Here is a 56,528-nt window from a genome sequence, read left to right as displayed (position 1 = left end):
CACCTGGGCCAGCCAGCCGGCCAACAAACTCAGGCTGTGCTGGTGCAGCTCGCGGTGCCCCACGGCGGCCGGCAGCTGGGCCAGCTGGTAGGGCGCGGCCAGCGCGGCGGGGGCCGATTCCTCCCGCTCGATACCCGTCGGCGGCGCGCTGGCCCTTGCGTTTTCGGCTGCGGACAACTGGTTCTCAGGCGTTTGTTGATTCACCGCCTGCCGAGCGGCTTCGATGGCCTGCACGGCCCGCTCGGTTTCGCCGGCCGGGTCGCGGAACCAGTCGGTGCTCCAGATGCGGTGCAGGCGCCAGCCCACGGCCTCCAGCACCTGCTGGCGCAGCCGGTCCCGGTCGCGGGCCGAGCGGGCGGAGTGGTACATGGCCCCGTCGCACTCGATACCGAGCAGGTAGCGGCCGGGCTGCGCGGGGTCGACGACGGCCAGATCGAGGTAAAAGCCCTGCGAGCCGAGCTGCGGCCGAAGCACGTAGCCGCGGGCCGTAAGCGCCTGGTGAACTGCCTCTTCAAACGGCGACTCCGGCGGCCGGGCAGTTTCTTCGAGCTGGTGCAGCTGCCCGTGCTGGGCGAAGTGCAGGAAGGTTCTCAGGTCGCGCACGCCCTGGGCCGTGGTGCGCGCCAGGTCGAGGTCGTCGGCGGTGAGGTTGGTGAATACCTCGCAGCGCAGCTTGGCGCGGGTGATGAGCACGTTGAGCCGCCGCTCGCCGCCCGCGCCGTTGAGCGGGCCAAAGTTCATGGTCAGGTAGCCCTCGCGGGTGCGGCCGTAGCCCACGCTGATGAGCATCACGTCGCGCTCGTCGCCCTGCACGTTTTCCAGGTTCTTGACAAAAAACGGCTCGTGCGGGTGGCGGTTGAAAAAGGCTTCGGTGTCGGGGTGCTCCCGCCGCAGCTGCTCCAGCGCGTCTTCGATGGCCTGGCGCTGGGCCATGCTAAAGGCCACTACGCCCAGGGTCAGCGTGGGCGAGTGGAGGGCGTGCTCCAGCACGGCCTCGGCTACGGCCCGGGCTTCCAGCGGGTTGGTGCGAGTGGTGCCGCGCTCATAATAGGTAGCGGGCAGGTGGTGGTACACCAGGCCGAGCCGCGCCGCGCCGCCGGGGCTGGGAAAGACGACCAGCCGGTCGTGGTAATACAGATGGTTGGATGGCGCGATGAGCGAGGGGTGGCGGGAGCGGTAGTGCCAGCGCAGCATCCGCTCGGGCATCTGCCGGGCCAGGCACAGCTCCAGCACGCTCTGAATGTCGGCCGTCACGTTTTCCTCGTCGGCCTCGTCACCGCTGCTGGTCAACGAATCGAAAAAGGAGGTAGGCGGCAATTGCCTGGAGTCGCCGACTACCACCAGCTGCCGGCCGCGGGCAATGGCGCCGAGGGCGTCGACGGGCTTCACCTGGGAGGCTTCGTCGAACACCACGAGGTCGAATTCCACCGCCCCGGGCGGCAGGAAGTTGGCCACCGACAGCGGCGACATCATCAGCACGGGCTTGATGGCCTGCACGGCCCGGCCGGCCTCCGCCATCAGGCGGCGCAGGGGCAGGTGCCGGGTTTTCTTGGCGAATTCGCGGCTGAGCACCAGCATCTGCCCGCCGGCCTGGGGGTGGGGCAGCTGCTGGTAGTGGCGCAGCAGGGCGCGCACCCGGTGGTGGTGCAGCGCGGCGCGGTCGGCCTCGCGGAAGCGGGCGGCGGTTTCCTCGTGGGCGGCGCGCTCAAACTGACGCAGCGCCGGGTGCTGCTCGTAGGCCAGACGCTGCAGGTACTCCAGCCAGGTCTGGCGCACGGCGGCCGTCAGCTGCCGGACGGCCTCGGGCCAGCTTTCGGCCAGCAACAGCAGCTCCGGCAGCTCCGCGGCCTGGGCGGCGGCGTTGTTCCACTCCACCGTCTGCTGCAGGGCCGGTAGCTCGGCTTGCCAGGTCGTCAGCGTGGCGGCCTGCTGCGCGAAGGGCTGCAACTGCAGCCGGCCGTCGGGACCGAAGCGGCGGGCTTCGTTGAGCTGCAGGGCCTCGGCTACGGCTTGCAGGGCAGTGCGGTGCTGGTGGAGGGCGGTTTCGAGGGTAGTCAGTTCGACGCTTAAACTGGCCAGAGCGTTGGCATACGCCGCGGCGGGGCTACCGGCCGGCACGGGTTGTTCAACGGCACCGCCAAACGCCTGCGCCGACTGCCCGGCCCGGCCTAGGTAATTGAGCAGGCTGGCGGGCAGCTGACCCTGGGCAATGCGCTGGTGGGTGAGCGTAAGGTAATCGGCTACGCGGCGCAGGGTGGGCCAGTCGGAGTGCAGCCCCTGCCACGCGGGGCCAAAGAGTCCGGCCATCAGCGCATTGGCCGCCTCCACCGTCTGCGCGTGGCTGGCGGCTTCGTGCAGGGCATCGATGGCCGCTATTACGGGGGCGTTGTCGTCGGGCAGGGCGCGGCGCCAGAGCTCCTGCAGGCGCTGCCGGGCCTGGCGGTAACGGCCGCTGAGGAATTTCCACCACTTCGGGCCGTAGGTGAGCAGGGCGGCCCGCTCGGCCGACAGCTCCCGCGACCAGGCTTCGGGCAGCCAATCAGCGCCGTATTGCTGGCGCAGGGCGGTATGGGTGGCCCCGGCCTGCAGCACCTCCTGAATCTGGGCAGCCTGCCGGGCCCAGGCGGCATCGGCCACGGCAGTGCCGGTGAGTGAGGGCGCCAGCTGCACGTGGCGGGCCAGCGGCAGCAGGGCTTCGGCGGCGTGGCGGTCGGGGGGCGCGGGCTGATTCAGCGCGGCGGCCTGGGCTTGGGCGGCAGCTTGCAGCACGGCCACGGCGGCCTGGGCGGCGGTCAGGTACTGGGCCAGAGCGTGTTGCTCGGCGGGCAGCAGCACCGTCAGCTCGCTGCCCCAGAACGGCAGCTGCTTCGGCGGGCCGATTTTCTGTAGCGTAGCCTGCAGACGGGCGGCCAGGGCCTCGGCGTGGGCCGCATCGGCATCGGTCCACTGGCTGAGGCCGGCGAAGGCCACGCGCGGCAGCGCGGCGGCCTCGGGCTGTTGGCGCAGGTGCAGCAACTCGCCCGTTACCTGCTGGGCGCTACGGCGGCTGCGGCCCAGCGGGGCATTCACGGCCAGGGCGTAGTCGTTGAGGATCTGGCGGTAGCGCGGCAGCTGGCTGACCGGGTCGGTTTCGGCGGGAGCGGCCGGACGGCCCAGCTGCAGGGTCGCTTTCAGCTCGTCGAGCACCGCTTTTTTGTTGGCTTTGTGCGAGTGCAGCTCCAGGCAGGCCGCCCCCAACCCGAGCGCGTCGAGCCGGCGCTTGACCACGTCCAGGGCGGCCATCTTCTCGGCCACGAACAGCACCCGCTGCCCCGCCCCAATGGCCTCGGCCAGCAGGTTGGCAATGGTCTGCGACTTGCCCGTGCCGGGGGGCCCCTGGATGACGAGGTTGCGCCCTTCCCGCGCCGCCAGCAGGGCCAGCAGCTGCGACGAATCGGCGTCGAGTACCTGGTGCAGCTCGTGGGCCGGGCTGTCGGTGTCGAGAAAGGCGTCGTCGCCCACGCTCGGGGCCGGGTCGCGGAAGCCGGCGGGGCCGAGCAGGGCCTCGATGGCCGGGTGGGCCAGCAGGTCGGCGTCGGCGGGCCAGGTGGCGGGGTCCAGGTCGCGGTAGAGCAGCAGCTTGCTGAAGGAAAAGAAGCCCAAGGCAATGGCATCGGGCTGCACCTGCCAGCCCGGCCGGGTGGCCACGGTCTGCGCTACGGCAGCCAGGTAGGCCGCCACATCGGCGTCTTCCTCCAGCTCGGGCAGATTCAGGCCAAAGCTGGCTTTGAGCTTGACCTGCAGCGAGAGATTGGCTCCGATGTCGGCGCCGGTGTAGCGCAGCCGGAACCGCTCGGCGGCGCTGCTGCGCTCCAGCAGCACGGGCACCAGCACCAGCGGGGCCCGGCGCGGCTCCGCGCTGCTGTCGGCCTCGTACCACTGCAGCTGCCCCAGCGCGAGGTACAGAATGTTGACACCCTGCTCTTCCAGGCTGGTGCGGGCGGTGTAATAGGTGTTGAGCAGCCGGCTTTCCAGCTTGTCGGCCGGCTCGTCGGTCTGCAGCTTGTTGTCGGTGAGCAGGGCGGCGCGCTCGGCTTCCGTCGGCACGGGCTCGGGCGGCCCGACGGCGGCGGGCTCAGCTGCGGGCCATTCCGGGGCAGCTTCTGCAGCAGTTTGAGTGGCGGTTTTCTTTTGGGGCGCGGCCTGGAAGTACATGGTTTTGCCTTGCCGCACCAGCACCTCGTACACCGCCGCCGCTTGCTCGCGCACCACCGTCACGCCCCGGGCGGGCGAGGGGCGGTAGTTGAGCAGGAGGTTGCGCAGGCCCAGGTCGAGCAGCTCCTGGCGCGAAGCCTCTAGCCGGGCGGCCAGCGCGGCCCGGAAAGCGGCCGGATCAGCAGTAGGTTCCATATAGCACACAACGGGCAACTGCAGGCTGCCAGCAACTCAAGTATACCTCGCCCGCGGCCGGCAAACAAAAAGCCCGGCGCCGGGCGTTACCGCCGCGGCGCCGGGCCCAGGCTAAGCCTTTGAATCTTAACGGGCCACGGCCGGCCGGTTCAGCTTGCTGTGCTTGAAGCCGTAGTTGAAGTAGATGGCCAGGCCGATGATCAGCCAGGCCCCGAACAGCAGCCAGTTGCTGATGCCCAGCTGGGTCATCAGGTAGAGGTTGGTGAGCAGACCGAGCACCGGCAGCAGCGAGAGGTTTTTGCGGAACGACACCGCCGCCACCCACACGCAGGCCACGAGGAACACGAGCATGGGAATCTGGTGGCGGAAGCCTTCGTAGCCCTCCGAGAAGCTCACCATGCGCCAAAACTCGTTGACGTTGTCGCGGTTGTACACGAACACCAGCCCGCCCACGATGAGCAGCAGCAGGGGCACCAGGAATTTACCGTTGAGGTAGGGTACCTTGAAGCGGGCCTCCGATTTGCCGTGCGGGTCGATGACGAGGATGCCGCCGCAGACCAGCGCAAAGGCGAAGAGGGTGCCGATGCTGGTCAGGTCGATAACCAGGTCCATGTTCAGCAGCATGGCCGGCACGCCCACGAAAAAGCCCGTCACGATCGTCGAGAACGAGGGCGTGTGGTACTTCGGGTGTACCCGGGCAAACACCTTGGGCAGCAGCCCGTCGCGGCTCATGGTCATCCAGATGCGCGGCTGGCCGATCTGGAACACCAGCAGCACCGAGGCCATGGCCAGCACCGCCGACACGGCCACGATTTTGCCCAGCCAGGTCACGCCCACTTTGTTGAACACGTAGGCCAGCGGGTCGCCCACGGCCAGCTCCTTGTAGTTCACCATGCCCGTCAGCACCAGCGTGATGATGACGTAGAGCACCGTGCAGATAACCAGCGCGTAAATCATGGAGCGCGGCAGGTCGCGCTGGGGGTTCTTGCACTCCTCGGCCGTAGTGCTGATGGCGTCGAAGCCGATGTAGGCGAAGAACACCGCCGACACACCCTTGAGCACGCCGCCGATACCGTTCGGGGCGAAGGGCGACCAGTTTTCGGGCTGCACGTAGAAGGCGCCCACCAGGATAACCACGGCCACCACGGCCAGCTTCAGCACCACCAGCAGGTTGGAGGCATTTTTCGATTCCTTGATACCCACGTACACCAAAGCCGTAATAGCCAGGGTAATAAGCCCAGCCGGCAGATCGAGCACCAGGCGCAGACCGCCCGGCAGCTCGGGCGCGGCGGCCCAGGCTTTGTAGCCTTCCAACTGCGCCGCCGAGGCTTCAGCCAGCGGCTTGCCGGCCTGCATCAGCGCCAGCACCTCGTTGTAGTGCTTGTGGGCACTCTGCATGCCCATGGTCAGCCAGATGGGCAGATGCACCCCGATGCCGTCGAGCAGGCCGGTGAAGTAGTCCGACCAGCTGATGGCCACCACGATGTTGCCCACGGCGTACTCCATGATCAGCGCCCAACCGATAATCCAGGCCGCCAGCTCGCCGAAGGAGGCGTAGGCGTAGGTGTAGGCCGAGCCCGAAACGGGAATGGTAGCGGCAAACTGCGCGTAGCACAGGGCCGAAAAGGCGCAGGCAATGGCGGTGAAAACGAACAGCAGCGACACGGCCGGGCCGCCGTCGTGCGAGGCGTTGCCGATGGTACTGAAGATGCCGGCCCCGATGACGGCGGCAATGCCCAGGGCCGTCAGGTCGCGCACCGTCAGGTGGCGGGCCAGGCCATGCTCGCCGGGGTGCGAGCCGTGCAGGTCTTCGTCGGCGGGCGGGTTGGCCAGCAGGTCGGATAGCGCCTTGCGCCGGAACAGGCCGGCCGAGCGCGTGGGAGGAAGCGTAGAGGGAGGCAAAGCGGGGAGAATAGAATTTGGAGGCCCAAAAGATAGAAAATAATGCGGCGGCGTTGCGCGTTGGCTTTTACCGGCCGCTTCGAGCTTCGTTATTTAGAGCCGGTTTCTGTCGCCTATATTCCTACTCGCTGCTGATGGCTACCCGTCTCTCCGTCCCCCAGCCCTGCCCCACCGACTGGGCGCAGATGACGCCCGTCGCCGGCGGCCGCTACTGCACCTCCTGCGAGAAAGTCGTGGTCGACTTCACCCGCATGAATGAGGCGGAAGTACTGGCCTGGCTCGGCCGCCACGGCCGTACCTGCGGCCACTTTCGCCCCAACCAACTAGCTCATAATCAACGGCCGCGCAACTGGGCCGTCTGGCTGGCCGCCGCCGCCGTGACCTTGGGCGCCTGCGAAACGCCCGCGCCGGAACAGCTGCAGCTCCGGACGCCGCCCGCCGCCACGCCCGCTGATGTGCTGGTGCACGGGCAGGTAGTTGACCTGAATTCCGGCCGCCCCCTTGCCGGGGCCTACATTACCAGCCTGGCCGACAGCAGCGTGCAGACCCGCAGCGACGCCGCGGGCCGTTTCGCGCTGCGCCTGCCGCCCGCCCTGCGCGACTCCATGCTCTACGTCACCGCTTCCGCCGATGCCACCCACGATTACCACATCGGCCGGCGCGTGCCGCTGGCGGCCGAGCTGACGGTGCGCCTGCGCGGCCTGGAAGCCGTGTTGGGCGAATCCCACCTGGCACTGGAACCCGGGGAGACGTTTGTACCGCACCGGCCGAAGTCGCTACCGCCCCCACCCCGCGTGTCGACTATCAAGTTTACGCCTCCCGAAGCGGAGTAGGCAGTATGGAATCAGGTAGGGCGGCGCATCCATTCGGGGCACTCAAGACCCCGCCCGATGCCGGATTCCTCCCTTGTCGTTACCGTACCTCAGCCCTGCCACGAAAACTGGGAGCAGATGACGTCCGCCGGACGGGGCCGCCACTGCCTCGCCTGCCGCAAAGTAGTCGTTGATTTCACCCGCATGAGTGATGCGGAACTGCTGCGCTGGTTTTCTCACGCCACCGACAATGCTTGTGGACGCTTCCGGCCCAATCAGCTCGACCGTCCGCTCATCACTCCGCCCCGGTTGCTCCCGCGCTGGTACCACTGGCTGGTGGCTGGCGCCGTGGTTTGGGCAACCCTGACTCCAACCGCTGCCGCTGCTCAGCGGCCTATTTGGCCCGACCAGCACTTGCGCCCCTTGTTTGTTCGGCTGCAGGCGCCGCGTGTTGCCGCAGCGCCGCTCGCCGAAGCGACAGAAACACAATTCGATGCGCCAATCCGGTACGCCCAGCCGCTGCCGATGCCAATTATTATGGGTGGTGCCGTTACGGGCGTCCGCATCACGGTCCTGGCCGAGCCGCAACGGCTACCCCTGCTCCAGCTGGAGGACTGGTTGCGCTGACCGCGTTCGACGCAACGCACAAAGCCTGCTTAACCTTGACCCGAGCATTACGTACCTTGCGCGCCCCTATTCCCTATTTATGCGCTTTTCCGATGATTCGGCCGGTTTCAGCCGCACTTATGCTCTTACTCATATCCTCTTAGGGCTAGGAGCTACCCTGCTGACGGCTGCCGGCCGCCCAAACCCGGCCCCGCCACTTCCGATTCAGCCAGCGCCTGCCCAATCGGCCTCAAAAACCTCGTCGCCCGACACCACGGCCTACCGCCTGCGCGGGCAGCTGCTCGATGCCTATACCCAGGAACCGCTGCCCGCCGCCGCGCTGTGGCTGAAGCACTTGGCGCTGGGCACCCAGAGCGACGAGCAAGGCTACTTCGCCTTCGAGCTGACGGCCGATCAGCTGGCCGAAAGCCCCACTGACACCCTCCAAGTCAAAGCCACCGCGTTTCGGCTGCGGGCGGTGCCGGTGCTGTTTCTGCAGCAGTCCGCCGATTCGCTGCTGCGCGTCGTGGTGCAGCGCGACTCCGTAGTGACGCAGCCTCGGCCGCTCCCGGGGCTGCCCCGGCGCGAAGTCCGCCGGTTGGGCAAAGCGACTTCGCGGCCTGTGCCGCAGCGCGCTTCAACCCAGTAGCGGAGCCGTCGGCCCGGGCCGGCTGACCGAAACTTTTCGGGCGCACGGGGGCTTATCCTGCCGATGAACAAGCTGCTTTCGGCTGCCACCGCCCTGCTCCTGCTTACCGGTCCCACCGGTTGTATTCTGAAGCCTACCGCCAAGCACGACAAATTCGCCGAGCGCGCCCAACTGCCCCAGGAAGAAGCCGTCCACCCGCGCAACTCCGTGGAATGGTGGTACTTCACCGGCCACCTGCGCGACGCCCAGTCGGGCGACCAGTACGGCATCGAGTACGTGTTCTTCCACTTCAACCCCTCGGGCAAGCGCGACTACCTGATGGTGAACGTGGCCGTGACCGACCCCAAGCACCAGCGTTTTCACTACGACTACGCCCTGCAACCCCAGGCGCGCATCCTGCCCGATTCGCTGCCCGTGCGCCTGCGCCTGCCCAAGCAGGACCAGCTCTGGCAGCTCGACGGCCAGGAGGGCCGCTACCAGCTGCAGGCCCAAATGACCACCCACCCCGGCACCAGCTTCGCCCTGACGACCACGCCCGCCAAGCCCGTGTTGCTGCACGGCGGCACCGGCTACGAGCAGTACGGCCCGCTGGCCAAGGCCGGCTACTACAGCTACCCCCGCCTCACCACCACCGGCACCCTCACCCTCGACGGCCAGCCCCGCTCCGTGACGGGCGAGCTGTGGTACGACCGGCAGTGGAACTGCGGCTCGGTCAACAAGCGCGACATTGCCTGGGACTGGCTCAGCATTCAGCTGCACGAAACCGGCGACGACCTGATGCTCTACACCGTGCACCAGAAGAAAACCGGCGAGCATATCGGCGGCGGCTCCCTGTTCGGCCCCAAAGGCGAAAACCAGCACCTGGAAGAAAAGCACTTCACTCTGGAGGCCCTCGACCACTGGCTCAGCCCCGGCACCGGCCGCCGCTACCCCGCCCGCTGGCGCGTGCAGGTACCCGCCCAAGGCTACGACCTGACCGTGGAGCCGCTGGTGCCCCAGCAGGAGCTTAGCCTGAAGCTGTTCAAAGCCCTGCCCTCGCTCAACTATTGGGAAGGCATGTGCCGCGTCACCGGCACCCAGCACGGCAAGCCCGTCACCGGCAACGCCTACGTGGAAATGACGAACCGGTAGGCAGCTGAGGCAATACGCCCGTCATCCTGAGGCGAAGCCGAAGGACCTTCCTCACACTCTGCACCAACCAAGAAGCGCAGCCACCAACGCTCTGACGTTGGCGGCTGCGCTTTGTCGTTCCGGCTAAGTAACGTCGGCACTTCGTCGGCAGCGGCGGTGCAAGGTTCGAGGAAGGTCCTTCGGCTTCGCCTCAGGATGACGGGATTTTCTATCCGTTTCTTAATCACATAATCACCCGTTCAGCAGCACCCGGAACGTGGTGCCCTTGCCCACCTCCGACCAGCGCACGTACAGCCGGCCCTTGTGGTAGTTCTCGATGATGCGCTTGGCTAGGGCCAGCCCGAGGCCCCAGCCACGCTTCTTGGTGGTGTAGCCGGGCTGAAATACCGTCTCGAACTTGCTCTTCGGAATGCCCTTGCCGGTGTCGGTGATGTCGAGGGCAATCTGCTTGTTGCTGCGCCCGCCGTGGCGAATGATGAGGGTGATGGAGCCGCGCCCGTCCATGGCGTCGACGGCGTTTTTGCAGATGTTCTCGATAACCCACTCCAGCAGCGGGACATTCACTTTGGCCGTGGTGTCGGGGTCCAGCAGGCTTTCCACCTTGAACACCACCTTGCGCGACACCCGCACCTTCAGGTAATCAATGGCCCGCTCGGCCACCTCGCGGATGTTTTCGTCCTTGAGCACCGGCACCGAGCCGATGTTGGAGAAGCGCTCCGTGATGATCTGCAGGCGCTTCACGTCCTTGTCCAGCTCTTCCACCACCTCTTCGCCCGCGAAGCGCTCCGAGGACCGCATGTAATCCACCCAGGCCAGCATACTGCTCAGCGGGGTGCCCAGCTGGTGGGCCGTTTCCTTGGCCAGGCCCACCCACACGCGGTTTTGCTCGGCCCGCCGCGAGGTGCTGAACACGAGGTAGGCAATGACGGCCAGCGAGGCAATAACGCCCAACTGCACCAGCGGGTAGGTACGCAGCTGCGTCAGAATCAGCGAATCCTTGTAGTAGATGTAGTTGCGCTGGTTGCTACTGATCTTGATGACGATGGGCGGGTGCTGGGCCTTCATCTCTTCCAGCTGCCCGTGCAGAAAGGCCTGCCGCCGCGTTTCGTTCAGGCCGCTGGGTACCGTGATATTGCGCGAATCCACGATGTTGCCGTCGCCGTCGGCCAGAATCACCGGGATATTCGAGTTTTCCTGGATGATTTCGGTGCGCAGAAAATCCGTCGTGGCGTCTTCCTGCTCGGTGCCAATCAAAAACCGCTGCGTGCGGGCGTACCGGTCGATCTGCTGCTGCTCCCGCTCCGCCAGGCGGCTCACCAGCAGGTTGGTATACACCACCGTGACGGCACCGATAATCAGCGCCAGCACCACGATAAGCAGCTTAATCCGGGATTTTTGGTCGTAAATGGGAAGCACAGGCAAAGGAAAAGGCAGCCGCAGGCAACCAAACCGGTTACCCCAACGCGTACAGCAACTGCGAAAGTACGCAGCCCTGCTCTCCACCGATGCCTCCCCGCGCCATTCGGCCCCGCCCGCCCGTCGATATTATTCTGCCGCCGGCCCCGCGCCGGGGTTGGCGGCCCACATCATTTGGGGATTGACGCCACCCCGCGTCTCTATATACCTTTAACCCGTTGCTCCCAAGCGGCTTAAACCAACCGCGATGCAAATGATTTTTGTCACTTGCCCGCGCTATTAAGCCGTTTTAACCCGCTAAAAACGCAGTTCACCCCGACGCCGAACCACGAAGGTTGTTTTCGGGTTTTCACCCTTGCGAATTGCGCCGTAATTTTGTCGTCCACTTCTACGTCGCCCGTAGCTCCCGCTATGACCCACCCGTTCAAGGCCGTAGGGCTATCCTATAAAACCGCACCCCTCGCGATTCGCGAGCTGATTGCGTTGGATGAACCGGCCTGCCGTCGTTTCCTCGACACGCTGCACCAGCAGCTTGGCCTCGCGGACCTGCTCGTGCTCAGCACCTGCAACCGCACCGAAATTTACTACGCCGCCGAGCGCGACCAGAGCCCCGCCATCATCGAGGCCCTCGGCCAGCTCAAGGGCGTAGTCGACATTGCCGACTACTACGAGTACTTCAGCGTCCGCAACAACTGCGACGAGGCCGCCCGCCACCTCTTCGAGGTAGCCATGGGCCTCGACGCACAGGTGGTGGGCGACCTGCAGATCAGCAACCAGGTGAAGCAGGCCTACCAGTGGTCGGCCGATGCCGACGCGGCCGGGCCCTTCCTGCACCGCCTGCTGCACTCGGTCTTCTTCACCAACAAGCGCGTACAGCAGGAAACCGCCTTCCGCGACGGGGCCGCATCCACTTCCTACGCCGCCGTGGAGCTGGTGGAAGAGCTGACCGCCGACGTGGCCAACCCGCGCGTGCTGGTGGTGGGCCTGGGCGAAATCGGCGCCGACGTGTGCCGCCACCTCGCCGGCAACAAGAACTTCGCCGATGTGACCATCTGCAACCGCACCCGCTCCAAGGCCGAACTGCTGGCCGCCGAGTGCGAAGGTCTGAAGGTCATCGACTTCGAGAACCTGACCGAAGCCCTGCGCGAGTCGGACGTGGTCATCTCCTCCATTGCCCGCGACACGCCCTACTTCACCGTGGAGCTGGTAGAGCGCCTGGAAGTGCTCAGCTATAAGTTCTTCATCGACCTCTCGGTGCCGCGCAGCATCGAAGCCGACGTGGAGCGCGTGCCCGGCGTGCTGCTCTACAACATCGACTCCATTCAGTCGCGCGCCTCGGCCGCGGTGGAGCGCCGCCTGGCTTCGGTACCGCAGGTGCGTAGCATCATCGAAGAAACCCTCGCCGGCCTCGACGAGTGGAGCCGCGAAATGATGGTGGGCCCGGTGATTCACAAAATCAAAGGCGCCCTGGAAAGCCTGCGCCAGGAAGAGCTGGACCGCTACCAGAAGAAGGTGTCGCCCGAGGAAGCCAAGCGCCTCGACGACATCACCAAGAGCCTGATGCAGAAGGTACTGAAGCAGCACGTACTGCAGCTCAAAGCCGCCTGCAAGCGCGACGAAGCCGACCAGCTCATCGACGTGCTCAACGACCTCTTCGACCTGGAGCGCCAGCAGGCCACGGCCTAAAGCCGGTTTTGCAGGTATGATATGTAGCGCCACCGCTAACCAGCGGTGGCGCTGTCGTTTGGGCCAGGAACAGCAGAACGTCAGCACGCGAGATGTCTCGGCAAGCTCGACCTGACGGGCTGAAATTTAGGCCGCCATCAAAAAACCCGAAGGCCCTGCTTCTCGCTGGAGAAGCAGGGCCTTCGGGCTCATAGCTAGGTTGGGCGTCCCTTACATCGTGTCGCAGCAGCCTTCGAGCGTATCGATTACGTCGAGCAGCTTCGGGATGGAGAGGGAGTAGTAGATCTTGGTGCCGACTTTGAAAGACGAGAGGATGCCGCGGTCTTTCAAGGTGATAAGGTGCTGAGATGCAATGGCCTGAGGTAAGCCGAGCGTGCGGTAAATTTCCGTCACGGTCATTTTATCTTCTTTACCAAGCAAATCAACGATGGCCAGGCGCTTGGGGTGAGCCAAAACCTTGAGCATCGCGGCAGCCTTATCCACTTTTTTCGATTCTACGCGCGAAAGCAGTGGTTTCATGGAGACGTACAAAGGTGGAGTGTGGAGCCGTAGCGAATACGGTACGGGTAATACGTGCTTCCTATAGTCTAAAGTTCCTATACAGCCCGGCTTTTTGCCTCATTTCGGGACGACTGACTTTCTCTGAGGTTGTTGAAATACAAAATTCACCGATTGCGCGGGTGGCTGTACCTTTGGCCCGCCGCCGGAGTTTTCGTCCCTGGAGAAGCCCCGGCCGGCAGTTCCCACCCATTTCTCTCCCCCTTTTCCCTGCCTCCATGCGCGACCTGCTGGCCACCTTCGAAAACAAGCGTCCCGAAATCGTCTTTGAGTGGAAAGACTCTGAAACCGAGGCCGAAGGCTGGGTGGTCATCAACTCCCTGCGGGGCGGGGCGGCCGGCGGCGGCACCCGCATGCGCAAGGGCCTCGACAAGCGCGAGGTGGAAAGCCTGGCCAAGACCATGGAGGTGAAGTTCACCGTGTCGGGGCCGGCCATCGGCGGGGCCAAGTCGGGCATCAACTTCGACCCGCAGGACCCGCGCAAGCGCGGCGTGCTGGAGCGCTGGTACCGCGCCGTGATTCCGCTGCTCAAGAACTACTATGGCACCGGCGGCGACCTGAACGTGGACGAAATTCATGAGGTCATTCCGATTACGGAGGATTACGGCTTGTGGCACCCGCAGGAAGGCATCGTGACGGGGCACTACCGCGCCAGCGAGCCGCAGAAGATTCAGAAAGTGGGGCAGTTGCGCCAGGGCGTGATTAAGGTGGTCGAGGACGAGCAGTACACCCCCGACCGCGCCCGCCGCTACACCGTGGCCGACCTCATCACTGGCTACGGCGTGGCCGAGGGCGTGCGCCACTACTACCGCCTCTGGAAAGACCAGGACGTGCGGGGCAAGCGCGCCATCATCCAGGGCTGGGGCAACGTGGGCGCCGCCGCCGCTTACTACCTGGCCCAGCAGGGCGCCATCGTCACCGGCATCATCGACCGGGCCGGTGGGCTGCTGAAGCCGGAGGGATTCTCGTTCGAGGAAATCAAGGACCTGCTGCTGCAGCGCCAGGGCAACGCGCTGACGGCCGACAATATGCTCTCGTTCGAGCAGGTGAACGAGCAGATCTGGACCTCGGGCGCCGAAATCTTCGTGCCGGCGGCGGCTTCGCGCCTGGTTACGCGCGCCCAGGTGGAGCAGCTGCTGGCCGGCGGGCTGGAAGTCATCAGCTGCGGGGCCAACGTGCCCTTCGCCGACCCGGAAATCTTCTTCGGCCCCACCGGCGAGTACGCCGACGCGCACGTGGCCGTGGTCCCCGACTTCATTGCCAACTGCGGCATGGCGCGCGTTTTCGCCTACCTGATGGAAACCAACGCCGAAATCACCGACCAGGCCATCTTCGGCGACATCTCGCGCACCATTCTGCGGGCCCTGGAGCGCGCCCACGCTCAAGGCCGCGAGCTGCACCTGGCCCGCACCTCCTTCGAGCTGGCCCTGCGGCAGCTGGTGTAACCCGACGAACCCAGAGCAAAGCAACTAAAACCTCATGCCGAGCGCAGCCGAGGCATCTCGCGTGCTGATGTCGGATAGTAATTTTCTCGTTCAACGATGATTTTACTCTCGGGCGTCAGCACGCGAGATGCCTCGGCTGCGCTCGGCATGACGTTCTGTAGTAACGCTTGAGCCTTTACTCCTATGAAGATCCAACAGGTTCTTAATCAGCACTTCTTCGGCAACACGTTGGGGCAGTACATGGTCAGCGGCATCATTCTGCTGCTGGGCTTTGGGCTGCGGCGGCTGCTCTCGCGCATCGTCTCCAAGGTCTTCTACCGCGTCATCAAGCGCTACACGGCGGGCGTGACGGAGCAGGAGCTGAACGACTTGCTGATTCAGCCGCTGTCGGTGCTGCTGTTCCTGTTCACGCTGTTCCTGGCCTTCAACGTGCTGGATTACCCCACGTCCGTCACCGACGACCTGGCCCGCTCCACGCCCTGGCCCAAGAAGCTGGCCTTTGCCGTGTACCAGACCGGCGTGATTTCGGCCCTGGCCTGGGTGCTGCTTCGCCTCATCGACTTTGCCGAGCTGGTGTACCGCCGCCGGGCCGAGCTGCTGACGGCCGCCAACACCCGCCTCGACGCGCAGTTCATCCCCTTCGCCAAGGATTTCATTAAGGTCATCATCCTGATCATGGCCTTCCTGGTGATGCTGGCCCAGGTGTTCGGGGTCAACGTGACGGCGCTCATCGGCGGCCTGGGTATCGGTGGTCTGGCCGTGGCCTTCGCGGCCAAGGAAAGCCTGGAAAACCTCATAGCTTCGTTCACCATCTTCCTCGACCGGCCCTTTCAGGTGGGCGACTTGGTGACGGTGGGCGGCATCACGGGCACGGTGGAAAAGGTGGGCTTCCGAAGCACCCGCCTGCGCACGGCCGAGAAAAGCTACGTGACGGTGCCCAACAAGTCGATGATTGACAAGCCCTTGGACAACCTCTCCCTGCGCACGGCCCGGCGCGTGAGCTTCACCCTGAACTTCAGCCACGACACCACCCGCGAGCAGCTGCTGGCTATTGCCACCGAGCTGCACGATTACCTGCGCCGCCACGACCGGGTCATCCCCGAGGAGGTGCAGACCAAGCTCACCGGCCTCACCCAAACCGGCCGCGACCTGACGGTGCAGTACTTCGTGCAGGTGGCTACCTACGACGAATACCTCGACATCAAGGAGGAAGTCAACTACCGCATCCTCGAAATCGTGGAGGCGCACAACGGCTCCTTCGCCACCAATACCACCGTGGTGCGCATGCTGGCCGACCCGGGCATCAGCTCGGGCACGGCGCCCAGCGGCTCGGTGCTGTAAGGCCGTGGGTTAGCGGAATTTGGGCGACTTGATGCGGACGCGGTGGTTGATGATGTTCACCTCCTTGTCCTTCGGAAATTCCACCTCGAAGCTGAAGCGCAGGCGTTGGCTGGTGTTGGGCGCCATGTTGAGGTACCAGGTCAGCCGGCCGATCCGCTCTTCCACCTGCGCCCCGCTGGCTTCCAAGATCTTCACCTGGATTTCCTTTTCGCTGGACACCGGCACCTGATCCTGGATTTTGATGCGCACGGCCTCCGGGTGCAGGTTGCGCACGTTCAGCTCGTAGGTCAGGCGCACGCGGCGCTTCTGGCTGCCCACGTTACGGCTGAAGTCTTCCAGCTTGGTGCGCCCGATGATAATGCGGTCATCGTAGCCCAGCGAGGTTTCCAGCGAGTCGTTGTAGGCACGGTCTTCGAGGTCGGTGTCGCCCACGTAGGCGCCCCGGTAATACACTTTGGCCCGTTCGGGCAATTGCAGTCCTTCCCAGCCCGATACCTTGGTTTGCAGAAATACCTTCTCCGACATTTTGGGCAGGGCCAGGTATTCGGGGCGCCCGGACAGCGTCAGGGCCGGCATGGTGATGATGCGGTTGGCGTAGGAAGCCAGCGTAATGGGTTCCGGTACCTCGTAGCGCGTGCTCTGGGCTACATCCACGGGCCGCCCGGCCGACGAGCCTTTCACCACAAATGCGTCGATGCGGCCCTCGCCGCCGTGGTCGTCGTCGCCGTCGGTGTCCAAGGTCCAAGGCTCCATTTCGGGCTTGGTCACGTCCATTTCCATGTACTGGTTGATGAGCGTCAGCTTCACGCGCGGCCAGGCAATGCCTGTGCGGTTGCGCACTTGGCCACTGGAAATAAACTGCACCTCGCGCCCGGTTTCGTTGGCGCGAATTTCCAGCGTCGGGCGCCAGGCAGAGCGGCTCGTGAGGGCGTAGCGCAGCGTGAGCGGGAACGTGCCGGCGCGGGCCGTGCGCACGAGCAGCAACAGGGCTTTGTCGTCGCCGGCCGCCGCCACTTTGGCGCGCCGCTCCAGGGCCGTAGTTAGGCTCTTCAGCCGGCTCTGGCGAGCTAGCAAGCGGTTGTTTTCCAGCTGAATGGCCACTAGCCGCGTCCGTAGCAGCGTAGCGCCTTTTGCCAGCTCCGTGCTCCAATTGGCCTGCGTGCCGGCTGGCAACACGCGGTTGGCCAGCAGCAGGGCCTTTTCTTCCTCCAGCCCCTTCAATTCTGCTTCCAGCTGCACCAGTTCTTCGTTGGTGCGGTTTAAGCTGTCAGCCGCGGCGCGGTTGGCGGGCGTCGGGGCCGGCACTGGGCGCGGGGTAGCATCGTCTTCCTCGTCGTCGTCCGCCCCTACCGACAGCAGCTCAGCCCCTTCGCCGAGGCGCACTTCGATGGATTCGTTTTCGTACCCGCTCGCCACCCCAAGCACGGCCACGCGGCTGGTACCCGCCGGTAGCGTGAGGCTGCCCTGGTGCTCCAGCTCGGAGCGGTTCAGGTATAGCGTAACGGCCTTGAGCGCGGGGCTGGTTTCTATCGCACGGCGCGTTTGGGCGGCGGTGCTGAGCGAAGCGGTCAGTAACAGAAACAGTAGCGGTATTTTCATGCAGAATGCAGCAAAAAGGAATGCGGCAAGATGCACAACTCGGCGGTAACAACAAACCGGCCGGCTCCCCACGCGGGAAGCCGGCCGGTTGCGTAATATTTGGCTGGAGCAGGTTATCAGCGCCCGCCCAGCAGGCCGCCGAGCAGGCCACCCAGGCCGCCATTCATCAGGCCGCCGAGGCCGCCGCCGCCGGTGCTGCGCGGGCCCATCTGCGAGTTGCCGCCGAGGCCGCCGAGCACGCTCATCAGGCCGCCGAGGCCGCCACCGGGCACGCCGTAGCCGGCGGGTTGCTGGCCGTAGGTGCTGCCGCCCCCGCCGCCCATCATGCTGCCCAGCACACCGCTGCTGAGTACGCCGCCCAGCAGTCCACCGAGGCCGCCCATCCCGGACGAGCCACCGCCGCCGAGCACGCTACCCAAGCCACCGCCGCCGCCCATCATGCCGCCGAGGCCCCCGCTTCCACGGTTGCCGCCCATCACGCGCGACAGAACCATGGGCGCGGCCACCGCAATCAGGCCGCCCAGGGCCGCCTGGGGCGGAATGCCCACCGAGCGCAGCTTGTCGCCGAGCGAATCCATGAGGCCCTGCGGCGCCTGTTCGGGCTGCTGCACCTGGGCCTGCTGGGTCTGGTGCACCACGTTTTCGATGGTCTGCACCTGCTGCTCGTTCACGCCCAGGTACTGCGAAATTTTATTGACCATGGCCTCCTCATCGTTGGCATAGGAGCCATCGGCGCGGGCGAAGCTGACGAGGTCCGTCACCAGCGAGTAGCGCAGGTTGCTGCCGCGCAGCTGGTCGAGGTTGGCCTTGATCGTGTCGTTGGTGGAGTCCTGCGCGGCCTGCAGCACCTGCTGGGTACTCTGCGGCGAAAGGCCCATCACCTGCGCCATCTGGCTCAAAAACTCGCCTTCCTGCTGCGAGGCTTGGCGGTCGGCGGTGGCGAGGCTGGCAATGACGCTGAGGTAGGCCGTCTTTTCGGGCTCAGCATACTGGCTGAATACTTCTTCGGGCTGCATGGCGGGTAGGCGTTTGGAAAAGGATGAGAGGGAAAGAGCAAGTAGCGGCAGTGCTGCCCTTAACGCAGCCCGGCCACTAAATGTTGATAAGCGGCTGCCCGGGGCAAGTCCTAACGGTTGCCGCAGTTCCCGGCTGCTGCTCGGGCTTATGCCGATTTCCCCGTTTGGCCTGACGGCTCAGCTTTTTTACTCTCTGGATCTATTTTTTTATTCCTGATTCTGAAAACGTTGCCGTAACACAGGCTGCAGCCCGGCCGAAATTGCCCGAGCGGTGTTGCTCTTTCCAAAAACACCTGCCATATTTGCATCCACAAACGGGGCTACCACCCCGGATGTAGCCGGGGGATTAGCTCAGCTGGTTCAGAGCATCTGCCTTACAAGCAGAGGGTCGGCGGTTCGAACCCGTCATCCCCCACACTGAAAGACAGCCACTTAGTGCACCTAACTAAGTGGTTTTTCTATTAGCAGTTTCCGGGAGGTTAGCTCAGTTGGTTTAGAGCGCTTGCTTCACACGCAAGAGGTCGAAGGTTCGAATCCTTTACTTCCCACCATCAAACGACAGCCACTTAGTCCTGCGACTGAGTGGCTGTTTTGCGTTGGTCACAGTTTATCAGTGGTCTTGCCGGGTGCGCAACCGCCACCAGGTAATCAATGGAAACAATACGAAGGCCGGCTCGGCGAACAGGCGCCAGCGGTAGCCCACGAAAAACACCAGGCTCAGCAGCAATACCACCGCCACCGGCAGCAGCAGCAGGGCATCGGGCCGCTGGAAGCGCAGGCCGCGCCAGCGCAGGGCGGTGGCCAGCAGGCTCAGCAGAAAGGCCAGGTGTACCGCTGCCGTCAGCGGGTGGTAGCGGGTGCGGAAGTCGTCGGCCACGAAGTTTTCGGGGCTGAAGAACACCAGCAGTTTGCGGCCCAGCAGGCGCAACTCGGCGGCGGGGTGCTGGCTGATCCACTCTCGCGCCAAGTGGGCCCGGGCCTGGCTTTCCTGGTACTGGTCCAGTCGCGGCAGCTGCGGAATCTGCTGGCGTACCCAGCGCGCGAACGGCCGGCCGGGCTCGTCCCAGTCGAACATGAAGCGGCCCTGCGTGACGGGGTTGTGGCCCTGCAGCAGCTCGAAGCCGGGCTGGGTGCTCAGGATGTAAGCACCGAACAGGCGGTGGCTTTTGACAAAAATGGGCAAATACAGCAGCAGCGTCAGGGCCAGCGTGAGCAGGGCCGGGCGCCATACCTGCCGCAGATATTCCCGGCCCCGGCGGTAGGCGTACCAGAGCAGCAGGGCGAACAGTCCGCCGTACACGGCCAGCAGGTAGCCACGCAGCAGGCAGGACGCGGTGACTACCGCCGCCAGTAGCAGCGCCTTGGGCAGCGGCAGCGGCCGGCCTTCAAGCAGGCGCAGCAGCTGATACGTGACCCACACCAGCGCGGGCAGGCAGAGGTTCTCGTACCAGAACCACGCCCCGATGTACCAGAGCACCGAGGGGTACAGCGTCAGCAGCAGCCCGCCGAACCAAGCCGCGGGCGGCGGCAGGCGGTACCAGCGCAGAATCTGTTGGGCGTAGCGGAACGTGACTATGCCGCCCAGGGCCGTGAGCAGGTACACCGCCGCCGTGAAGTAGTGCCGGGGCAGGCCGAGCTTGAACCAGGCGGCGTACACCCACACCGGAAAGCTGGCGTGGAAGGCATCGGGCCGGAGCTGCTGGCGCAGAGCGTCGTAGCTGACGTAGCCGCGGCCCTGCAGCCAGTGCTCGGCAATGCGGGCGTTGCGCACTTCGTCCCAGTTCCACTCCAGGCCGGGGTTGTTGTGCCAGAGCAGCGCCAGCCGCAGCACCACCAGCCCCAGGGCCAGCAACCAGAACCACAAAGGCCGACGACGTACCATGAGCGCGAAGGTATCGGCTGGGCGCCAAAGCGTGCTGCCGCGCCGGCCGCTACCTTTGCGCGTCCGCCGTTTCGTCTCCTGATGCCCGCCGCCCCTGCCCCGCTGCTTTCCGCTTTCCGCTCCGGCCGCTGGCTGGTGCCGGCGTTTTTTGGGGCGGTGCTGCTGCTGGGCCTGCTGCTGCACCGCGACTACGGCGTGTCGTGGGACGAGCCGGTGGACCGGCTCAACGGCATGGTCAATGCCAAGTACGTGGCCGAGAAGCTGGCCCCCGCCGTGGCCCGGCGCCAGGACAACTACGCGCTGATTCCGGACCTGGCCACCTACCCCGACCAGGACCACGGCGTGGTGTTCGAGCTACCTTCCATCCTGCTGCAGAAGCTGTTGCGCTTGGAAGAGCCGCAGCAGGTATACTGGACGCGCCACCTGCTCATCTACCTGCTCTACACCGGCGGCCTGCTCGCCTTCTACGGCCTGGCCCGCCTGCGCTTCCGCGACTGGCGGCTGGCCTTGCTGGGCACGGCCGTGCTTTACTGCACGCCGAGGCTCTTCGCCGATGCGTTTTACAACGCTAAGGACGGACTGTTTCTGGCCTTTTTCACCGTAGCCATGTTCACCCTGGCCCGCCTGCTGCGCCGCCCCACGGCCGGGCGCGGCCTCTGGCACGGCGTGGCGACGGGCGCGGCCATTGCCCTGCGCGTCAACGGCGTGCTGCTCGTGCCGCTCACCCTGCTGGGCCTGGCGCTGTGGCTTTGGCAGCACCGTGGCGCCGGAAGTCGGAGCCTGCTGCCCGCCGCCGCGCTCTGGCTGCTGCTGAGTGCGGCCGCCACCGTGCTATGCTGGCCGTACCTGTGGGAACAGCCATGGTCGCATTTCATGCAGGCCTTCAGCAACTTCCGGCAGTTTTCGCGCGGCGCCTCCACCGTGCTTTACGGCGGCGGCTGGGTATCGGCGCTGGATCTGCCCTGGCACTACGTGCCGTGGTGGCTGCTCATCACCACGCCGCTGGCCTACACCGCCGCCTTCGTTTTGGGCGCGGTGGCGTGGCTGCTGCGCTACGGCCGCCGCCCGCTGCGGGTGCTGCGTACCTACGCCGGCACCCTCGACGTGCTGACCGGCGCCTGGCTGCTCGGGCCGCTGGTGGCCGTAATTGCGTTCAACTCGGTGCTCTACGACGGCTGGCGTCACCTGTATTTCATATACCCCGCCTTCGTGCTGGTGGGGCTGCACGGCCTGCAGGCGCTGCTACGCGCGCGGCGGCAGTGGCAGCGCCCCCGCTGGCGCCCCCTGGCGGCCGGCGTAGCCGCGCTGCTGGCCGCCGGGGCCCTGGAGCCGCTGTGGCGCCTCGTACGCGACCATCCCAATCAGCAGCTGTATTTCAGTTTGTTGTCACCGGCTACCCTCGAAGCCGGCTACGAGCGGGACTACTGGGGGCTGACGTACCGGCAGGGCCTGCAGTGGATTCTGGACCACGACCCGGCCGCGCAGATTACCGTGCACTCCTACCGTCCCGAGCCGGTGTACAACAACATGCAGGTACTTGATCCGGCCGAGCGGCAGCGCCTGGTGCGCGTCGCCCCGCAAAACGAGGCCGACTACTTCATCAGCAACTACCGCTGGCACCCCGAATCCTACGCCGACTCGATGGGCCAGGAGGTGTACCAGCTGCGCGTCAACGGGCTGAAGGCGCTGTCGGTGTTTCGGCGGACGCGGCGGTAGCGGCCAGGGCCAGCAGCTGCGCGTGCAGCGCTAGCACCTGCGGTAGCACCGGCTCGGCGTCGTCGTTGCGCACCACGAAGTCGGCCCGGCGCAGCTTTTCCTCCTCGCTGAGCTGCTTGCCGATGATGTTGAGCACGTCCTGCGCGGTGCGGTGCGGGTCGCGGTGGAGTACGCGCTGCTCGCGAATGGGCTGCGGGGCGTACACCGTGATAATGCGGTCGAGCTGCTGCCAGGAGCCCGATTCGTAGAGCAGGGCGGCTTCCTTGAGCACGTAGGCGTGGCCGGCATGCTGCTGCGCCGTGGCCCAGGCGGCGAAGTCGTGGCCCACGCGCGGGTGCACCAGGGCGTTGAGCCGGGCCAGCTGCTCGGGGTTGTTGAAGGCCAGCTGAGCCAGGAAAGCGCGGTTCAGCCCGGCCTCATTGTAGGTGTCAGGGCCGAAGGCTTCTTCCAGACTGGCGCGCAGCACCGGGTCGTGGTTCATCACCCACTTGGCGCGGGTGTCGGCGTCGTACACCGGCACGCCGAGCAGGGCGAACAGGCGGCAGACCACCGTCTTGCCCGAGCCGATGCCACCGGTAATGCCAATCTTCAACATAGGCTGAGGCCGTCAGTGAATAGTAATCGATAGCCCGGCCGGGCGCAGGCGCTTAGTCGGCGTCACGGGCCGGGGCCGGCAGCACCTTGGCCGTGGAAGCGCCGCCGATGCGGGCTCCGCGCACGGTGTAGGGCAGCGGCCGAAACAGCAGCTGCACGGTGGAATCCTGGTGGCGCAGCTGCCGGTAATCGGCAAACACCTGCACCTGCTCCAGGCTGAGCCGGGCCGAGTCTTCGGGGAAATACTCCACCGTCACGGCCACCTGCGCGGGCTGCAGGCGCAGGGCGGTATCGGCCGGAACGTTGTGCAGGGTGGGCGTCACCAGCAGCTTGCGGGTGCGCACGGCCCGCGGCTGCAGCTTCACCTGCACCTGCTGCACGTCGGTTTCCACCAGCGCCGGCCCGCCTATGGGCACGATGATGGTGCCGTCGGAGCGGCCGGCCGGGGCCTTGGGCAGGTGCACCTGGTAGTAGTTCGGCAGGGCATTGAGCGTAGTGGCCGGCCCCCGGAAAGTCACCACCGCCGGCTCGAAGCGCGCCGCGTAGGGCAGGGCCGCCCCGTTGGCGGCCGGGCTCAGGCGCAGCGGCAGCTGCCGCGTCACCAGCTGGTCGAACTCGAAATAAACCGTGTCGGTGAGCACCGCGTTGAGCTGCAGGCTTTCCATGGCCCCCACCAGGCCGGGGCGCAGGGTGCTGCCGGCAATGGCCCCGCTCCCCAGGGGCCGCCGCACGATTACCTCGGCGGGCCGGATGTCTAGGCCCAGGGTGTTGCGCAGCAGCTTCCAGCCGCGGCCCGTCACCTGCACTTCCACCAGCGTGGGCAGCGGCCGCACCGGGATGAAGCGCGCCTCGTCGTAGTGCCATTGCAGCGGGTAGCCGATGCGGGTGGTGTAGGTTTTGTTGAGCGCGTTGAGCAGCCACAGTATCACGGCCGCCAGAAAGCACGCCGTCACCACCCGCCAAAAGCTGCGCTCCGGCTCCGACAGCGGCCGGATAAACCATTGGGCCAGAGAACGGGCGGCTTGCAGGGGCATGGCTTTCTAGTGGGGAGAAAGCACCAATATAAGCACTTAGGCGGCCGTCTCGCCCGTCTTGACCCCGCCGAGCTGCCGGGCAATGGCCGTGCGGTCGAAGGTCAGGCGGGTGCCCTTGTCGACTTCCAGCGTCACTTTGTCCTCGCTCAGCTCCACTACCCGGCCGTGCAGCCCGCCAATGGTCACCACTTGGCTGCCTTTGCTCAGGCCCTCGCGCAGCTTTTTGGCCTCAGCCGAGCGCTTCTGCTGCGGCCGGATCATGAAGAAGTAAAAGACGCCCAGCAGCAGCAGCGGAAACGCGTACTGCAGAGGGCTGTTCGAGCCCGACGGGACTTGCAGAAGAAGAGAAAGAAGCATGTGTTCAGGGTAGGAGTTAAAAAGGGTGTGAGTTTAAGAGTTGATACGAGACCTAACTCGTACCCTCTTAAACTCACACCCTCACAAACCGAAATTACTGGCGAACCGGGCCGGCCGCGCCGTCGAGGACGGTGCCTTTGATGGTCACCACCGTGGTGCTGGGCTGGGTGTTGGCCGTTACGGTCACGGTCTTGTTCTGCACGCCCGCCTTGCCGTGCGAGTCAAACTGCACGTCGATTTTGCCTTTGGCGCCGGGAGCTACGGGCTCTTTGGGCCACTGCGGCACGGTGCAGCCGCAGGAAGCCTGGGCGTTGTCGATGAGCAGCGGCGTCTTGCCGGTATTGGTGAATTCGAAGGTGTGCTTCACCACCTCGCCCTGCTGAATCGAGCCGAAGTCAAACTCCGATTCGGCGAAGGTCAGCACCGGTGCGTCGGGGTTCGGGGCGGCGGTTTCGGCGGCCACGTTGGGGTTGTCCACGGTGGGGTTGGCCGCGTCGGCGGCCTGGGTAGCGGCCTGGTTCATGCCGGCCTCGCCGACTTCGGTTTTCTGCTGGTTGCAGGCGCCCATGGTGAGCAGGCCGGCGGCCAGCAGGGCGGAGAACAAAGTGCGTTTCATGGAATGGGCTAAGTGAAAACGGCGCCGCGGGTCAGGGCGACGCCGCAGACGTTCAGGCCAAAGATACGGCAATAGGCAGTAGTGCAAACGCTCTTGGCTAGAACGACAAAACAGAACGTCATTCCGAGCGCAGTCGAGGAATCTCGCGTGCTGATGTTTGATAGTATTTTTCCCGTTGGCGAGAATTTTACTACCTGGCGTCAGCACGCGAGATTCCTCGACTGCGCTCGGAATGACGTTCTGGGATTATCCGCCCGAATTACTTCAGGTTGTTAATCACGTTCTGGGCAAACTGCTGGGTGGAGGCCGCGCCGCCCAGGTCGCCGGTGCACTGCTCCTTGTGGCGCAGCGTCTCGTTCAGCGCGTTTTCGATGCGCGTGGCCGCTTCCTTCTCGCCCAGGTGCTCCAGCATCAGCAGGGCCGAGCGCAGCAGGGCCGTGGGGTTGGCAATGCCCTTGCCGGCAATGTCCGGGGCCGAGCCGTGCACGGCTTCGAAGATGGCCATGTCGTCGCCGATGTTGGCGCCCGATACCACCCCGAGGCCACCGACCAGGCCCGCGCACAGGTCGGAGAGGATGTCGCCGAACAGGTTGGTCGTCACAATCACGTCGAACTGCTCCGGCTTGGTAACCAGCTGCATGCACATGTTGTCGATGATCTTGTCCTCGTACTGAATCTGCGGAAACTCGCGGGCGGCTTCGGCGGCAGCGTCGAGCATAATCTTGCCCGGCACCTTCAGGATGTTGGCCTTGTGCGCCAGCGTTACCTTCTTGCGGCCGTGCTTGGCGGCATAGGCGAAGGCGGCGCGGCAGATCTTGCGGGCCCCGGCCACCGACACGCGGGCAATGGAGTCGCCGATGCCGTGGTGCTCATCCCACAGCTCCAGACCGGCGTACAGGCCCTCGGTGTTTTCGCGAAATAGCACGATGTCGATGCCCGAATAGCGCGAGCTGATGCCCTCGGTGGTTTTGGCCGGGCGCAGGTTCTGGTATAGGTCGTACTTCTGGCGCAGCGACACGTTGATGGAGCGGAAACCCTTGCCCACCGGGGTGGTGATGGGGCCTTTCAGCGCGACGCGGTTTTTTTCCAGCGAATCGAACAAAGCTTGCGGCAGCAGCTCGCCCGACTGATCGAAGGTAGTCTGGCCGGCGTTCTGCTCTTCCCACTGCACGGGGACTTGAGCGGCGGCGAAGATGTCCTGCACGGCGCGGGTGATTTCGGGGCCGATGCCGTCGCCGGGGATGAGGGTGATGGTATGCATGACGAGGAGAATGGGCAAAAAGCGAATGTGCTAATGACTAATGTGCCGATGTGCTAATGATGAAGGGGAGTTTCATTAGCACATCAGCACATTAGTCATTAGCACATTCCGAGTTACAGCGTCGTCCGACGCGAGTTGATCTGGTTGATGAGCTGGTCCACGTCGCCTAGCAGCTGTTCGGCCTTGTCCTTGGCGTCGCGGATGACGCGCTGGCCCTCGGCGCGGGCCGAGGACGGACCTTCGTCGGTGCGGCTGGTCACGAGGCTTTCCGTCAGGTCGGCCAGGATTTCGCGGGTGCGCTCCAGCTGATAGCTCAGCCAGCTGCGCGTTTCGCGGCCTTTTTCGGGGGCGAACAGGAGGGCAACGGCGGCCCCGGCGAGGGCGCCGGTCGTGAAGCACACGATGCCGGTAGTGGTTTTGCTGGCCATGGGGCGGAGCGAAAAGGGAGGAATGGAATGCGCGGGCAAGGTAATAAACCTACGCGCTCAACGGTAGCCGCGGGCCGGGGGTTTTGCACCTGAGCTTTATCAGCCCGTCAGGTCGGATCCTTCAGCACGTCATGTCGAGCTTGTCGAGACATCTCGCGTGCTGATGCCAGATAGTAGCCCAAACTAGAAGATTACTATCCAGCGAGATTCCTCGGCTTCGCTCGGAATGACGTTCTTTTAATAAGCGCCCTGCCAGCCCAGCCGCCTACTGGTTGTCCAGCAGGCCGCGGCCCGACTTGCGGATGGCGCCGCTGGCCTGCAGGTCCTGGGCCAGCTTGTCGAGGATGCCGTTGACGAACTGCTTGCTCTTGGGCGTGCTGTAGAGCTTGCTGATTTCGATGTACTCGTTGATGGTCACCTTCACCGGGATGCTGCGGAACAGCTGCATCTCGCACAGGGCCATCTTCAGGATAATCTTGTCGAGCAGGGCCACGCGCTCCACGTCCCAGTTCTGCACCGCGCCGCTGATGAGCTGCTCGGACTTGGCGTCGTCGGCCAAGGTCTGCTTGTAGAGCGTTTCGGCAAACTCCTTGTCTTCCTTCCAGTTGGCCGAGAGACTGAGCAGTTCTAGGGTTTCGTCGGTGCCTTCCTCCAGCATCTTCAGCGTCTTCACCACCAGGTTCTTGACGATGCTGCGGTTTTCCTCCCAGTTCAGGTCCTGGGCTTCGAGCAGCGCCGGAATGGCCTCGCCCTTGAAGACGTAGGTTTTGTAGATGTGCTTGAGAATTTCCTGCTCGGCGGCGTAGTCACCGGCCGGGGCCGCGAGGTAGCTCAGCAGCTCCGGGTCGTTGCGCATTTCGTTGCGCCAGGCGCTGCGCAGGGCTTCCATTTCGTCTTCGCCACCCCACTGCAGGGTGCGGCGGATGGTTTGCTCCTGCAGCTGCTTGTTGGCTTCGATTTTCAGCGCCACCGGGTTCTGCTCCAGCTTGGTGGTATCGGCCACCTGGTCTTTGTTGGGCGTGAAGCGGCGGGCTTCGCGGCTGCGCTCCTCTTCCAGCACCAGGCGCAGGGCGGCGGGCAGGTTGAGCAGGTGCAGGTACTGGTCGTGGATGCTCTCGGTAGCCTGCAGCATCTGGCCCAGGTAGAAGGTGGTTTCCTTCTGCACCTGCTTCTGGTAGTAATTGATGGCGTCTTTCACGGCATCGTTTACCTCCTTGTTGTCCAGCTCTTCGGGCGCCTGCGTACCGCCGGCCTTATGCCATTCCTTAAAGCCCACTTCGGCCATCTTCTGCTGCCCTTGCAGCAGCCGACGGTCCTGGGGAATCATGGAGTTGAGGTCAGGCTGAAAAGCTTCGCCAATGCGGTCCAGGGCCAAGAGGTAGTCAGACGACACGGCCTGGTCGTAGGCGTAAAGGGCCTGCATGACTTTGATGCGAAGCGTACGGCGGTTGAGCATGAGTAGGGGTTGTCAGTTGCAAGTTGTCAGTTGTCAGTGCCCGTCAACGATGCTGACTGACAACTGACAACCGACAACTGACAACTCAATTAGTATGTCGATTTCACCCGGCCGATAGCGGCAATGCGCTGCTCAGCCTGGCGGATAGCAGCCGCTTGCGGGTGCAAGCCTTCGGCGGCGGCTTTCTCCAGAACCTGGAGAGTGTAGTCGTAGATTTTTTCGGTCTGGGTGAGGGCACCCTGGCGGTTGCTGCCCGTGACTTCGGAGTACACGTTGATCAGGCCGCCGGCGTTGATGAGGAAATCCGGGGCGTACAGGATGCCGCGGTCCACCAGGGCCGGGCCGTGCACGTTCTCATCCTTGAGCTGGTTGTTGGCGCAGCCGGCCACCACGTGGCATTTCAGCCGGTCGATGGTGTCGTCGTTGATGGTGGCCCCCAGGGCGCAGGGCGAGTAGATGTCCACGTCCTGATCGTAGATGTCATCGAGGCCGACCACTTTAGCGCCGAACTTAGCGCCGGCTTCCTCGGCGCGCTCCTTGTAGTAGTCGGTCAGCACGATGTGGGCGCCCTCCTTGGTGAGGTGCTCCAGCAGGTAGGTGCCCACGTGGCCCACGCCCTGCACGGCAATGCGCTTGCCGGCGAGGCTATCCGAGCCAAACGCCTTCTTGGCGGCGGCCTTCATGCCCATGTAGGTGCCGTAGGCCGTTACCGGCGACGGGTCGCCCGAGCCGCCCATCGATTCGGGTAGGCCGGCTACGTGCTTGGTTTCCATGCGGATGTACTCCATGTCCTTGGTAGTCATGTTTACATCCTCGGCGGTGATGTACTTGCCGTTGAGATTCTGCACGAAGCGCCCGAACTTGCGCAGCAGGGCTTCGGTCTTGATGGTTTTGGCGTCGCCGATGATGACGGCTTTCCCGCCACCCAGGTTGAGGCCCGAAATGGCGGCCTTGTAAGTCATACCGCGTGAGAGGCGCAGCACGTCGTTGAGGGCTTCGGCCTCCGAGGCGTAGTGCCACATGCGCGTGCCGCCGAGGGCGGGCCCGAGCACGGTGTTGTGAATGCCGATGATGGCCTTCAGACCGGTTTCGTGGTCGTGGCAGAACACGACCTGTTCGTGCTGATAGTCAGCAATCTGACCGAAAATGCTCGTCTCGGGCAGGGCTTGAATCTCAACCATGGGGAAAATGATTTGTGGGAATGGGTAGGGATGATTGGGGGGGCGCGTCGGTTATCGACTCGGTTACCTACGTTTTTCCGCACAAAAGGGAGTCATGGCCGGTTTGCAGACTACTGACTTCCCCCTGCGCAGTACCTTTGGCCACCGCTCCGAAACCGGCTACAAAGGTAGCCCGTTTTTTCCGACTACGCCCAGCCCGAACGTTCGTAAGCCGGACAGCCCGCCCGCTTTATTGCCCCATTTTTTCGCCGCCGCCCGCCCTGCCGCCGGCCCTTCTCCCGCCCTCCGTGAAAGCACTCCGCGCCACCGATAAGTACCTGATTCGCTACAAGTGGCACTTCCTCGGCGGGGTGCTGTTCGTGGCCCTGAGCACCCTGCTGGCCATTTTTCCGGCCCAGGTGGTGCGCTACGCCTTCGACTTGGTGCAGGAGGGCATTGCCCTGTACCACCTCTTCGCCGGCACCCGGGCCCAGCAGGAAGTGTACTCGCTGTTCGGCCGCAACATCGTGCTCTACGGCACGCTCATCATCGTGCTGGCTTTGCTGCGCGGGGTGTTCCTGTTTTTCATGCGCCAGACGCTCATCGTGATGAGCCGGCATATCGAAAACGACCAGAAAAACGAAATCTATCAGCACTACCAGTCCCTGCCGCTGAGCTTCTACCGCCGCCACAGTACCGGCGACCTGATGTCCCGGATTTCGGAAGACGTGGGCCGGGTGCGTATGTACATCGGGCCGGCCATCATGTATTTCATGCAGCTGGTCATTTTGTTCCTGCTCATCGTGCCCTTGATGCTGGTTGTCAACGTGAAGCTCACGCTGCTCACGCTGCTGCCGCTGCCTGTTTTGAGCGTGAGCATCTTCTACGTCAACGGGCTGATTGAGAAGAAGTCCGACGACATTCAGAAGGCCCTGGCGGGCATGACCACCTTCGTGCAGGAGGCCTTTTCGGGCGTTCGGGTCATCAAGAGCTTCGTGCGGGAAGAGGACTCGCACCGCAACTTCACCACCGCCTCCGACGAGTACCGCGGCAAGTCGCTGAGTTTGAACTTCGTCAACTCGCTGTTCTTTCCGCTCATCATGTTCCTCTCGGGCATCAGCACCGTCGTCACGGTCTGGATTGGCGGGCAGGAAGTTATCCGCGGCACCATCACCACCGGCACCATTGCCGAGTTTTTGATCTACGTGAACCTGCTCACCTGGCCGGTGACGGCGCTGGGCTGGACCTCCTCCCTGGTGCAGCGCGCCGAGGCTTCGCAAGCCCGCATCAACGAGTTCCTGGACCAGAAAACCGACATCGTCTCCTTGAACAACGTGGAGCGGCCCATCGAGGGCGACATCGTGTTTGAGAACGTGTCGTTCGTGTACCCCGACACCGGCATCCAGGCCCTGCAGGACGTATCGTTCCGCATTCAGCCCGGGCACACGCTGGCCGTTATCGGCAACACCGGCTCGGGCAAAACGACGGTGGCCAACCTACTCTGCCGCCTCTACGACGTGTCGAGCGGCCGCATCCTCATCGACGGCGTGGACGTGCGCGACTACACGCTCACGTCCCTGCGCAGCCAGATCGGCTACGTGCCCCAGGACGTGTTCCTCTTCTCCGACACCATAGCCCGCAACATCGCCTTCGGCCTCGACCACAGCACCCAGGCGCAGATCGAGCAGGCCGCCAAGGACGCCGACGTGTACGAGAACATCATCCGCTTCCCCGAGGGCTTCGATACCAAGGTGGGCGAACGGGGCATCACCCTCTCGGGCGGGCAGAAGCAGCGCGTGAGCATTGCCCGGGCCCTCATCAAGGAGCCCAGCATCCTGATTCTGGACGACTCGCTTTCGGCCGTCGACACCAAGACCGAAAACGCCATCCTGGCCAGCCTGCAGCGCATCATGCTGAACCGCACCAGCCTCATCATCTCCCACCGCGTGTCGTCGGTGAAGCTGGCCGACCACATCCTGGTGCTCGACGACGGCCGCATCGTGCAGCACGGCACCCACGAGGCACTGATGGCCGAGCCCGAGGGCCTGTACCGCGCCCTCTACGAGCGGCAGCTGCAGAGCGAGGAAGCGTAGAGCTTCCTTAAAAATTCTCGCTGTTGCGGCACCAACGAAGTATCTGACCGCCCTCGGCTAGTTCAAACATGTAGTGCGTAGCACCGCCTACACCTCCGATAGACAGCTTGACGTAGTAGTTATGTTGCAATTGAGTAGCGGCATACACTACTACTAAGGGTCGTTTTTTGCGTATCCGGCAGCCCCGCCGGAGCTGCGGGCTATTCCATTGCAAGGGCACTGATGCTCCTACTGGTGTCGCTTCCGCTGCACTTTTGAGCCGTTCGGGCAGGTCTGCATCTTCCAGCCCGAAGCACGACAGCATATGGTCGAAGTGGGAAGGCCGCGGAGCTGTCTGGCCGCAAAAGGCCAGCGGGAAACGATACTCCGCCAGCTCTTTGTCCACAAAGAAATTCAGCGCGGCTTGTTCGTAGGCCGCCGATGCAGTTTGCGCCCGAAGCCCCAAGCACAGCAGTTGCAGCAATACGGCAAGAGCTATCTTTTTCATAACTAGCTCAATAACTCAGCTGCCCTTAATCCACTGCGCGCGCCCATTGCCACGCCCATGCCGTTGCAGCGCAGCGCCCCGTAGATGCCCGGCGCCAACTCGCCGATAAACGGCTCCAGTTCCTGCCCGAAGCCCATCACCCCACTCCAGCGGTGCTCAATGACCACGTCGCGGCCGGGCAGAATCACCTCGCGCAGCAGCTCTTCCAGATGCTGTTGCACCAGCGGCGTCAGGCCGGGCTCGGTGGTGGCTTCGGCGGCGAAGTCGAGGTGACGGCCGCCGCCGAGCAGCAGCCGCTGGCCGGGCAGGGGGCGGAAATAATAGTAGCCACGGTCGTAGTGGAAGGTGCCGGGCAGGTGCAGGCCGGGCACGGGCGCCGTCACCAGCACCTGCCCGCGGCCGGGCGTCACGTCGAGGTCAGGGAAAAACTGCCGGCTGAAGGCGTTGGTGGCCAGCAATACCCGCCCGGCTTCAAGCTCAGCCAGCGGGGTGCGCAGCTTTACTGATGCCGGGCCGCTTTCCAGCGCCTCGACGGGCACGCCGTGCAGCACCACCACTCCCTCCTGCCAGGCCAGGCGCAGCAGCGCGTGCATCATGCGGCCGGTGTCGAGGGCGCCTTCGGCCACGTTTTCGAGGATGCTGTGCACGCCCGCGAAGCCAAACTCGGCCCGGCGCTGGTCGGCCACCCGGAATATTTCCGGCTCGCCGATGATGGGTGCCAGCAGCTGGTTGTAGTAATCGAGTTGGGCGCGGCACGCGGCGGCCAGCGCGGCTTCCTCGTCGCGAAACAGCTCGAAGCCGCCCAGCGGCTCGTAGCTGATGGCCGCGTCGCCGAGCAGCTCCCGCAGCAGGCGCAGGCCCTCCCAGCGGTAGCGCACCACCGAGAGCAGGGCCGCGGTGCCACCGCGCTTTTCCTGCTCCATCAGCTCCGATACGCTGCCGAAGCAGGCGAAACCGGCGTTTTTGGTGCTGGCCCCGTTGGGCAGCACGTCGCGTTCCAGCACCAGCACCCGGGCCTGGGGTTGCTGCCGTTTGGTGAAGATGGCCGCCGTCAGTCCCACCAGCCCGCCGCCCACCACGGCCACGTCGAAGCCCTGCAGAAAGGACTGTTTTTCCCAGTAAGACAGCAGGTGGGGCATGGCGCAGCGGCAAGCAGGACAACAAAAAAGCCTCCCGGCCCAAAAGCCAGGAGGCGCAAAGTAACACAGCCGGCGCGGGCTTACTGGCCCAGCGTGACGCGGCGCATGAAGGTCTTATCGGCCACGGAGCAGCGCACCACGTAGCTGCCGTTGGGCAGGTTGCCCAGCGGCACCGACATGGCCGCGCCGGTAGCCGACAGCGCTTTGGTCAGCACCGGCCGGCCATCCGAGTCGTTGACTTCCAGTTGCATGGGGCCCTTGGCGTTGGTGCGCACCCGTAGGGTGTTGTTCACCGGGTTGGCCTCCACATTGAAAGTGATGTTGGGGCCATCCACCTTGGTTTGCTCCGAGCCGGCCGTAATCAGGGCCGTGGGCTTGTCGGTGGTGGCGGTCTGAGCCAGACCAAGGGTCGGCAGGGCCAGAAAAAATGCGGAGTAGAGAAACGCTTTCATAAGGTGGAAACGACGGCGTTTTTGACGGCGCTAAGATACGGGTTTCGCGGCGCTGGGCCGTGGTTATCAGTCCGCAACGCGCCCGCGCAGCGGTTCAAAACGCCCAACAGCCAATTTTCGTGCCCGAAACCGACTCCCTGCTCGCTGAAAAAAACTTCGGCCCGAGGTTGCGGCAATGTGAGAATAGCGTGTACATTTGCACCCACATTGTCCGAAAACGGGGTGTAGCGCAGCCCGGTAGCGCGCGTCGTTCGGGACGACGAGGCCGTAGGTTCGAATCCTGCCACCCCGACTCTCAGGAAGCAGCAGTTGTATACCAGCGACTGTTGCCGAGGACAATGTACCGGCGCCTTTCCCGAAAGGCGCCAACGCTCGGGGTGTAGCGTAGCCTGGTATCGCGCCAGCATGGGGTGCTGGAGGTCGCAGGTTCGAATCCTGCCACTCCGACAAAAGCCCGCCGACTGTAATAGGTCGGCGGGCTTTTTTGCGTTCGGGCCGGGCGCTTTGTCCCGATTTCGCGTCCTCTGACGGCACCTCCGATGGTTCAGCGACCTTTCAGGCTTCGCCCAGCAGGTAACGCTTAAAGGCTTCAAAATCAGCCGCTATCGGCGTTTGCTGCTCTTTCTGGCCGGCCAGCGCGGCGGCGGCGGACGGCACTTCGATGCGGGCCGCCACGTCGGCGGGGAAGACGTCGGGGAACTTGCAGGGGTGGGCCGTGGCCAGAAACACGCCGGCGGCAGATTCCTGCGGGTGCTCCTGTTGCCACTGCTGCCAAGCCCGCCAGGCTATGGCGGTGTGCGGGCACACCACGTAACCGTATTGGTCGAACACCTGCCGGATGGCGGCGCGGGTGTCGTCGTCGCTGAAGCTGTAGCCGGTGACGAGGTCGGTCAGGGCGGCGGGGTCGTGGCGGAACAGGTCGGCAATGCGGGCCCAGTTGCTGGGGTTGCCCACATCCATGGCGTTGGAGAGGGTGGCTACCGAGGGCTTGGGCTGGTAGTGGCCGGTGCGCAGGAAGGCGGGCACGGTGTCGTTGGCGTTGGTGGCGGCCAGAAACTGGCGCACCGGCAGGCCCATACGCCAGGCCAGCAGCCCGGCGCCGAGGTTGCCGAAGTTGCCGCTGGGCACCGCAAACACCACCTCGCTCCTGCCCTGCCGCCGCAGCTGGGCGTAGGCATTCACGTAGTAAAACGCCTGCGGAATCAGCCGGGCAATGTTGATGGAGTTGGCCGAGGTCAGCCGAAACCGCTCATTCAGCTCCGCGTCGCCGAAGGCCTGCTTCACCAGGGCCTGGCAGTCATCGAAGGTGCCGTCGACTTCCAGGGCGCGGATGTTGTGGCCGTTGGTGGTGAGCTGCCGGCGCTGGATGGGGCTGACCTTGCCGCGCGGGTACAGAATGGTGACGCGCACGCCCGGCACGCCCAGGAAGCCCAGGGCCACGGCCCCGCCGGTGTCGCCGGAGGTGGCCACCAGCACGTCGAGGGGCTGGCCGCCTTCCTGCCGCAGGAAGTAGCCCATCAGCCGGCTCATGAAGCGCGCCCCGAAGTCCTTGAATGCCAGGGAGGGGCCGTGAAACAGCTCCAGTACGTAGGTATCGGCGTCCAGCGCCACCACGGGGGCCGGGAAGTCGATGGCCTCATCGATGAGGCGGCGCAGGGCCTCGGCCGGCACGGCGTCCCGCAGCAGGGCGTGGGCCAGCTCGTAGGCCAGCTGCGGCAGGCTCAGGCTGGGCAGCCGCTCCCAGAAATCCGCCGGCAGCCGGGGAATATCCACGGGCAGGTACAGGCCGCGGTCGGCGGGCAGGCTGTTGAACAGGGCTTCGCGGAAGGGCACGCGCAGGGCGTGGTCGTTGGTGCTGTAAAGAAGCATTGGCGGCTGTTTTAGTCCGTCAGGTCGAGCGCAGTCGAGGCATCTCGCTGGATAGTAACCTGCTCGTTGAACATGATTTTACTATCTGGCATCAGCACGCGAGATGTCTCGACTGCGCTCGACATGACGACCTGACTATTCATTGTCAATTACAAAACCCGCGGCCCCTGCTGGTTGATGGCCGATACGTAGCCCTGGCTGCCCACGCCCAGGCTGGCCAGGTGCTGCCGTAGCTGTTCGGTGATGGCGGCGGCGGTGGCTTCGTCGGGGGCGAAGGCGAAGACCGAGGGGCCCGAGCCGGAAATGCCGAAGCCGATGGCACCGGCCTGCAGGGCCAGCTCGCGCAGGCGGTAGAAACCGGGGATGAGCATGGCGCGCACGGGCTCCACCAGCACGTCCTGCATGCTGCGGCCGATGAGGCCGATGTCGTTCAGAAACAGGCCGCTGACCAGGCCGGCCACGTTGCCCCACTGCGTGACGGCGTCCTTGAGCGACACCGTCTGGCGGATGAGCTGGCGGGCGTCGCGGGTGGGCACTTCCACGTGGGGGTACACGATGGCGCAGTGCAGCGCGGGCGCGGGCAGGCGCACCACGTCGAGGGGGGCGTAGCTGCGGATGAGCACCATGCCGCCGAGCAGGGCCGGGGCCACGTTGTCGGCGTGGCCGGCGCCGCAGGCCAGCTCCTCGCCCTGCATGGCGAAGGGCAGCAGCTCCAGCGCGCTGAGCGGGCGGCCCAGCAGCTCGTTGATGGCCCAGAGGCCCGCCACGGTGCTGGCCGCGCTGCTGCCCAGCCCGCTGCCGATGGGCATCTGCTTGTGCAGCTCGATGTCGACGCCTACCTCGTCTTCGCGGCCGAGGTGGCGCAGCAGCATTTGCACGCTGGCACTGACAGTGTTGCGCTCGGCAGCCAGGGGCAGGCGGCCCTCGTCGCCGCTGATGCGGGTGATGCGCACGCCGGGCGCGGGGCGGCGCGTCATCCGCACCTCGTCGCCGGGGCGCTCCACGGCAAAGCCCAGGATATCGAAGCCGCAGACGACGTTGGCCACGGTGGCAGGGGCGAATACGCGGACGGAATCAGCGGGCATAGGCAGCAATAGCGGTTGGCGGAACGGGTAAATATAGGCGGGCAGGGCACGGACCCAACCAATGCAGGCCGGGTTGACGAAAAGTGCTGCTAGCCATACCAACATGCCTAGCGTCTACCCAACGGAGGTAGCACCGGTAACGGACGCTAAATTTATCCTTCATCTCCCCTGCCTAAGTCAGGCCTATCCCGCCCCACCGCCCGCCCCGCGTAATTTCTTCCCCGCTATTACGCGGGAGCCAGTACCCCCAGCGCTTATATTTGACAATTCACACTCACTCAATCTCAACCAACTTGAAACACCGTTACCTGTCTGCCGCAGCCCGGCCCCTGCTGAGCGGGCTGGCGCTGCTGCTCTCGCTGGGCGGCGCCACGGCCCAGCAACGGGCGGCCACGACCCTGCTGCGCGACATCGAGCCCACGGCCTCGCCCCTGGCGGCGGCCCTGCAAAGCGCCCGCTCGCTGGCGCTGGACCCCGCCGCGGCCCGCGCCACGCTGGCCACAGCCCCGCCCGAAACCCGCGCCGGCGCCCAGCCGCTGGTGCTCAGCCTGCCTCTGCCCGACGGCCGCAGCCAGCGCTTCGCCGTGTGGCAGAGCAGCGTGATGGCGCCGGCCCTGGCTGCCCGCTACCCCGAAATTCAGACCTACACCGGCCGCGGCCTCGACGACGCGGGCGCGACCCTGCGCCTGGATTTGACGCCGGCCGGCTTCCACGCCCAGGTTCTTTCGCCCACGGAGGGCACCGTGTTCATCGAGCCGGCCCGCCGCGGCGACACCCAGCAGTACGTCAGCTTCAACAAGCGCGACGCCAAGGCCGGTGCCACCGGGCAAGGGGGCTGCGACTTCCAGCTCCCGGCCGCCAAGGCAGCCAGCCGCCAGGCAGCCGGGGGCCTTTCGACCGCCCTGCCGGCCTACAACGGCGCGGCGGCTCAGGTGGCCGGCGGCGGGCAGCTGCGCACCTACCGGGTGGCCGTGGCTACCACGGGTGAGTACGCTACCTTCCACGGCGGCACGGTTCCGCTCACGCTGGCGGCCATCGTGACGAGCATCAACCGCGTGGTGGGCGTGTACGAGAAGGAACTGGCCGTGCGGCTGGTGCTGGTCAGCAACACCGACCAGCTGATTTACCTCAACGCCACGACCGACCCGTACACCAACAACGACGGCTCGGCCATGCTGGGGCAGAACCAGACCACGGTGGACAACCTGATCGGCTCGGCCAACTACGACATCGGGCACGTGTTCAGCACCGGCGGCGGCGGCGTGGCCGGCTACGCGGTGGTGTGCAAAAACGGCAACAAGGCCCGCGGCGTGACCGGCAGCACCTCGCCGGTGGCCGACGCCTTCGACATCGACTACGTGGCCCACGAGATGGGGCACCAGTTCAGCGGCTCGCACCCCTTCAACGGCAACGCCGGCAGCTGCGGCGGCGGCAACCGCAGCGCCTCCACGGCCTGGGAGCCGGGCTCGGGCAGCTCCATCATGGCCTACGCGGGCATCTGCGGCACGGCCCAGAACCTGCAGCCCAACTCCGACCCCTACTTCCACGTGGGTAGCTTCGAGGAGATGCGCGCCTTTATCGTGACCACGCCCTGCGCGGTGGTATCGGCCTCCAACAACGCGGCCCCCGTGGTGAGCATTCCGGCCGCCAAGACGCTGCCCATCAGCACGCCCTTCAAGCTGACGGCCAGTGCTCAGGACATCGACGGCGACGCCTTGACCTACAGCTGGGAGGAAATCGACCGGGGCTCGGCCGGCTCGCCCACGGCGGCGCAAACGGCCAACAACAACGTGCCGCTGTTTCGCTCCTGGGTGCCCACGACTTCGCCCACGCGCTACTTCCCGCGCCTCTCCAACCTGGTGAACAACACCGTCGTTGTCGGCGAGCGGCTGCCCACCGTCACGCGGCGGCTGGTGTTTAAATGCACCGCCCGCGACCAGCACAGCGGCCCGCTGGGCGTTATCGGCGGCGTGGGCAGCAGCGACTCGCTGAAGCTCAGCGTAACGAGCACGGCCGGCCCCTTCGTGGTGACGGCGCCCACCGCGGCCGGCCTGACCTGGGCCGGTGGCACGACCCAAACCGTGACCTGGGACGTGGCCAACACCACGGCCGCGCCGGTGAGCTGCGCTACCGTCAACATCCGCCTGAGCACCGACGGCGGCCTGACCTACCCCACCTTCCTGGCCCGCGGCGTGGCCAACAACGGCACGGCCACCGTGACGGCCCCGAACGTGGCCACCACCACCGCCCGCCTCATGGTGGAAGCGGCCGACAACTACTTCTTCGACATTTCCAACGCCGACTTCGCCATCAGCACGGCCAGCCCCTGCGCCCCGGCCACGGCTCTGACTGTCAGCGGCATCAGCAACACGGGCGCCACGCTCAGCTTCACCACCGTCAGCGGCGCCACCCAGTACGTGGTGACGACCTCGCCCGCCACCACCACCCAGACGGTGACGGCCGGCCCGGTGACCTTCAGCGCCCTGACACCCGGCACCACCTACACGGTGCAGGTGGTGAGCAGCTGCGGCGCGGGCAGCAGCTCGGCGGCGGCCACGGTGAGCTTCACCACCACCGCGCCCGCGCCCTGCCTGGCGCCCTCAGAGCTGGCCGTGAGCAACATCACGCTGACCTCGGCCACGCTGAACTTCCTGGGCACGCCCGGCGGCGGCAGCTACACCATCAGCACGGTGCCGGCTACTACTACTCAGACGGTAACGGCTGGCCCGGTGACGCTGACCGGCCTCACGGCGGCCACCAACTACGTGGTGCGCGTGACGGGCACCTGCACCGCCGGCAGCACCTTCCCGACCACGGTGGTGAACTTCCGCACCCTCTCGCCGCCCCCGGCCAATGACCTCTGCGCCAACGCCGTGACCCTGACCTGCGGCGGCAGCGCCGTGACGGGCACCACCGAGGGCGCCACCATCACCGGCGACCCCACCGCCACCTGCGTGGAGACGGTGGACCAGGGCGGGGTGTTCTACCGCATCGTGGGCACCGGCGGCCTGATTACGCTGACCACCTGCAGCGCCACGACCAACTTCGACACCAAGCTGTTCGTCTTTACGGGCACCTGCGGCAACTACACCTGCGTGACCGGCAACGACGACGCCAGCGGCCCCTCCTGCAGCGCCAACAGCGTGGCTTCGCGGGTGAGCTTCACCTCCACTGCCGGCACTTCCTACCTGGTGATGGTATCGGGCTGGGATGATGAAGTGGGCAACTTCGCGCTGAGCTACACCTGCGGCCCGGTGGCTGCCCGCGAAGCCGCCGCCACCGCCTTCCAGGTGTGGCCCAACCCGGCCGGCGCCCAGGCCGCCTTCCACGTCACGCTGCCCGCCCCCGCGCCGGCCGCCACTGCCACCCTGCGCAACGTGCTGGGTCAGCAGGTGGCCGAGCGCCGCTTCAGCGGCACGGCGGCGGAGGTGAGCACCGCCGGGTTGGCCCCGGGCACCTACCTGCTCACGGTGCAGGTGGCCGGCCAGGCCCCGGCCGTGCGCCGCGTGGTGGTAGAATAAGCCTAAGCCAAGCTGCCGAAAAGGCCAGCGTCGTCTGACGCTGGCCTTTTCTGTTATAGGTCGAACCTAAATACCGACCTAGCCCGAAGCCACAGATGCGCCAGTTCGGAACCAGATGAGTTTACCGCGTGCCCACGTTCACTAGGTCGGCAAAGACGCCGGCGGCGGTGACTTCGGCGCCGGCCCCGGGGCCTTTCACCACCAGGGGCCGCTCCTTGTAGCGCCCGGTGGTGAAGGAAATGACGTTGTCGGCGCCGGAGAGCTGGTAGAAGGGGTGCTGCTCGTCGACCATCTGCAGGCTGATGCGGGCCCGGCCGTCTTCGAGCTGGCCGATGTAGCGCAGCACCTGGCCGGCGGCGGCGGCGCGGTCTTTCAGCTCCGCGAAATAGGCTTCGTGGGCCCGCAGCTGCTCGTAGAACGCCGCCACCGTGGGCGCCTGCAGGCAGGCGGCGGGCAGCATGGGCTCGATGACGACGTCATCGGGCTCCAGCGGGTGGCCGGCGTCGCGGGCCAGGATGAGCATCTTGCGCATGAAGTCGCGGCCGTTGAGGTCGTCGCGCGGGTCGGGCTCGGTGTAGCCGCGCTGCTGGGCCTCGCGCACGATGTCGTGGAAGGAGGCCGCGCCGCGGAAGTTGTTGAAGATAAACGAAATGGTACCCGACAGAATGGCCTCGATGCGCTCCACCCGGTCGCCGGAGGTGCGCAGGTCGCGCAGGGTGCGGATGATGGGCAGGCCCGCGCCCACGTTGGTTTCGTAGTAGAAGTCGGCGCCGTGCTGGCGGGCGGCGTCGCGCAGCTCGCGGTACTGCTGGTAGGGGCCGGAGTTGGCTATTTTGTTGCACGTCACCACCGAGATGCTGTGGCGCAGCGCGTCGGCGTAGTGCGCGGCCGGCTCGGGGGCGGCGGTGTTGTCGATGAGCACGCAGTTGGGCAGGTTCAGCTGCTTCATGCGGGCCACGAAGCGGGCGAGGTCGGCGGGCTCGGAGTGGCCGTTATCGAGGGCCGCCTCCCAGCCGTCGAGGGGCAGGCCGCCCGGGTCGATGACCATGCGGCGCGAGTTGCTCAGGCCCACTACGCGCACCTGCACGCCGTTTTGCTCGCGCAGGAAGTCCTGGTGGGCGTGCAGTTGCCCGAGCAGGGTGCGGCCGATGTTGCCGGTGCCCAGCGCGAAGACGTGCAGGGTCTTGGTCAGCTCCACGAAGAAGGCATCGTGCACCGCGTTCAGGGCCTTGGCCAGGTCGGCCCGCCCGATGATGACCGAAATGTTGTACTCCGACGAGCCCTGGGCAATGGCCCGCACGTTGACGCCGTTGCGGCCCAGGGCCTGAAACAGCTTGCCGGCAATGCCCGGCGTCTGCTTCATGTTTTCGCCCACGATGGCCAGCACCGCCAGATCCTGCTCGATGCCGGGCAGCTCCAGCTTGCGGGCCTGCAGCTCCAGCTCAAACTCCTGCCCGATCAGCTCCCGGGCCCGCACCGCGTCGTGGGGCGCCACCGCGAAGGTGATGCTGTGCTCCGACGAGGCCTGGGTGATGAGGATGACGTTGATCTGCTCCCGGGCCAGCAGCGAAAACAGCCGCCCGCTGAAGCCCGCCTTGCCCACCATGCCCGAGCCCTCCACGTTGATGACGCTGATGTCGTTGATGCTCGATATGCCTTTGATGGGCAGCGCCGAGGGCTGGCAGTCGTGGCGAATGGTGGTACCGGCAAATTCCAGGTCGAAGGTGTTCCGGATGACGATGGGAATGCGGCGCATGAAGGCCGGAATCATCGTGGGCGGGTAGATGACCTTGGCCCCGAAGTACGACAGCTCCATGGCCTCGGTGTAGCTCAGCTCGGGCAGCGAAAACGCCTTTTTCACCATGCGCGGATCGGCCGTCATCATGCCGTTCACGTCGGTCCAGATCTGGATTTCCCGCGCCCCCAGCGCCGCCCCGAGGATGGCGGCAGTATAGTCGGAGCCGCCGCGGCCCAGGGTGGTGACGCGGCCCTGGGCATTGCGGGCAATGAAGCCGGTGACGAACAGCAGCCGGCCCGGGTGCTCCCCCACGAAGCCCCTGATGAGCTGCTCGGTCAGCTCGGTATCCACCCGCGCCTGCCCGTAGTGCGCGTCGGTGCGGATCAGCTCGGTGGCCTCCACGCACAGCGCCTCGGGGAAGCGCCCCGCGGCCAAGGCGCTGACCAGGAAGGTAGCGCACCGCTCGCCGTAGCTCAGCACCCGGTCCAGGGTCTGCGGCGTCAGCTCGCGCAGGCTGCTGATGCCGTGCAGCAGGTCCTCCAACTCGTTGAAGAGCAGCTTCAGGCGCGTGAGCACCGGGTTTTGGCGGGCCGCGTCGAGCAGGGACTTCACCACCCCGAAGTGGCGGTTTTCCAGCTCCATCAGGAAGGTGGTGACGGGCCGGCCGGCGGCGGCTTCCTCGGCGGCGGCCAGCAGCAGGTTGGTCACCCCGCTCATGGCCGAGAGGACGACGACGGGCCGCTCGCCGCGGGCTACTTCCCGGGCTACCACCTCGAGCAGGGTGCTGATGCTGGCCACGGAGCCGACGGACGTGCCGCCGAATTTGAGAATGTTCATGGGTGCGGGCATAAAAAACGCCTTCCCGAGCGGCGGGAAGGCGTTGGCTGAATGATGCGAAACCGGGTTGATTAGCCCCTCGTGCGCGCGCCGCCGACCCACCCGTGGCGGGCGGTTGTAGTCGTCGTGGCGGTTGTGGTCAGGCCGAAGCGCATGGCTGAGAGTGAGGGCGTTGGGCTAAAGAAAGGCAGCCGCTGGTGGATACGCAAATTTTTTGCGGCCCGGGGCAACGAATAAATAACAGCGGAACACTATTTGATGCTACTGCACGGCCCCGGTCAGCGCGGTTTGCGCGGGCTGCGGTCTATTTTTTATCTTCTCCCCACTCTTATCATCAGCTCCATGAAAACAACCCTACTCGCGCTGCTACTGGCCGCCCTGGCCTGGAGCCAGCCCGCTGCCGCCCAGCGCGGTGCCCGTTGCGTACCCTACGCGGCCGTTTATCCGTGGGTGTACGTGGCCGGCAGCCACCACGCCTGCCCCGACACCGTGGACCGGCCCTTCGTGCCCAGCCGCTGGGGCCTGTTCTTCGGCCTGTCGGCCCTGAGCAGCCCGCGCACCGGCTTCGGCGGGGCCGAGGTGGCCGGTAGCTACCGCGTAGGGCCGCGCCTGCAGGCCAGCCTGGCCGGCACCGTAGCCATTCCGATGCGCATCGGCTCCAGCCTGGGCGTGGCGGACGTGCGCAAGCCCATGCTCGGGCTCTACAGCCTCAGCGCCCGGGCCAACGCGTTTCTGGTCGACAACGCCCGCTTCCGCGCCGGCCTGCTCGGCGGCCTCGGCGCGGGCGTAGCCACCCTGGCCGACCGCAGCCAGCAGGTAACCGAGCGGGGCCAGCAAAGCTGCGGCTGCGAGCCGGAAACCCACGCCAAAACCGTGGCTACCTCGGTGGGACTGGTGGGCCTGGCCGGGGCCGCGGCCACCTACAAGCTACGCCCCGACCTCTGGCTGACGGCCCACGCCTACTACCAGCAGTGGGCCGGCGCCACGCGCTTCGGCCGGCAGGCCGACCTCTCGCCCTGGGTGCTGAGCGTGGGCCTCACCATGCCCGACGCGTGGCGGGCGGCCCGGTAAGTCCGCACCCCACTCACCTGATGATTGATCATTTGCCCGCGGCCCGCTGTTCGGCCGCGGGCAATTTTATGTCGGAATCCGCCGTTCCGGAACCCGGACGGGCTTAGCACAGCGCCGCTTTTCGCTAAGTTTGCCGCAGTTTTTATCAACCGTGCTCCTCTGAGCTAGTCATGAAATATCTTTTTCTGGGAGGCCTGCTGCTGAGTGCGGCCGCGGCCCAGGCGCAGATCAGCGCCGACACCCGCCTGCTCAGCGCCGATGCGGGCTACAGCCAAACCTCGCGGCGGCAGCAGCTGCTGCCCGACAACAACACCAAGTACCTCGTTGGGCAAAGCACCGAGGTGCCGCTGCAGCTCACTGGCGGCTACTTCGTGGCCGAAAACCTAATGGTGGGCCTGCAGGCCGGCTACACCCAGAGGTGGGAAAAGGCGCCCACTTACGCCACGTCGTTTACCGGCAACACTGTCAGCAAGCTGCACGACAACGAAACCACGTCGCACACCTTCTCGGTGGGCCCGGCGGCGCGGTACTACCGGTTCTTCGGGCCGCAGCTGGCGCTGTATGGCCAGCTGGGTGCCGGCTACCAGCGCCAGCACGCCGAGCGGCTGGAGAGCAACAACTCGTATCAGCCGCCGGTGCAGAAGGCCGAAGGCAGCGGCTATTACGCGGGCCTGGCACCGGGCCTGGCGTATTTCCCCATTCCGCGGCTGGCGCTGGAGCTGAACCTGCGCGGCCTGAGCTATTCCCGCCTCGAGTTGGAATCCAAGGACACGCGCAGCAAAACCACCTACCGCAACTTCGATGCGGGCCTGCGCCTGCGCGACCTGCGCGTGGGGTTGTCCCTGTACCTGGGGCGGCAGTAGCGCCCATTTTTTCGTCAATTCCTGCTTAGCAGCTCATCCCGACCCGTATTTATGAAACGTTTCCTGTTGGCCGTCACTCTGTTCGGCGCCGCCATCCTCAGCAGCCAGGCCCAAACCGCACCGGGCACCATCCTGCTCAGTGGCAACGTGGGCTACGCCAGCTCCAAATCCGAAGTCACGTCTACCGGCACGCCCGCCACGGTACCGAATTCCACGTCCACCTCGCAGCAGTTCCACTTCGCGCCGCAGGCGGGCGTGTTCCTGGCCGACCGCCTGGCCGTGGGCGTGCTGGCCTCGCTGGACCAGACCAAAGCCACCCAGCCCGATTATTACTACGGGCCGGGCGGGCAGCGCACCACCACGCGCACCACGCGGGAGAAGTTGCTGCTGGTAGGCCCGTTTGCGCGCTATTATCAGATGGTGGGCGACAAGGCCGGCTTCTACGGCCAGCTTTCGGGGGGCTTCGCCAGCAGCAAAGCCGAGTCGACCCTGGACGACGTCAGCGCCTCTAAACTCGCCATCAAATCCCGCGGGGGCTTTGCCGATTTGCAGCCCGGCTTCGTGTTCTTCCCCTCCGACAAGCTCGGCCTGGAGTTGGCATTGGGCAGCCTGCGCTACTTCACCCTGAAAGACCAGAAGCAGGACACCCAGCCCGCCGGCAACCAGCTGCTGTCCAAGACCACGTCGTTCGAGGCCCGCTTCGGCCTCACGCAGCTCACGCTGGGCGCTTCGTTCTACCTCGGCGGCAAGGGCAGCAACTAAGCGCTGCCGCCCGTCTGGCCCGGGGCCCTCGTCTGCTGCGCGGACGGGGGCTCTTCGTTTTGGGCTACTGCGGCCCGGCCACTACCAGCAGCATTTCGGCGGGGCCGTCCTCCGGAAACTGCTCCAGGAAGACGTTGCGCGAGGTCAGCTTGCGCGCTTTCACGGCTTCCTGCAGGGCGGGGTACAGCCGGCCCGGCGCCAGCATGAAGTTGGCCCGCACCCGGGCACGCAGCACCCGCTGCCCCGCCGCGAAGGTGCGGTAGCGGTAGCCCAGCGGCAGGGCCTGGCTGGTGGTATCGGGCACCACCACGCCCACGAAGGCATCGATTTCCTCACCCTCGGCCACGGCGTCGTTGTAGTAGATGTTGCCAAGCGTGCCCTTCAGCGTGCCTTTGCGGTACAGTGCGTTGGCCTCGGCGAATAGCTTGCCGAACTGCTTGTCGGGCAGGCCCTTGTAGGCCTTGCCGGCCACGAATACGGGCTGCGTGGTGGTAACCAGGTCAATCTGCGGGGTGCTGAAGCCGCCCAGCCAGGCGTAGACGCCGGCAAAACCCAGCAGCAGCACGCCGCCAACAATGAAAAACCAACGGGACATGAATGGTGAAATGGTGAGGTGGTGAACTGGTGAGTTTGATGTTCTGGTGGGGCGAACCGCGCATCCTGCGCAAACGGAACGTCAGCTCACCAGTTCACCACCTCACCAACTCAGCTATTCGGTTACATACTGCATCTGGTAGAGCTGGGCGTAGTAGCCGCCAGGCAGGCGCAGCAGCTCCTCGTGTTGCCCGCTTTCCTTGATTTCGCCCCGGTCGAGCACGATGATGCGGTCGGCTTTCTGAATGGTGCTCAGGCGGTGGGCAATGACGAGCGAAGTGCGGCCCTGCATCAGCTTCTCGATGGCCTCCTGAATCATTTCCTCCGTCTCGGAGTCGACCGAGGAGGTGGCTTCGTCGAGGATGATGATACGCGGGTCGTAGACCAGGGCGCGCACGAAGCTGATGAGCTGGCGCTGCCCCACCGACAGCGTCGAGCCGCGCTCCATCACCTTGTACTGCAAGCCGCCGGGCAGCCGCTCGATAAACTTATCGGCCCCGACCAGCCGGGCCGCGTGCCAGATCTGGGCTTCGGTGATGTCGTCGTTGCCGAGGGTGATGTTGTCCTGAATCGTGCCGTTGAAGAGGAACACGTCCTGCAGCACCACCCCGATGTGCTTGCGCAGGGCCTTCAGGTCGTACTCGCGCAAATCGTGCCCGTCGACGCATATTTCGCCCTGCTGAATGTCGTAGAAGCGACTGAGCAGGTTGATGATGCTGGTTTTGCCCGCGCCGGTAGCACCCACGAAGGCCACCGTCTGGCCCGGCTTCACCTCGAAGTTAATGTCCTTGAGCACCCACTCCGGCTCGTTGTAAGCAAACCAGACGTGACGGAAGTCCACCGCGCCCTTCAAGGTTGTCGGCTGGCGGGTGCCTTCGTCGGGGATGAACTCCTGGCTGTCGAGCAGCTTCAGCAGGCGCTCGGTACTCACCAGGCCCAGCTGTAGGGTGTTGAACCGGTCGGCAATCTGGCGGATGGGCCGGAAGAACAGCGCGTTGTACATAATGAAGGCAATCAGCGCGCCCTTCGATATCGTGCCCTCGATTTGGCCGTGCGAGGCGTACCACACCAGCAGACCCACCCCCACCGCGCCCAGCACCTCCGCCACCGGGAAGTAAATCGAATAGTAGAGCACCGAGCGGATGTTGGCCGCCGTGTGCTCCTTGTTCAGCGCCTCAAACTTGCGGAACTCGCGCTGCTCGTTGTTGAAAATCTGCACGATGTTCATGCCCGTCAGGTGCTCCTGCACGAAGGCGTTGAGACTGGCCACGGCCGTGCGCACCTCCTGAAACGACTTCTTGACCTTCTCCTTGAACACGTAGGTGCTGAAGAGCAGCGGCGGAATCACCGAGAGGCTCACCAGCGTCAGCCGCCAGTCGATGTAAAACATGAAGGCCATGATGAACACCAGCTGCAGAATGTCGCCAATCATGGCCGCCAGCCCTTCGCTGAACACGTCCGACAGCGTTTCCACGTCGGAGATGTTGCGCGTGACCAGCACCCCGATGGGCGTGCGGTCGAAGAACTGCAGGCGCAGGTTCAGGATGTGGCGGTAGAGGTCCACGCGAATGTCGCGCACGATGTACTGGCCCAACCAGCCGCCGTAGTAGGTCTGCAGGTAGCTCACGCCGGTGTGCAGCACCAGCAAGCCCAGCAGCAGGGCGAACATGCGGTTCAGCCCCGGCCAGTCGCCGTTGCTGATCTGCACGTCCACCATCTGCTGAATCAGGAAGGGGCGCACCGTGCCCAGCGCGGCGGTGGCAATGGTGAGGACGATGAGCAGCGCAAACACGCCGCGGTAAGGCCGGATATAGACCATCAGGCGCCGCAGCACCTGCCAGTCGAAGATATTGCCGGCTTTGGCGGAGGTAGCGGCGGGCGCAGCAGATTCCACGGGCAGCGGGTGGGGATTAGGTGGGCGGGAATTGGGTACGGCAGTAAACCGCCCAACGGGGGCGCAAGTTACGGCGGGCACCGGGCCGAAGGCCATGCTCCCCTCCTTTTTGAAGGAGGGGATGTCAAGCCGCAGGCTTGGCTGGGGTGGTTGCGCCGTTGCTGACGTTGTTATCCGCAAAGCCCAACTGTTGCTGACGTTGGTTAGCCCGCAGAGGACGCAGAAGTTGGCGCAGAGTTGTTCTGGGGCCGCCGTTCAATGTCAGCAACGACGCAACCACCCCAGCGGCGAGTAAACTCGCCGCGTCCCCTCCTTCAAAAAGGAGGGGAATTTCGTGCTACTTCTGCTGCCAGTAAAACGGCTGCAGCTCCGCGTCCGTTACGAAAAACGGCTTCTCGGCCGGCTCCTGGCCCGGCAGCAGCACCTCCGGCGGATACTCCACCCGGCTCAGAAACAGCCCGTGCGCCGCCGCCGCTCCGCTGGCCGCAATGCGCTGCTGCCGGTGCAGCACCTCGGCAAACTGCGCGGGCGTGAGCTTGCCGCGGCCCACGTCCAGCAGAGTGCCCACCACCAGCCGCACCATGCCGCGCACGAAGCGGTTGGCCCGGATGCGGAACATCAGCCCATGCGGCGTGGGGTGCCAGCCAGCCTCGTGCACCCAGCAGACGTAGTGCGTCTCGGCGCCCTTCACCTTGGAAAACGCCGTGAAGTCGCGCTGGCCGACGAGGGCCTGGGCCGCCTCGTTCATGGCCGCCACGTCGGGCGCCTTGTCGAGCCACAGGGCCTGGTCGCGCCGAAACGGGTCCCGGCGCAGGGCCACGTGGTACTCGTAGGAGCGCGCCACGGCCGAAAAGCGGGCGTGCGCGTCGGGCTGCACCGGCGTGAGGGCGTAAGCGCCGATATCCGAGGGCAGGGCGCGGTTGAGGCGGTAGAGCAACTGCTCCAGACTCAATCCGGCCGGCAGCTCCGCGTCGAAGTGCGCTACCTGGTGACTGGCGTGCACCCCCGAGTCCGTCCGGCCACTGCCGAGCGAGTACACCGGCTGCCGCAGAATCTGCGTGAGGCGGCGGTCCAGCTCCTGCTGCACGCTCGGGGCCGAGGGCTGCATCTGCCAGCCGCAGTAGGCCGTGCCGTCGTAGGCGAGTTCGAGGAAATAGCGCAAGGAGAATTCTGAATTATGAATGCTGAATTATGAATTGATTTTCAGACGACTGAACACCTGTCAATTCAGAATTCCTAATTCAGCATTCAGAATTAAGCAACGCGTAAAGCAGGCCGTCGACGGTTTGGCCGTCCTTGGTGATGCTGCGCCGCAGACGGGCTTCAAACGCGAAGCCGGCCTTTTCCAGCACCCGCGCCGAAGCCGGGTTGTATTCGAAAACAGTGGCGTAGAGTCGGCACAGGTCGAAATGCGCCAGCGCGTAGTCGGCCAGGGCCCGGGTTGCCGCCGTCACGATGCCGCGGCCCCAGTAGGCGCGGCCAAGCCAGTAGCCGATTTCGGCCGAGCGGCGGCTGATGTCGTCCTGAAACAGCACGCTGATGCTGCCGGCCGCCTCACCGTCGACTTCGAGGCAGAGGTGCAGGTCGCGGCTGCCGTCGGCATTGACGAACTGCACGTACCACTCGGCGTCGGCCAGGGTGTAGGGATGCGGAAACCGGTCGCGCAGGTTCCGCCAGATGTCCCGGTCGTTGGCGTGGCGGGCCAACGCGGGCGCATCATCGGCTTCGAACGGCCGCAGGCGCGCCCCGGCCACCGTCAGCGGCAGCGCGGGCCGCAGCAGGTCGGGAGCCGGGGCGGCGGCCATTACAGCTTCTCGTAGATGACCGCGGCCCCCTGCCCCACCCCGACGCACATCGTGGCCAGGCCGTAGCGCACGTCGTCGCGGCGCTGCATCTCGTGCAGCAGCGTGGCCGTGATGCGCGCCCCCGAGGCGCCCAGCGGGTGCCCGATGGCAATGGAGCCGCCATTGACGTTGATTTTGGCCGGGTCCATGTTCAGCTCGCGCATGACGGCAATGACCTGGGCTGCAAAAGCTTCGTTCAACTCAATCAGGTCGATATCGTTGATACTCAGCCCGGCGCGCTGCAAGGCTTTCTGCGTCGCCGGAATCGGCCCCACGCCCATGATGGCCGGGTCGACGCCCGCCACGGCTGAGGACACCACGCGGGCCAGCGGCTTCAGGTTCAGGCGCTTCACCGTTTCCTCGCTCACGATGAGCGTGGCCGCCGCGCCGTCGTTGATGCCCGCCGAGTTGCCTGCCGTCACCGAGCCGTTCGGGATGAAAGCCGGCTTCAGCGTCGCCAGCTTTTCCAGGGCCGTGGCGCGGGGGTGCTCGTCGGTGTCGAACATCACGGCCTCGGTCTTGGGCTGGGCTACGAACACCGGCACGATTTCGCGGCGGAAGCGGCCCTTTTCAAAGGCGCGCTGGTACTTGCGCTGCGAGTCGAAGGCCCACTGGTCCTGCTCCTCGCGCGTGATGCCGTACTGCTTGGCCACGTTCTCGGCGGTTTCGCCCATGGAGTACGGGTGGTGCAGCTTGGCCAGCTTGGGGTTGACGAAGCGCCAGCCCAGCGTGGTGTCGTGGGCCGTGAAGTCGCGCCCGAAAGCGGTTTCCGACTTGGCCATGACGAACGGGGCGCGGGTCATGCTTTCGGCCCCGCCGGCCAGGTACACGTCGCCGTCGCCGGCGCGCACGGCGCGGGTGGCGTCGATGATGCTTTGCAGGCCGGAGGCGCAGAGGCGGTTCACCGTCACGCCGGCCACCGACAGCGGCAGGCCGGCCAGCAAGGCGGCCATGCGGGCCACGTTGCGGTTGTCCTCCCCGGCCTGGTTGGCCGCGCCGATGATGACGTCTTCGATGGTTTGGGGGTCGATGGTGGGGTTGCGGCGCAGCAGTTCGCGCAGCACTACGGCGGTCAGGTCGTCGGGGCGCACGGCGCTGAGGGCGCCGCCAAACTTGCCGACGGGTGTACGCACCGCGTCGACGATATAGGCTTCAGGCATTGGAAGAATGCGGGTTAGCGGAGTCTTTTGGCTACTTTTGCCGGCCGTCTTCGGCCAGCCATTCGCTCATAACAACAAAGATGATACAAAGAATCCAAAGCGTTTTTCTGCTGCTGCTCGCCATCTGCATGGTCTGCGTCCTGTTTCTGCCGATCTGGGCCAAAACCGATCCGCAAACCAATCAGACCATTACGCTCACGGCCACGCACCTGACGTCCTCCAACCCCGCCCAGGCGCCCATTGCCACCTACGCCATTGCCGCCCTGGCCGCCATTTCGGCCATCGTAGCCCTGGCCGAAATCTTCCAGTACCAGAAGCGCATGACCCAGCTCATGCTCGGCTCCTTGAACCTGCTGCTCATTTCGGCCACCATCGGCGCCGCCTTCTACTACTCCTCGCAGGGCGAGCAGATGGTCAATGTGAAAATGCCCGGCACCTTCGAGGCCGGCTTCTACCTGCCCACGCTGGCGCTGCTGCTCAACCTGCTGGCCAACCGCTTCATCCGCCGCGACGAGAAGCTGGTGCGCTCCATGGACCGCCTGCGCTAGCTGATATCAACCCGCGTTACGCTGACGCCTTCAGCAGGTAACCAATGCAAAACGCCCCGACGCAAGCTGCGTCGGGGCGTTTTGCATTGATGTGGCTGGGATTAGGCTCCGCGGTTCTGCTCGATGAACTGCTGCATTTCCCGCACGCTGGCGTCGAAGGTGAACGTGTCGTAGATGCGGTAGAAGTTCTGCCGGTCGGCCACCCGGGCGTAGGCAAACTTGGCCAGCTCCAGCTTGCCCTTGTCGAAATCGAAGCCCTGCAGCAGGCGGCGCAGGTCTTCGCTGCGGATGTCGCTGTCGGCCAGGGCTTGCCGGGCCAGCAGCACTTTCTGATCCTCGAAGGAGCGGGCCCGCACGGCCTGCACCAGCTGCTCGGTTTCCTGCGCGGTCAACAGATGGCGCTGGTTGGCGGGGTAGCCGCCGCCGTTGCCATAGCCTCCGTTACCATAGCTACCGCCGTTATTGCCCGGCTGAGGGTAACCGCCATTGCCATTGGCGCCATTGCCGTAGCCACCGCTGTTGCCCGGCTGCGGGTAATTGTCCCCGTGCGCCTGGGGCGGCTGATTGTACTGGCCGGGCGCGTTGCCGCCGTAGCTGCCGTTGCCATAATTGCCCTCGTCGCCACGGCCGTACCAATCGTCGCGGGTGCCGGGAGCCGGCCAGCTGCTGGGGCCGCCGAAGGGCGTGGGCTGGCACTGGTAGCCGTAGTCGTCGGGGCGGCCGGGGCCGCGGCCTCCGGCCCAGCCGGGCAGCGGTGCCTCGCTCACGCGCTGCAGCACGGGCGGATAGCCCCGGCGCGTCACCAGCACGAAGCGCGTTTCACGGCCCGGCACGAGGTCGACGCGGGTGCGGAAGCTAAGCACGCCGCCGTTGGCAGGCAGCTGAAACTCGGCCCAGTGCTGCCCCGGTGCCAGGCGCTCGAAGCGCACGTCCGTCAGGCCCGCGCGCCCGCCGATGCGGTATCCGTCGAGGCGGAGGCGGAAGGGCAGGCCGCGCTCGGAGCGCACGGCCATGCCCGCCGGAATGGCCAGGGCCACCTGCGCCGTCAGCAGCAGGCTCAGGCCCAGTAGTAAGATGTTTTTCATAGCTGTAAGAGGGCGAAGCACCGCTGCCAGGGTTGTAGCGGCTATAAGGCCCAAAGCCAACATCTGTGCCAAAGCCTGCGGCGCAACCACACTGCGCCGTAGTTGATACCGTCAATGCCCCGTAAGCGTAGCGCCGAACCACCGCAACACCGGTAGTTCAGCGTGCTGGCAGACTCGAACCAAACAAAAGTCCGCCGTGGCTTACGTTTTGGCTACAAGAAAGCCCCCGCACCGGGTGGTGCGGGGGCTCCGATAAGCTTCGGCCGTAGCCGCGGCTTAGTTGGTCGACGAAGCGTTGATTTTGGTCACCTTGAACTCCGTGCGACGGTTCTTCTGGTGCTCTTCCTCGGTCTTCGCGTTCTTAATCACCGGCTTCATTTCGCCGTAGCCTTTAGCCGTGATGCGAGCAGCGGGGATGCCTTTCGAAATGATGTAATCCACGGCCGACTGCGCACGTTTCTGCGACAGGGTCTGGTTGAAGGCATCCTTACCGCGCGAGTCGGTGTGCGAGCTAAGCTCGATGTTGATGTCCGGGTTGTCCACCAGCGTCTGCACCAGCTTGTCCAGCTCCGTGGCGGCATCCGGGCGGATGTCCCACTTGTTGTAGTCGTAGAAGATGTTCTCCACTACGATGGCCTTGTTCAGAGCGATTTTGTCGAGGGTCAGCGTCACCGGGATGGTGATGTCGTTCTGCTCGTTGGGCAACTGATCCTGGGTCGGGGTCTTGCCCACGGTGCTCACGTTCTGGCGGGCCGTGAAGTAGCCGCCGCGGTCAGCCACGAAGGAGTAAGTAGCCGAGGTGTCCAGCTTGGCCTTGAACGAGCCATCGGCGCCGGTCATTACGTCCTGCTTCTGGCCGTTGGTGTTGGTGATGGTTACCGTTTCGTTGGCCAGCGGTTCAGTGGCACCAGTCTTGGCATCCTTGCCCAGCACCTTGCCTTCGGCGTAGAAGGTCACGAGCTTGAACGGCTTCTTGCGGAACATGTACAGGTCGTCCGAACCCTTGCCACCGGCGCGGTTCGATGAGAAGACGCCCATGTCCTTGCCCGTCAGGTACGGCGCGAAGTCGTCGCCGGTGCTGTTGATCGGGGCGCCCAGGTTGGCCACCTTGCCGGTCTTCTCCACGCGGAACAAATCGAGCTTACCGAAGCCCGGGTGTCCGTCCGACGAGAAGTACAGGGTGCCGTCCGGGCCCACGGCCGGGAAGTTTTCGTTGCCGGGGGTGTTGATCTGGTCGCCCAGGTTCTCGGGGGCCGAGAAGCGGTTGTTGGCGCCCAGCGTCGATTTGTAGAGGTCGTTGCCACCCTGACCGCCGGGGCGCGACGAGGCGAAGTACAGCGTCTGCCCGTCGGGCGAGAGAACCGGCGAGAAGTCGTCGGCCTTGCTGTTGTTCACGCCGCGCACCAGCTCGGGCTCGGTCCAGGTGCCGCCGCGGAAGTACGAGGCGTACAGGTCCACGCTCAGCAGGCCTTTCTTCGAGCCGTCGTTCGAGCGGGCGAAAATCATCATTTTGCCGTCGGGCGAGAACGTGGCCGATGCTTGGTGCATGTTCGGCTTGTTGAACACCGGTTTGCCGGCGTCCTTATCGTTCTTGGCCGGCGCGGCCGGGGCCGGCGTGGTGCCGGTAGCGGCCGGAGCCGGCGCAGCGGCACCACCACCCATGGCCACCGATTCGTACGGCATCACCGTACCACCCGTCATCTTCTCCGCGTCATCGAACTTGATGGCGTAGAGGTGGTTGAAGCCTTCACCGTTGCCGGGATACTTCTTCCCGTCGCGGCCCGAGGCGAATACCAACTCCTTGGTATCAGGCTTAATGGTGGCGCTGAAGTCCGACGAGGCCGTGTTGATCTGGTCAAGCGGGGTTACTTCGTTGTTGTTGCGCATGGCTACCAGGCCGGGTACGGCCTTGGCGTTCTGCGCTTCGCGCTCGGCGCGGGCTACCAGCGTGCGGTTGGTGCCGCTGGTGGCGTACTGCTCCAGCTGCGTGGCGGCTTCTTCGTACTTGCCGTTGGCTTTCAGGGCCAGGCCGTAGTAGAAAGGCGCATCAGCGTTTTTCACCCCACCGTCCAGCGCAGCCTTGTAGTACTGCTCGGCCTGCTCGATGCGGTTCGACATGCGGTACGCCTCGGCAATCTTGAAGTTGGCCGTGGCAATATCCTTGCCTTTGGCCACATCGGCCTTGTAGAGTTCAATGGCGGTTTCATACTCGCCACGGGCAAAGCGCTTATCGGCTTTGCTCAGCCCGCCCGACGCGGCGCAACCGCCCAGAACGGCTACCGAGCCAGCCGCTGCGCAAGCAACGATGAGGTTCTTCATAAGGTGGTAGAAAGAGAGAAGGTGGGGTGGTGGAGGTGGAGGTGGTCCGGGTGGAACCTGCCCAAATTGGGGCTAGCAATAATACTAAGTTTACATAGCATTCCGCCGCTGCTCCAGATTTTTTCCTAGTTGCCAGCAAAATAACGGGCCAGCCAAGTCGTTGCGGCCGGGGCTGGCCAGGCCGTTTCCAGCGCCCCGCGCTGGGCAATGGTATTGTCGAAATACGGCGAATCGGGGCGCAATACACCGGCCTGCACGGCCTGCTTCAGCTCGCGGCGCGGCACGAGCTGTACCTGCCCTTCGGGCGTCAGAAACGCCAATTCTTCCTTGGCCAGCAGCGTCAGGCCCAGGGCCGCTTCCAACTCGCGCACGAAGCGCACGGAGGCATCGATGGAGCAGCCGCTGGCGTCGGCCACGGCTTCATCGAGGCCCAGAATGAGAAATTGCCGGTGCCGAAACTCGGCCGAGGCGCGCAGGGTACGGCCGTGGCTGGTCCAGGCTTCGCTGAACTGCTGCAGGGCGGGCTGCAGGGCGGTCAGCTCGGCGTCGGTGAGGGGGCGGCTGGCCTGGTAGATCCAGACGCGGGCCGTGGCGGGGAGTTCGTGAAAAGCGACGAACATATAAGAGGGGTATGCGGGAGTGGCCGCGCCGACCTGGCCCGGCTCCGTCTCAACATGAGAAGGCCCGCGCCCCGGACCAAAGTTCCGGTGGCGCGGGCCTGAAAGTACTCACGTTTGGCGTAACGGCCGGGCTTAGGCGTTGAGGCCCTCGGCGGAGGCAATCAGCTCGGCCAGGTCGAACACCTGCACCGAGCTTTCCCGCTCCTTGTTTTTCACCCCGTCGCTCATCATGGTCATGCAGAAGGGGCAGCCCACGGCAATGATGCCGTTGTCGGCCTTCTTGGGCGAAGGCGTGGCGCCGGCGTTGCCGCCTTCCACGCCCAGCAGGGCTTCCAGGGCGGCCGCGTCGCCGTCGAGGGTGGCCAGGGCTTCCTCGGTGCGCTCCACGTTGATGTCCTTCTTGCCGCGCTCGGGCTCCTTGAACATCTGCGCGCCGCCAGCGCCGCAGCACAGGCCGTTGGCTTTGCTGCGCTTCATTTCCACCAAGTCAGCGTCGAGGGCGGCCAGTACTTCGCGGGGGGCTTCGTAGATGTCGTTGGCCCGGCCCAGGTAGCAGCTGTCGTGGAAGGTGATGCGGCGGCCTTTGTACGACTCGCCGCCCTGTACCTTCACCCGCCCGTCGTTGATGAGCTGCTGCAGGAAGGTGCTGTGGTGAATCACCTCGTAGTTGCCGCCCAGCGCTGGGTACTCGTTCTTAATGGTGTTGAAGCAGTGCGGGCAGGCCGTCACGATGGTCTTGATGCCGTAGCCGTCCAGCGTAGCAATGTTGGTGGCCGCCTGCATCTGAAACAGGAACTCGTTGCCGGCACGCTTGGCCGGGTCGCCGGTGCAGGATTCTTCCATGCCCAGCACGGCGTACTTCACGCCCACGTGCTCCAGAATGCGCACAAAGGCGCGGGTCACGCGCTTGTACCGGTCGTCGAAGGCGCCGGCGCAGCCCACCCAGAACAGCACCTCGGGCGATTCGCCGCGGGCGGCCAGGTCGGCCATCAGCGGCACGGAAACTTGTCGTTTGGCTACTTGCTCAGCCATTGTATCGAGTTGACAGTTGTCAGTTATTAGTTGTCAGTAGGGTCGTCAGTGCCGGTTGCTGTTGCCTGTTTACTGACAACTAACAACCCACAACTGACAACTCATTTAGGCTTTTTCCGCCACGAACAAATCGTCGGCCCAGTTGAAGCGGTCGGAGGGCGAGAAGGCCCAGGGCGCGCCGTTGTTTTCGATGTTCGAGAACATCACGTTCAGCGAGTTGGGCGCGGCCGTTTCTTCCAGCACCAGGTAGCGGCGCATCTCGATGATGCTGTCCAGCGGGTTGATGTTGACCGGGCAGGCTTCCACGCAGGCGTTGCAGGTGGTGCAGGCCCACAGCTCCTCGGCCGTCACCTTGCCGTGCACCAGCGTGCCTTCCTCGCTCACCTGCATGCGGTCCTCGCCCTTATAGTTGTTGGGCTTGAAAATCAGCGGGGAGTTGAATTTCTCCTCCATTCGGTCGC

The 56,528-nt window shown here is 65.1% G+C and carries 45 protein-coding genes and 4 tRNA genes (2 of these 49 running past the window's edge); 18 read left to right on the top strand and 31 right to left on the bottom strand.

All coding sequences use genetic code 11. From position 1 onward, the window contains the following. On the bottom strand, positions 1-4,389 hold the 5' portion of the coding sequence (locus FDY95_RS05325) for a DUF3320 domain-containing protein (protein ID WP_138075685.1). The gene continues 447 nt to the left of window position 1, outside the view; 4,389 of the gene's 4,836 nt are visible here — the first part of the coding sequence; the start codon lies at positions 4,387-4,389; its stop codon lies off the left edge, out of view. 126 nt (positions 4,390-4,515) lie between these two features. Next, entirely contained in the window at positions 4,516-6,291 is a 1,776-nt protein-coding gene (locus FDY95_RS05320; protein WP_394348388.1) for an amino acid permease, read from the bottom strand. Positions 6,292-6,425: 134 nt separating this feature from the next. Here FDY95_RS05320 and FDY95_RS05315 point away from each other — a divergent pair, with 134 nt between their 5' ends. The 4 genes from FDY95_RS05315 to FDY95_RS05300 all read left to right on the top strand — a co-directional run bounded on the left by FDY95_RS05315 (position 6,426) and on the right by FDY95_RS05300 (position 9,489). Then, a complete protein-coding gene (locus tag FDY95_RS05315; RefSeq protein ID WP_138075684.1) occupies positions 6,426-7,124 on the top strand; it encodes a carboxypeptidase-like regulatory domain-containing protein in 699 nt (232 codons plus the stop codon). 57 nt (positions 7,125-7,181) lie between these two features. Then, on the top strand, positions 7,182-7,730 hold the full coding sequence (locus FDY95_RS05310; RefSeq protein ID WP_138075683.1) for a hypothetical protein: 549 nt from the start codon (positions 7,182-7,184) through the stop codon (positions 7,728-7,730). 79 nt (positions 7,731-7,809) lie between these two features. Then, complete coding sequence (locus FDY95_RS05305; RefSeq protein ID WP_138075682.1) at positions 7,810-8,358, top strand: carboxypeptidase-like regulatory domain-containing protein; 549 nt, start codon at positions 7,810-7,812, stop codon at positions 8,356-8,358. 63 nt (positions 8,359-8,421) lie between these two features. Next, complete coding sequence (locus FDY95_RS05300) at positions 8,422-9,489, top strand: lipocalin family protein (RefSeq protein WP_138075681.1); 1,068 nt, start codon at positions 8,422-8,424, stop codon at positions 9,487-9,489. Between the two features lie 231 nt (positions 9,490-9,720). On the opposite strand, the gene FDY95_RS05295 is transcribed toward FDY95_RS05300, so the two are convergent. Continuing rightward, complete coding sequence (locus tag FDY95_RS05295) at positions 9,721-10,905, bottom strand: sensor histidine kinase (RefSeq protein ID WP_138075680.1); 1,185 nt, start codon at positions 10,903-10,905, stop codon at positions 9,721-9,723. Between the two features lie 411 nt (positions 10,906-11,316). Here FDY95_RS05295 and hemA point away from each other — a divergent pair, with 411 nt between their 5' ends. Next, positions 11,317-12,591 carry a glutamyl-tRNA reductase gene (hemA, locus tag FDY95_RS05290; RefSeq protein ID WP_138075679.1) on the top strand — a complete coding sequence of 425 codons (1,275 nt, stop codon included), beginning with the start codon at positions 11,317-11,319 and terminating at the stop codon, positions 12,589-12,591. Between the two features lie 210 nt (positions 12,592-12,801). On the opposite strand, the gene FDY95_RS05285 is transcribed toward hemA, so the two are convergent. Next, positions 12,802-13,110, bottom strand: a complete 309-nt coding sequence (locus FDY95_RS05285; RefSeq protein WP_059071745.1) for an ArsR/SmtB family transcription factor — start codon at positions 13,108-13,110, stop codon at positions 12,802-12,804. Between the two features lie 257 nt (positions 13,111-13,367). Here FDY95_RS05285 and FDY95_RS05280 point away from each other — a divergent pair, with 257 nt between their 5' ends. Together FDY95_RS05280 and FDY95_RS05275 are read left to right on the top strand one after the other, a co-directional pair. Further along, positions 13,368-14,594: a Glu/Leu/Phe/Val dehydrogenase dimerization domain-containing protein gene (locus FDY95_RS05280; protein ID WP_138075678.1), complete on the top strand. Its 1,227-nt coding sequence runs from the start codon at positions 13,368-13,370 to the stop codon at positions 14,592-14,594. A gap of 183 nt (positions 14,595-14,777) precedes the next feature. Next, positions 14,778-15,935, top strand: coding sequence for a mechanosensitive ion channel family protein (locus FDY95_RS05275; protein ID WP_138075677.1), 1,158 nt, complete (start codon positions 14,778-14,780; stop codon positions 15,933-15,935). 9 nt (positions 15,936-15,944) lie between these two features. Here the strand turns inward: FDY95_RS05275 and FDY95_RS05270 are convergent, their stop codons facing one another. Both FDY95_RS05270 and FDY95_RS26900 read right to left on the bottom strand, forming a co-directional pair. After that, positions 15,945-17,534 carry a DUF4139 domain-containing protein gene (locus FDY95_RS05270; RefSeq protein WP_138075676.1) on the bottom strand — a complete coding sequence of 530 codons (1,590 nt, stop codon included), beginning with the start codon at positions 17,532-17,534 and terminating at the stop codon, positions 15,945-15,947. A 116-nt stretch (positions 17,535-17,650) separates the two neighbouring features. After that, positions 17,651-18,550: a TerB family tellurite resistance protein gene (locus tag FDY95_RS26900; protein ID WP_138075675.1), complete on the bottom strand. Its 900-nt coding sequence runs from the start codon at positions 18,548-18,550 to the stop codon at positions 17,651-17,653. 340 nt (positions 18,551-18,890) lie between these two features. Here FDY95_RS26900 and FDY95_RS05260 point away from each other — a divergent pair. After that, a tRNA-Val gene (locus FDY95_RS05260) sits at positions 18,891-18,965 on the top strand. Positions 18,966-19,023: 58 nt separating this feature from the next. Beyond that, positions 19,024-19,101: transfer RNA gene (locus FDY95_RS05255), tRNA-Val, on the top strand. A 59-nt stretch (positions 19,102-19,160) separates the two neighbouring features. On the opposite strand, the gene FDY95_RS05250 is transcribed toward FDY95_RS05255, so the two are convergent. Then, positions 19,161-20,432 carry a hypothetical protein gene (locus tag FDY95_RS05250; RefSeq protein ID WP_138075674.1) on the bottom strand — a complete coding sequence of 424 codons (1,272 nt, stop codon included), beginning with the start codon at positions 20,430-20,432 and terminating at the stop codon, positions 19,161-19,163. Positions 20,433-20,513: 81 nt separating this feature from the next. Here FDY95_RS05250 and FDY95_RS05245 point away from each other — a divergent pair, with 81 nt between their 5' ends. Then, complete coding sequence (locus FDY95_RS05245; RefSeq protein ID WP_138075673.1) at positions 20,514-22,148, top strand: hypothetical protein; 1,635 nt, start codon at positions 20,514-20,516, stop codon at positions 22,146-22,148. Here the strand turns inward: FDY95_RS05245 and coaE are convergent. The 8 genes from coaE to FDY95_RS05205 form a co-directional block, all read right to left on the bottom strand. Beyond that, positions 22,102-22,743, bottom strand: a complete 642-nt coding sequence (gene coaE, locus FDY95_RS05240) for a dephospho-CoA kinase (protein WP_138075672.1) — start codon at positions 22,741-22,743, stop codon at positions 22,102-22,104. The genes FDY95_RS05245 and coaE overlap by 47 nt on opposite strands. Before the next feature lie 52 nt (positions 22,744-22,795). Further along, positions 22,796-23,776, bottom strand: a complete 981-nt coding sequence (locus FDY95_RS05235; protein ID WP_138075671.1) for a YbbR-like domain-containing protein — start codon at positions 23,774-23,776, stop codon at positions 22,796-22,798. 36 nt (positions 23,777-23,812) lie between these two features. Then, the gene (gene yajC / locus FDY95_RS05230; RefSeq protein WP_138075670.1) at positions 23,813-24,133 is read right to left on the bottom strand and encodes a preprotein translocase subunit YajC; all 321 of its coding nucleotides are present in this window, start codon (positions 24,131-24,133) and stop codon (positions 23,813-23,815) included. Positions 24,134-24,227: 94 nt separating this feature from the next. Then, positions 24,228-24,749 (bottom strand): DUF1573 domain-containing protein, encoded by a 522-nt coding sequence (locus tag FDY95_RS05225; RefSeq protein WP_138075669.1) that lies wholly within the window; start codon positions 24,747-24,749, stop codon positions 24,228-24,230. 259 nt (positions 24,750-25,008) lie between these two features. After that, positions 25,009-26,010 carry an isocitrate/isopropylmalate dehydrogenase family protein gene (locus FDY95_RS05220; protein WP_138075668.1) on the bottom strand — a complete coding sequence of 334 codons (1,002 nt, stop codon included), beginning with the start codon at positions 26,008-26,010 and terminating at the stop codon, positions 25,009-25,011. A gap of 113 nt (positions 26,011-26,123) precedes the next feature. Beyond that, a complete protein-coding gene (locus FDY95_RS05215; protein WP_138075667.1) occupies positions 26,124-26,438 on the bottom strand; it encodes a YtxH domain-containing protein in 315 nt (104 codons plus the stop codon). A gap of 265 nt (positions 26,439-26,703) precedes the next feature. Next, positions 26,704-27,894: a transcription antitermination factor NusB gene (nusB, locus tag FDY95_RS05210; protein WP_138075666.1), complete on the bottom strand. Its 1,191-nt coding sequence runs from the start codon at positions 27,892-27,894 to the stop codon at positions 26,704-26,706. Positions 27,895-27,983: 89 nt separating this feature from the next. Further along, positions 27,984-29,075: a Glu/Leu/Phe/Val dehydrogenase dimerization domain-containing protein gene (locus FDY95_RS05205; protein WP_138075665.1), complete on the bottom strand. Its 1,092-nt coding sequence runs from the start codon at positions 29,073-29,075 to the stop codon at positions 27,984-27,986. A gap of 287 nt (positions 29,076-29,362) precedes the next feature. Between FDY95_RS05205 and FDY95_RS05200 the strand changes: the two genes are divergently transcribed. Beyond that, the gene (locus tag FDY95_RS05200; protein WP_138075664.1) at positions 29,363-31,147 is read left to right on the top strand and encodes an ABC transporter ATP-binding protein; all 1,785 of its coding nucleotides are present in this window, start codon (positions 29,363-29,365) and stop codon (positions 31,145-31,147) included. 7 nt (positions 31,148-31,154) lie between these two features. Here the strand turns inward: FDY95_RS05200 and FDY95_RS05195 are convergent, their stop codons facing one another. The 3 genes from FDY95_RS05195 to FDY95_RS05185 form a co-directional block, all read right to left on the bottom strand. After that, entirely contained in the window at positions 31,155-31,634 is a 480-nt protein-coding gene (locus FDY95_RS05195) for a hypothetical protein (RefSeq protein WP_138075663.1), read from the bottom strand. A 2-nt stretch (positions 31,635-31,636) separates the two neighbouring features. Next, on the bottom strand, positions 31,637-32,773 hold the full coding sequence (locus FDY95_RS05190) for an NAD(P)/FAD-dependent oxidoreductase (protein WP_138075662.1): 1,137 nt from the start codon (positions 32,771-32,773) through the stop codon (positions 31,637-31,639). Positions 32,774-32,853: 80 nt separating this feature from the next. Beyond that, a complete protein-coding gene (locus tag FDY95_RS05185) occupies positions 32,854-33,225 on the bottom strand; it encodes a T9SS type A sorting domain-containing protein (RefSeq protein WP_138075661.1) in 372 nt (123 codons plus the stop codon). 218 nt (positions 33,226-33,443) lie between these two features. Here FDY95_RS05185 and FDY95_RS05180 point away from each other — a divergent pair. Together FDY95_RS05180 and FDY95_RS05175 are read left to right on the top strand one after the other, a co-directional pair. Beyond that, a tRNA-Pro gene (locus FDY95_RS05180) sits at positions 33,444-33,517 on the top strand. An 81-nt stretch (positions 33,518-33,598) separates the two neighbouring features. Further along, positions 33,599-33,672 (top strand) — tRNA-Pro (locus tag FDY95_RS05175). Between the two features lie 108 nt (positions 33,673-33,780). On the opposite strand, the gene thrC is transcribed toward FDY95_RS05175, so the two are convergent. Both thrC and FDY95_RS05165 read right to left on the bottom strand, forming a co-directional pair. Further along, entirely contained in the window at positions 33,781-35,094 is a 1,314-nt protein-coding gene (gene thrC, locus FDY95_RS05170; RefSeq protein WP_138075660.1) for a threonine synthase, read from the bottom strand. Between the two features lie 149 nt (positions 35,095-35,243). Next, the gene (locus FDY95_RS05165; RefSeq protein WP_138075659.1) at positions 35,244-36,179 is read right to left on the bottom strand and encodes a homoserine kinase; all 936 of its coding nucleotides are present in this window, start codon (positions 36,177-36,179) and stop codon (positions 35,244-35,246) included. A gap of 293 nt (positions 36,180-36,472) precedes the next feature. Here FDY95_RS05165 and FDY95_RS05160 point away from each other — a divergent pair, with 293 nt between their 5' ends. Further along, positions 36,473-39,700, top strand: a complete 3,228-nt coding sequence (locus FDY95_RS05160) for a reprolysin-like metallopeptidase (RefSeq protein WP_138075658.1) — start codon at positions 36,473-36,475, stop codon at positions 39,698-39,700. A 121-nt stretch (positions 39,701-39,821) separates the two neighbouring features. On the opposite strand, the gene thrA is transcribed toward FDY95_RS05160, so the two are convergent. Beyond that, positions 39,822-42,275: a bifunctional aspartate kinase/homoserine dehydrogenase I gene (thrA, locus tag FDY95_RS05155; protein WP_138075657.1), complete on the bottom strand. Its 2,454-nt coding sequence runs from the start codon at positions 42,273-42,275 to the stop codon at positions 39,822-39,824. A gap of 342 nt (positions 42,276-42,617) precedes the next feature. On the opposite strand from thrA, the gene FDY95_RS05150 reads away from it, so the two are divergent. The 3 genes from FDY95_RS05150 to FDY95_RS05140 all read left to right on the top strand — a co-directional run bounded on the left by FDY95_RS05150 (position 42,618) and on the right by FDY95_RS05140 (position 44,971). Continuing rightward, positions 42,618-43,346, top strand: a complete 729-nt coding sequence (locus FDY95_RS05150; RefSeq protein WP_138075656.1) for a hypothetical protein — start codon at positions 42,618-42,620, stop codon at positions 43,344-43,346. A 170-nt stretch (positions 43,347-43,516) separates the two neighbouring features. Further along, entirely contained in the window at positions 43,517-44,209 is a 693-nt protein-coding gene (locus FDY95_RS05145; protein WP_138075655.1) for an outer membrane protein, read from the top strand. Positions 44,210-44,260: 51 nt separating this feature from the next. Continuing rightward, complete coding sequence (locus tag FDY95_RS05140; RefSeq protein ID WP_138075654.1) at positions 44,261-44,971, top strand: outer membrane beta-barrel protein; 711 nt, start codon at positions 44,261-44,263, stop codon at positions 44,969-44,971. A 64-nt stretch (positions 44,972-45,035) separates the two neighbouring features. Here FDY95_RS05140 and FDY95_RS05135 read toward each other — a convergent pair whose 3' ends face one another. The 5 genes from FDY95_RS05135 to FDY95_RS05115 form a co-directional block, all read right to left on the bottom strand. Continuing rightward, the gene (locus FDY95_RS05135) at positions 45,036-45,566 is read right to left on the bottom strand and encodes a hypothetical protein (RefSeq protein ID WP_138075653.1); all 531 of its coding nucleotides are present in this window, start codon (positions 45,564-45,566) and stop codon (positions 45,036-45,038) included. A gap of 114 nt (positions 45,567-45,680) precedes the next feature. After that, complete coding sequence (locus FDY95_RS05130) at positions 45,681-47,384, bottom strand: ABC transporter ATP-binding protein (protein WP_138076239.1); 1,704 nt, start codon at positions 47,382-47,384, stop codon at positions 45,681-45,683. Positions 47,385-47,796: 412 nt separating this feature from the next. Continuing rightward, on the bottom strand, positions 47,797-48,621 hold the full coding sequence (gene truA, locus FDY95_RS05125; RefSeq protein ID WP_138075652.1) for a tRNA pseudouridine(38-40) synthase TruA: 825 nt from the start codon (positions 48,619-48,621) through the stop codon (positions 47,797-47,799). A 79-nt stretch (positions 48,622-48,700) separates the two neighbouring features. Continuing rightward, entirely contained in the window at positions 48,701-49,264 is a 564-nt protein-coding gene (locus FDY95_RS05120; RefSeq protein ID WP_138075651.1) for a GNAT family N-acetyltransferase, read from the bottom strand. Beyond that, positions 49,264-50,463: a thiolase family protein gene (locus tag FDY95_RS05115; RefSeq protein ID WP_138075650.1), complete on the bottom strand. Its 1,200-nt coding sequence runs from the start codon at positions 50,461-50,463 to the stop codon at positions 49,264-49,266. The genes FDY95_RS05120 and FDY95_RS05115 overlap by 1 nt, the downstream gene beginning before the upstream one ends. Before the next feature lie 80 nt (positions 50,464-50,543). Between FDY95_RS05115 and FDY95_RS05110 the strand changes: the two genes are divergently transcribed. Next, on the top strand, positions 50,544-51,011 hold the full coding sequence (locus tag FDY95_RS05110; RefSeq protein ID WP_138075649.1) for a DUF4293 domain-containing protein: 468 nt from the start codon (positions 50,544-50,546) through the stop codon (positions 51,009-51,011). Positions 51,012-51,112: 101 nt separating this feature from the next. Here FDY95_RS05110 and FDY95_RS05105 read toward each other — a convergent pair whose 3' ends face one another. The 5 genes from FDY95_RS05105 to FDY95_RS05085 all read right to left on the bottom strand — a co-directional run. Next, positions 51,113-52,096 (bottom strand): DUF4476 domain-containing protein, encoded by a 984-nt coding sequence (locus tag FDY95_RS05105; protein WP_138075648.1) that lies wholly within the window; start codon positions 52,094-52,096, stop codon positions 51,113-51,115. 276 nt (positions 52,097-52,372) lie between these two features. Further along, on the bottom strand, positions 52,373-54,415 hold the full coding sequence (locus FDY95_RS05100; RefSeq protein WP_246073933.1) for an OmpA family protein: 2,043 nt from the start codon (positions 54,413-54,415) through the stop codon (positions 52,373-52,375). A gap of 125 nt (positions 54,416-54,540) precedes the next feature. Continuing rightward, positions 54,541-55,035: a hypothetical protein gene (locus FDY95_RS05095; protein WP_138075647.1), complete on the bottom strand. Its 495-nt coding sequence runs from the start codon at positions 55,033-55,035 to the stop codon at positions 54,541-54,543. Positions 55,036-55,167: 132 nt separating this feature from the next. Continuing rightward, entirely contained in the window at positions 55,168-56,025 is an 858-nt protein-coding gene (locus tag FDY95_RS05090) for a (Fe-S)-binding protein (RefSeq protein ID WP_138076235.1), read from the bottom strand. A gap of 147 nt (positions 56,026-56,172) precedes the next feature. After that, a protein-coding gene (locus tag FDY95_RS05085; RefSeq protein WP_138075646.1) for a 4Fe-4S dicluster domain-containing protein crosses the window boundary here: on the bottom strand, positions 56,173-56,528 show its final stretch. Its footprint extends 1,015 nt past the window's final position; 356 of the gene's 1,371 nt are visible here — the last part of the coding sequence; its start codon lies off the right edge, out of view — the gene reads right to left on this strand; the stop codon is at positions 56,173-56,175.

The sequence above is a fragment of the Hymenobacter jeollabukensis genome (assembly GCF_005771675.1).
GTDB classification, from domain to species: Bacteria; Bacteroidota; Bacteroidia; order Cytophagales; family Hymenobacteraceae; genus Solirubrum; species Solirubrum jeollabukense.
This window is presented reverse-complemented; position numbering and strand designations above follow the sequence as displayed.

Excerpts from the sequence above, each read along its gene's own strand:
- thrC (WP_138075660.1), bottom strand. The coding sequence starts at position 35,094 with ATGCTTCTTTACAGCACCAACGACCACGCCCTGCGCGTGCCCTTCCGC.
- FDY95_RS05100 (WP_246073933.1), bottom strand. The coding sequence starts at position 54,415 with ATGAAGAACCTCATCGTTGCTTGCGCAGCGGCTGGCTCGGTAGCCGTT.
- FDY95_RS05235 (WP_138075671.1), bottom strand. The coding sequence starts at position 23,776 with ATGCCCCTGCAAGCCGCCCGTTCTCTGGCCCAATGGTTTATCCGGCCG.
- FDY95_RS05165 (WP_138075659.1), bottom strand. The coding sequence starts at position 36,179 with ATGCCCGCTGATTCCGTCCGCGTATTCGCCCCTGCCACCGTGGCCAAC.
- FDY95_RS05195 (WP_138075663.1), bottom strand. The coding sequence starts at position 31,634 with ATGAAAAAGATAGCTCTTGCCGTATTGCTGCAACTGCTGTGCTTGGGG.
- FDY95_RS05285 (WP_059071745.1), bottom strand. The coding sequence starts at position 13,110 with ATGAAACCACTGCTTTCGCGCGTAGAATCGAAAAAAGTGGATAAGGCT.
- thrA (WP_138075657.1), bottom strand. The coding sequence starts at position 42,275 with ATGAACATTCTCAAATTCGGCGGCACGTCCGTCGGCTCCGTGGCCAGC.
- hemA (WP_138075679.1), top strand. The coding sequence starts at position 11,317 with ATGACCCACCCGTTCAAGGCCGTAGGGCTATCCTATAAAACCGCACCC.
- FDY95_RS05275 (WP_138075677.1), top strand. The coding sequence starts at position 14,778 with ATGAAGATCCAACAGGTTCTTAATCAGCACTTCTTCGGCAACACGTTG.
- FDY95_RS05120 (WP_138075651.1), bottom strand. The coding sequence starts at position 49,264 with ATGGCCGCCGCCCCGGCTCCCGACCTGCTGCGGCCCGCGCTGCCGCTG.
- FDY95_RS05115 (WP_138075650.1), bottom strand. The coding sequence starts at position 50,463 with ATGCCTGAAGCCTATATCGTCGACGCGGTGCGTACACCCGTCGGCAAG.
- FDY95_RS05270 (WP_138075676.1), bottom strand. The coding sequence starts at position 17,534 with ATGAAAATACCGCTACTGTTTCTGTTACTGACCGCTTCGCTCAGCACC.
- FDY95_RS05225 (WP_138075669.1), bottom strand. The coding sequence starts at position 24,749 with ATGAAACGCACTTTGTTCTCCGCCCTGCTGGCCGCCGGCCTGCTCACC.
- coaE (WP_138075672.1), bottom strand. The coding sequence starts at position 22,743 with ATGTTGAAGATTGGCATTACCGGTGGCATCGGCTCGGGCAAGACGGTG.
- FDY95_RS05150 (WP_138075656.1), top strand. The coding sequence starts at position 42,618 with ATGAAAACAACCCTACTCGCGCTGCTACTGGCCGCCCTGGCCTGGAGC.
- FDY95_RS05090 (WP_138076235.1), bottom strand. The coding sequence starts at position 56,025 with ATGGCCGACCTGGCCGCCCGCGGCGAATCGCCCGAGGTGCTGTTCTGG.
- FDY95_RS05280 (WP_138075678.1), top strand. The coding sequence starts at position 13,368 with ATGCGCGACCTGCTGGCCACCTTCGAAAACAAGCGTCCCGAAATCGTC.
- FDY95_RS05205 (WP_138075665.1), bottom strand. The coding sequence starts at position 29,075 with ATGGTTGAGATTCAAGCCCTGCCCGAGACGAGCATTTTCGGTCAGATT.
- FDY95_RS05315 (WP_138075684.1), top strand. The coding sequence starts at position 6,426 with ATGGCTACCCGTCTCTCCGTCCCCCAGCCCTGCCCCACCGACTGGGCG.
- FDY95_RS05305 (WP_138075682.1), top strand. The coding sequence starts at position 7,810 with ATGCGCTTTTCCGATGATTCGGCCGGTTTCAGCCGCACTTATGCTCTT.
- FDY95_RS05140 (WP_138075654.1), top strand. The coding sequence starts at position 44,261 with ATGAAACGTTTCCTGTTGGCCGTCACTCTGTTCGGCGCCGCCATCCTC.
- FDY95_RS05300 (WP_138075681.1), top strand. The coding sequence starts at position 8,422 with ATGAACAAGCTGCTTTCGGCTGCCACCGCCCTGCTCCTGCTTACCGGT.
- nusB (WP_138075666.1), bottom strand. The coding sequence starts at position 27,894 with ATGCTCAACCGCCGTACGCTTCGCATCAAAGTCATGCAGGCCCTTTAC.
- FDY95_RS05135 (WP_138075653.1), bottom strand. The coding sequence starts at position 45,566 with ATGTCCCGTTGGTTTTTCATTGTTGGCGGCGTGCTGCTGCTGGGTTTT.
- FDY95_RS05185 (WP_138075661.1), bottom strand. The coding sequence starts at position 33,225 with ATGAAAGCGTTTCTCTACTCCGCATTTTTTCTGGCCCTGCCGACCCTT.
- FDY95_RS05310 (WP_138075683.1), top strand. The coding sequence starts at position 7,182 with ATGCCGGATTCCTCCCTTGTCGTTACCGTACCTCAGCCCTGCCACGAA.
- FDY95_RS26900 (WP_138075675.1), bottom strand. The coding sequence starts at position 18,550 with ATGCAGCCCGAAGAAGTATTCAGCCAGTATGCTGAGCCCGAAAAGACG.
- FDY95_RS05105 (WP_138075648.1), bottom strand. The coding sequence starts at position 52,096 with ATGAAAAACATCTTACTACTGGGCCTGAGCCTGCTGCTGACGGCGCAG.
- FDY95_RS05130 (WP_138076239.1), bottom strand. The coding sequence starts at position 47,384 with ATGGTCTATATCCGGCCTTACCGCGGCGTGTTTGCGCTGCTCATCGTC.
- FDY95_RS05245 (WP_138075673.1), top strand. The coding sequence starts at position 20,514 with ATGCCCGCCGCCCCTGCCCCGCTGCTTTCCGCTTTCCGCTCCGGCCGC.
- FDY95_RS05190 (WP_138075662.1), bottom strand. The coding sequence starts at position 32,773 with ATGCCCCACCTGCTGTCTTACTGGGAAAAACAGTCCTTTCTGCAGGGC.
- FDY95_RS05220 (WP_138075668.1), bottom strand. The coding sequence starts at position 26,010 with ATGCATACCATCACCCTCATCCCCGGCGACGGCATCGGCCCCGAAATC.
- FDY95_RS05110 (WP_138075649.1), top strand. The coding sequence starts at position 50,544 with ATGATACAAAGAATCCAAAGCGTTTTTCTGCTGCTGCTCGCCATCTGC.
- yajC (WP_138075670.1), bottom strand. The coding sequence starts at position 24,133 with ATGCTTCTTTCTCTTCTTCTGCAAGTCCCGTCGGGCTCGAACAGCCCT.
- FDY95_RS05250 (WP_138075674.1), bottom strand. The coding sequence starts at position 20,432 with ATGGTACGTCGTCGGCCTTTGTGGTTCTGGTTGCTGGCCCTGGGGCTG.
- FDY95_RS05145 (WP_138075655.1), top strand. The coding sequence starts at position 43,517 with ATGAAATATCTTTTTCTGGGAGGCCTGCTGCTGAGTGCGGCCGCGGCC.
- FDY95_RS05215 (WP_138075667.1), bottom strand. The coding sequence starts at position 26,438 with ATGGCCAGCAAAACCACTACCGGCATCGTGTGCTTCACGACCGGCGCC.
- FDY95_RS05095 (WP_138075647.1), bottom strand. The coding sequence starts at position 55,035 with ATGTTCGTCGCTTTTCACGAACTCCCCGCCACGGCCCGCGTCTGGATC.